Below are 56,022 nucleotides of genomic sequence, written 5' to 3'. Positions count from 1 at the left end.
GCTGGCTGGGCGCTCATCGTTTCACACCCCGTCCGGCTTGGTGAAATCGGCGAGCAGCACCAGGCGGTCGGTAGCTCCGCGGTTCCAGGCCGCATGTTCCTGCGTGTCGTCGAAGACCAGGCAGCGCCCGGGCTGCCAATGGCGCACGGCCGCACCCACCCGCAAGGCGCAGTCGGGCGAACTGCGCAGGCCCAGGTGCAGGCGCAGCACCCGGTCCGTATAACCGACGTGCGGCGCGATCTCGGTGCCGGGCGCCAGGCGCGAAAAGCCCGCTGTCACCAGACCCGGAATGCAGCTAAGCAAGGCCAGCGTGCGCGGACAGAAGATGGCGTTCTCGAGCATGGGACGGCCTTCGAGCACCAGGCCGTAGACATCCCAGCCGCGGTTGTACAAGCCCGTTTCAGGCCAGGCGTCGAACTCGGCATGCGGCAGCGCCAGGCATTCGTCGAGCACGCTTTCCCAGCCTTGCTCGAGGCGGGCCGTAAAGGAGAACTGGTCATTGCGAAAGAACATGGTGTCACCAAAAAAGTTGCCATTGCCCGCCCTGCCAAACGGCATGGCCCTGCAAAGTGATGCGATAGTCTCCGGGCGCGCCGTCGAAGCCGCGGGCCTGGTGATAGCGACGGCCGGAATGGATGAAAGCGGCCCCGGTCTGGTAATGGATCTGCTCGAACGGTTCGCGCTGCAGCAGCGCCAGGATCTCGCTTTCATCCAGATTGCCCGTGCGTTCGAGTCCGAACGGCCACATTTTCATGCCGGCGCCCCGCCCCGCAGCGGCGATCAGCAAGGTCACCGATAGCGTCGGCGCCGCGCCCAGGCCGACAGCCAGGTGGCCGCGGTCGAGGTGGATGGGATTGCCCGGAAAGTCGGCCGTCTCGCGCCCGCCCTGCCATTGCTCGTGCACCAGGTCGAGGTCTTCCGAGGCACGCAGGGCGGGATGGCCGCCGAACATGTGAAAACCGGGCAAGGCGAGCGCCGGGTGATAAACGACAGGCTGGCCCAGCGCGGCGCCCAGGGACGCCAGCAAGGCGTCATAGACTTCGCCGAAATGATCCAGCAGAAAAGGATTATATTGGCGGGCCAGCCGTTCGTACGGACGCGCCGGCATGCCCACGATATCGTAGTAATACGTGGCCCCCAGGGTGTGGATCGGGAAATGCCGGGTACGCCTGAGCCAGAACGGTTCCAGGTCGAGCAGGCGCTCGACGACGTCCGCGCATTGCTGCGGCGTCAGCACGGGCAGGTGGAACGATGCGATCGCTTCAGCGCTGTGGTCAGGATTCATGCTCTTACCAATACAAAAGAAGTTGTCCATCCAGGCGGACCGCATGGCCCTGCATGGTGATGCGCTCGAGGCCGCCTTTGCCGCAGGCCAGCACCGCCTGGTGTATCGCCAGCCCGTCGTGCACGATCATCTGTCCGTGGCGGTAGGCGATGAAATCGGGTTGACCATCCTCGCGCCGCCACAGATGCAGGCCGCTGCCCGCCGGCACGCTCAGCGGCAGGGTAAAGCTCAGCAAGTCCTGCGCGCCAAAATGCCGGCCTGCAAACACGTCGCGGTATTGCAAGTCGCGGTGCACGCTGGCCACCGGCTCGGCGAATGCCGGGTGCGGCAGGTAGATATGAAAGCCGGGCCAGGCGGCCTCGGGCGCCAACCGGGCCGGCAGCCCGCAATGGAACTCCAGGCAATCGAGCACCAGTTGCAGCAGCGCGCCAAAATGGGCCGCGAGCAGGCGGTTGCTGCGTTCGCGCTCCGGCCGGTTCCAGTAGAGGCCGGCCGGGCCCGCGCCGGCGTCGAGGTAGGCCGCCAGTCCCAATGAATAAAAGGGCACTTCGGCATGGCGCCGCCGCCAGTGGCGTGCCAGCAGCGACAGCCGCAAGACCCAATCGTCACAGGCGGCCTCGTCCAGCAAAGGGAAGAGCGGAACGGGCATCAGCCGTGGCGTCCGTCGCCCACCAGGCGCACCAGGGCACGCGTGAGCAGGCGCCGGTCAGAATTGCCGAGGCTGATATCCGTGGCGCGCTGCACATTGTCGAGGAACAGGCGGACATTCGCATCGATCAGGCCGAGGTCGCCCCGGTTGGCCGCATTTTCATTGATTTTCACAAGCGCGCGGATGCCTTCCTTGAGCAAATCCTGCTGTTGCACGCCGAAGTTGCGCCCGGTAGCCTGCCCGAAGGCGGCGACCAGACCGACCAGGTCGGCATCGTCGACCCGGTTATCGATGGGCTGGCCGGCGGGCCTGGCACTGCAGACGATTTTTTGCAGGCCCTGCACGAAGCGCGTCCGGTCGCCCTCGTCATTGCTCATCTTCGTGGCGTCGCCAAACACATGGGCAAAGTCGCCCACCCGTTCATCGATCGTGCGCTGGGCCGAAGCCAGCAGGTTTTCCTGCAAGCGCCCCGACGCGACTTCCTCGCGCAACTGCGCCATTGCCGCAGCCGTGGGGCTGGGACGCGTTTCCAGCGCGATGGAGCTGGCGTTTTCCGGCGTCCAGACGAACTCCACCAGGGGTGCGGGACCGATCGCCGGTTCGGCCGTCAACTGGATCTTCCAGGTTTCGCCGGCCCGCACCGTCATCGTGAAGTTCCCTGGCATGGGGATGAAATACGTGTGCGCTCCTTTCTTGCCGGACGATGCGGTGACCGCCTGGGTGCAACCGGTGGCATAGGTATGGCTGGTTACGCTGCCGCCAGCATCGATGGTGCTGCCCTCGAGCATGCCCAGGTAGGCGGCGGTAATGGTCGGCTGCCCGATGCTGGCCATGACGAAGCCGTCGCTGATGGCCACCGTGCTGAAAACGCCTTCGACCAGGTCGGCCTGCGAATAAGTGGTGCGCGCGCCAAAGTCATTGCTATGTTTATGCTTACGGTTCATGACAACTCCATGGTTGGATGCAACATCAAAATGTCTTGCCCCGTGAGGCAAGTGCGAAAATGCTTCACATAGCGTTCTGCCTGCCGTCGCCGACCAGCCGCACCAGCGCCCGTGTCAGCAGCCGCGTGTCGGTGCTGCTGAACTCGATGCCCAGCACCTGCTGCACGTTGCCGATGAACATGCCGATATTCTTCTTGATCAATCCCAGGTCGGCCCGGCTGGCCTCGCTATCGTTGATTTGCACCAGCGCCTCGACGCCGGCCTGGAGCAGGCCGCGCTGCTCGTCGGTAAAGCTGTGGCCGCTGGCCTTGCCGAAGGTGTCGATCAAATCCTGGACCGCCTGCGGATCGAGCGGCTTGACGACTTCGGCTTCGCCGGGCAAGGCTGGCGAGCAGACGATCTTTTGCAGGTCGCGCACGAACTGCGCCCGCTCTTCCTCGTCGGCGCTCATGTGGGTAAGGTCGCCAAAGATCTGGGTCAGGTCGTTGACGCGCCCATCGATCACTTCCTGGGCATTGGCCGCAACGCTGCCTTGCAGCTGCCCGCTGACCATGCGCTCACGCAGCAGGTTGAAGCCACCGATTAACTGGCCATGCAGATCATGTTCCGGCGTCACGGGCTCTGGGGAAACGAGCTGCGCGTCCTGGGCCGCAAACGGCACCCAATAGCAGTACACCTGCGGTGACGCACCCGCATTAGGATCGGTAATGAGATCGATAGTCCATTCCTCCCCCTTTCTCACCGGCATCGAAAACGTGCCCGGCAACGGAAGCCAGTATTGTTTGGCGGTCTTCTTTCCCGTTGAAACAGTGATCGGAATGCAAGAAGCGGTCACTTGCAAAGCACAGGTCGTACCGGATGCGCCAACCGTACTGCCTTGCAAAATACCGTAGAACGGAGCCAACGGCGGCTGGGTGAAATCGGTATTGCCGACGTAGGCCACGAGCGTGCCATCGGAAGCTGCTGTCTGGCTCAGTGGCAAGACGGGTTGATTGAAAAGAGTACGGTCGCCAATGATCTTGCCGATCAAAGTATCCCCCTGCACCTCGCCCGTCGCCGTGACGTTGCCGGCGACATTGATATTGCCAGTCACCGCCACTTCCGCAGGCGTAACGGCCAGCGTGGGCGCCGCGCCGCCCACCGCAGCCACACTGAGCAGATTGGCGCCGGCGGCAAAGCCGGTGCCACCGATCGCCACCGACTCCTGGGCCCAGATGGTGTCGGCCGTCAAATCGCTGAAGGTCGCCGCGCCGCTGGCAAAACTGACGGGGCCGTTTACCTGCAGGGCGTATTGCGTGTCGACGTCGGTGAGCGCGAGATTGATGGCGACCGTGTTGCAGTTGGGCGGCTCGCTATTGCTGACGATGAGCATGGCCGGCGGCAGCCCCGCCTCTTCTGCGGGTGCCAGGATGGCATTGTCGTCGTTGGCCTTGAACTGGGCCAGCAGGCCCGCGCTGACCATGTAGGCCGACGTGGCAGCCGCGAACGGGGACGTGGCGGCACCGCCTTCCAGCAAGGTCAGCTGGGTCTGGCTATCGACCGACTTGACGCGCAGCAGCCGCGGCAGTGTCTGCGGATCGGCCGCGGCAAACAGCTGGTCGCCCGCCTTCGCCGCGCTCAGGAAGGCGGTGCCAGTGCCCGTGACCACGGTCGGCGTGGCCGGATCGATGCTGATGGTCCCTGCCCCGTCCGTCTTCGCGCCGTCGGCCCCCTGCAGCTGGTAAGGCAGGCTGTCGACCTTCCCCGCATACGGCGCGGACAAGGTCAGTTGCGTATCGCTGGCAACCTGCGCAACGCTCTGTACCTGCACTGCCGCCGGAGTGAAACGGGGAATCAGGAGGGTATCGCCGGCCGACAAGGCAGTAAACTTGGTGCCCTCCGTGCCGGTAATGGTCGTGCCGTTACTGCTGACCTTGCCGGGGCCGGTGACCGGTTCAACCGTGCCCGACACCAGGTAGCTGTAGGGCGAATTGATGACGGGGATTTCAAACTGCGTCGTCAGGACCAGTTCCGTATCGCTGGCAGGCGTCTTGGCCAGCACCGCCTGCTGCTGGTTCAGGGTGCCGATGGCGATCAGGTCGCCCACCTTGACCTGGTCCTGGAACGTGGTGTTGTAACCCTGCACGACATCGGCGCTGATCGAGCTGATGACGCCATTGCCGATGAAGGCGCTGCCGCCGCCCACGCTCAGCGAGGCGGCCGGGCTGCGGTCGAAGATGCCGACGTTGCCGCCATCGTAGAACAGCCGGCTCGCCGCCTGCCCCGGCGACTCCTTGGTCCAGTAGCTGAGCATGGCCATGCCCTGCAGCTTGGAGCCGTTGCCCTCGAAACTCTGGGCCTTGATGGCGCCGCTGGCAGTCAGGCTGTCGGCCAGGATCTGCCCCTGCACGTCGAGGGCGGCGCGCGGCGCGCCTTCGTTCAGGCCGATGCCGACGTTGCGGTCCCGCCCGATGACCAGCGCATTCGGCCCGGCGCTGGCGGAGCCCCCCTTGGCCAGCGCCTGCACCCCCAGGCCGACGGTGCCGTCCAGGCTTACCTGCAGCAAGGTGCCGTCGCTGCGCGAAAAACGGGCCAGGGCCGAACGCATGTAGGTGTAGCCCGATCCGGGCGCCGGCATCGTGGTGGGCGAAAAGGCAGCGTCGATCTCGACTTGCAAACCATCCTGGACGATCTTGCTGACGGTGCGCCACTGGGCCGTACCCATGCGCACCGAAGGGTCCGCGATGAGCTGGTCGCCCACTTGCAGGAACGGCGCGGGCGCATCCGAGAAGGTGACCAGCTGGTTGTCCCAGCTGATCGTGCCCTTGCCCTTGATGGTCACGGCGTCGACCTGCAGGTTGGCGACCGGATTGTCGGTCCCCACGCCGAGGTTGTTGCGCGCCGTCAGCAGACCCATGAACTGCCCGCGCGGGGCGTCGAACTCCAGGTAATAGTCATCGGCGCGGCTGCCCTCGCGGCGCGCGCTGATGCTGGCGTAGTCCGCCGGCACCGTGGCGCCGGCAATGTTGGATGGCGCGGAAAAGGCCTGGTTCACGCCGGCCCCTTCCGTGACGAAATTGACCGAACCGACGCTGCTGCCCACATAGCGGCGCTCGTTGCGCCCGGATTTGTAGGTCAGGCTGTTGATGCTGCCCTCGGTGGTCAGGGAAATGACCGCCAGTAAAATGTTCGTGCCGGGCTGGTCGAGATTGCGCAAGTACTGGATCTGCGGTTGCTGCACGATGCGCTTGTAGCCGGCCGTGCCGCTCTCGTCGCTGAGGTCGGCGAACACCTCGAAATAGTTGATGGTAATGAAATAGGTCGCGCCGGGGTCCAGCTTATCGAACATCAGCACGGCCGGCTCGAGCAGGATGATCTGCCGGCCCAGGGCGTCGATCGCCATGCCGCGCGATACTTCGAGCTGGCTCGGTTGCCCATCCGCCGAGGCGGCAACCTCGAGGCCATGCGCGATGCCATACAGGTACAGGCTGACATTGCGCGCCGCCAGCATATCCATCTGATACTGCTGCTCGCAGCGGAAATCGTCCGTCAGCAAGGCTTCGCCCGAGAAATAGTTGGGCCGTTCGACACGTGGCTGTTTCATGCTTTTTCCCGGGTCATGGTATTGGAAGCGGCACTGGCGATGGCGATCCACGACAGTGTGATATCGGCATCACCGCCAGCGGCCTGCAGCGCCAGCAGCGTGACGACGAACTGCGCCGTGCCGGAGGCGACGGCGGTGGCGTACGGAACGCTGCCGCCCACCGTCACCATCACGGTGGGCGGCGCGCTGAAGGCATCCTGTTGCGTATCATAGAAATGGACGGTGACGCTGGTGCTGGCGCCCGCGCCTTGCAGCTGGGCCGCCGGCACCGTCAACGTGCCCTGCAGGAAGGTGTCGAGCGCGGCGCTTGCCCTCGCGTCCCCCAGCGCGGCCGGCAGCCGGCTCGTCACAGGAATCCGGCTGTCCGTCACGCTGACGATGGCCTTGTTGGCGTCGAGCGTGACGGTGGCCAGCAGCACGCCATTCGCGGGCACCCTCTTCGCGGCCAGCAGCTGGGCCGCCTCGCTGACCACGTTGGCGGTCGACGCGCTGGTGTCGGGATAATAGGCGTACACCAGCATGGGATTGCTGGCATCCGACGGCAGCGTGAGCGGCGTCCCACCGGACGGCAGGATCAGGAAACGGCCTGCATCGTCGAAGGCCACGCCCTGGCTGACGGCCAGCGTATTGCCGGCCTGGCTCACCAGCATGCCGTTCAGCACGCCGGGCGAGAACAGGTACTGGTTTTGCAGCCAGAACCAGTTGCTGAAGTAATTCTGCTCGAGCGTCATGTAGTCCGACGTCAGGAACATGCCGGTATGGTAGTTCAGGTGGTCGGCGACGTCCGCCTTGATGATGGTGCTCATGTCTGGATTCCTTGTTGGCCGAGTAAGGTATTGACGCCCAGCGCGCTGGCATAGCCTTGCGCCTGCAACTGCATGCTGGGTACGATCGTGATGATGTAGTTGCTGGCGGCAGGCTTCATGACGCGCAGGAACTGCTCGAGCCGGCCATACAGCGCCTGGATCTGCGCCACGTTGGAAGCCGTCAGGATGAACAGCGGGTTGTGCGCGTTCGGCAGCACCATCTGCACATTGAACAGCCACGGCAGGTAGCCCGCCACGACGGGCGCGCCGCTAACGTAAGCGTCGCGCACGATGAAGGCGCTGCCGGCCAGGTCGCTTGCCACGATGTCGGGTGGGGACGGCGCGCTGATGTTTACCGACACGGTGCCGTCGATGGCAATCCACTTGCCACTGTCGTCCAGTTGCTGGCCGTGCATGGCCATGGGCAGCCCGAGCAGCAGGTTGGCCAGCATGCTCAGGCCCTGCAAGGTTCCGCGCATGCGGTACAGGGCCATGATTTCCGCGATCACGGTGCGCTTCTGGTCGATGTCCCAGTCGTTGTCGACGGCCAGCGCGACCCAGCCGCCGAGCCAGTCGAGAAAATCGTCGAGCCAGGCTTCGATGGGCGCGTTCGGGTCCGATGCGCCCGGCGCGGCGGCCACGTAGCCGGCCAGCGGATCGTCGGGCGCGGGCACCTGGATATAGGTGTCGAGGTCGGCCAGGATGGCCGTTTCCTGCTTTGCCGTCGCGCCTGAGATGGGCGGCATGAAACTCGTGTCCGAAGGGGGAAACAGGAAACTCAGGCGCGGATAGAACAGATTGCCAATGACGTCCGCCTGCAGCAGCTCATGGATGCCCTTGCGCCCGCCCAGCTCCGCGTCGCCGATGCCGGTCAATATCTTTTCAAAAATCTTCAGGTACTGCGCCAGAAAAGCCGGCTGCGTGGTGCTGTACACGGCAGGCAGGTAGCGCAGGTAGCTTGACGGCGCGCTCATGCGGCATTGCTCCTGACGCTGACATCGAGGCAGCGCAGGCGCGGCAATCCCCGGTAAAACATCGCGGGCGTGCCGGGCGGCAGATCGGCAAGCTGGGCGTTGACGTCCAGCACGGCCATCCGGTCGAGCGCCAGGGTGGGGATGAAATCGAAGACCAGCTCGTCGATGGCATCGATGCCCGGCATGGCCAGGACCAGTTGGCGCAGCGCCGCTTCGGTGGGCGCCTCGTCATATGGCCAACCCTGACCGGCCGGCCCTCCCTCGCAGGGCAGGAAGTAGGCGAAGAGGCGCGCGAACAGCAGGCCCAGCGTGACATCCAGGCGCACCGTCGGCACGCAGCCGGCGACCAGCGTCACGTTGATGTCGGTGAACTGCGCCGCACGCGCCTGCACCCGGTTGCCTGCGATCACGCGCGGGGCCAGGTATTTGTTTACGGCCGTGAGCAAGGTACGCTCGGCGGTCGCGTCGTCGGCGGCCTCGATCATCAGCACCTTGCGCCGCGTGGTGCTATTGCTTTTGCCGTTGCCGGCCTGGTTCGGATACGGCGGATACTGGTAGCGCCATTGCGCATCGCTGAGTATCCAGGCAACGCTGCCCTCCCCCGCGCTTTGCGCATACGCGCGCCGCACCAGCAGCGGCGTGGCGCCCGTGCCGCCGGCAGCCTGCTGCGCGATGACCTGGTTGGTTTCCAGCGCCAGCGTGTCGATGTTCGGCAGGGTCAGCGCCATGTAGGGACGGCCGACATAGGCCAGCACATATTGCTGCAGCGTCGGCTTGTTCAGCACGGCGCCCTGTTCGATCTGCGCCAGCACCTGCTGCAAGGCCAGGAAGGCGGCGTCATGGTTGGCCTTGGCGGCCAGGCTGTAGGCGGTCTGGTTGCCGGAAAAGGCCAGGCCCAGCACCCAGCGCAGGTAGTTCTCGTCCGTCTGCACGGGAATCGCATTGGCCTGGTACAGCAGCGACTCGTCCAGCCAGGCCAGCAATTGCAGCAGGGTGATGCCCGGATCGCTATCGTTATAGTCCGTCCACTGGCGCGTGTACTGCGGGATCCGGCGCACCAGGTCGGCTGCCAGTTCCTGGTAGCTCTTGCGGTCGAGGTCGGGCAGCTCGAAGGCCATGGCTACACCGCCGAGATATACACGAGCATGCTGCCAGCGACGGGCAGCTCGGTGGGCGCCAGCACGACATTGCCATCCTGGCGCCCATTCACGTTCAGGCTGAGCACGCCGGTCACGCCAGGCAGGCTGCGCAGCAGCACATGGATGGCGGACGCCTGCACGGTCTGGCCGAAACGCCAGCCCTGCCCGGGAGGACCGCCATACACCGGCTGGAAATAGGCGCGCAGCAGCGCCGCGATGCGCGCCTGTTCGGCTTGCACCTGGTCGGGCGCGACGCGGGCCGCCAGCTGCGCCGTGACGGACACCGGCACATAGCGCGCCGCCTCGATGCCGATGCGTCCGACCAGCGCCGCCAGGCAGTATTGCCTGACATACGCGCCCACCTGGTCCAGCAGCGCCGGGCTGGCGTACGGCAGCGGATCGGTGGACAGGGGCAGCACCGCGATGCGAATGGTATTGCCTTCGGCCTCCACGGCGCGTGCCTGTGCCACCTGGGCGCTGGCGGCACCGGCCAGGGCCGTGAAATCCTGCAGTTGCACGGCCCAGCCACCCGCACGCACCAGCGCGGGACTGGTGGCCGCCAGTTCTGCCCGCGTAGCGCAGCCGACCCCGCCGGCCGCCGGGGCCGGATTGGCCACTGCGGCGATGTTGGCGATGCCGGGACGCAGCACCGTCAGCGCGCCAGCGCCCACATTGCCCGCCAGCCCTTGCGTATGGTGGTAGCGGATGGCGACGATATTGTTGTGGCCAGGCGGCGGGATCATGCCGTTGTAGCCATCGCCAAATGTCAGCAGCCCGTTTGCATAGTCGAGCGTATACACGCGGTCGGTCGGACCGCTGAAGGCGAAGCTCTCGACCTGGGTCCAGCGCCGTGCCACCTCGCCGGCGCCCACGCGCACGTCCGCCAGCTCCGCATCGGCAAATTCGGCCGCGCCAGGGTCCTGCCCCGCCATCAGCCCGGCAGGTTCGATCACGCACAGCAGCAGGTCGGCCAGCACGGGGGGATAGTCGAGCGTGAACTGCTGGAACATCTGCTCGTTGCTCGATCCGAGCACTTCATCGACCAGGGTGGTCAGGTTCGACGCCATGACCGTGTTCGGATACATGCCATACAGACGGATGGTACGGTCGACATGGGCATTGTTGATGCGGAACCAGAATGCCATCTGCGAAAACAGGTAGGCCGCCTGCATCGCGGCCGGAACCACGAAGCCGACCAGGCCAGAGCGGCTCAAGCCGTAGGTGGCATCGTCCACCGCCAGCGCCCGCCACTGCTGGCCGTCGTGGTATTCCCACTGCAGGGTGCGCCCGGGGGCGGCCTGTTCCTGCTGCAGATAGAAATACAGGACCAGCTTGTTGCCGACGCAGGCGGCGGCGAATCCCGCATCGTCGAAGGCAAAATAGAAGCCGGTCAGCAGCGCGTCGACCGGTTTGAACGGGCTGAACAGGAAACGGCTCAGGGTGAAGGCGTTGTAGCTCCAGAAGCTCTGCGGCTTGGCCGCGAAGCTGTATTCGATACGCGCCGAGAGCACGAAGGGCGGGTAGTAGCTCGGCTGGGAAATCGTGTAGCTGAAATTGACGCCGGCCACGTCGTTGAGGTATTTGCTCACTCCCAGTTTTTGCGCCTGGCCCAGCACATCCACGGGGATGGCGTCGATGGTGGTGCTGACGCTGGTGCTGGCAATGCCGCCCTGCTGCCCGTAACCGCCTTCGGCGATCACGCAGCGTATCCACAGCCCTTCGGAACCGGCCACGGTGCCCGGACCGAACTTCGGGCAGGCGAACTGGATGCAGGTGGGGCCGTCCGGGCTATCGGACTGAAAATTGTTGATCCTGTCGACGAACTGGTAGGTGCTGGCGTCCGTGGTGGTGGCGTTGAAGGCGCTCCATTGCAAGCCGTCCCAGAATTGCCAGACCAGCCGCACCGGAAAGGTATATTCCAAGGTCGTCAGTGTGAAATAGACCGTCACCAGGGCGCCGGTCCTGGCGAACACGCTGTCCGAGCGCAGGTAGAACGCATCGTTGGTTTTCGGCGTTTCGCCGAACGGATAGGCGCCATTGGCGATATCGAGCAGCACGCCATTGCAGGCGGCCTGCTGCGGCACGATGGCCTTGCCCTTGAAGGTGCAGTTCAACCCCGTGATGACGGGCAATTGCTGGGCCAGCGAGGCCAGCACCTTGACTTGCGGCGCGGGCTTGACCAGCAGCCAGTATTGCGCTTCGCCATCCTGCCCGCTCAAGGGCGCGGCGTCGAAACCGGCGCCCGGCTCGCCCGCCCGGTACAACTGCCGCTGGAGCTGCGCCAGCGGCACGGCGGCCGCGCGCGGCGGCATGCCCAGCACGATGTCGAGCTGCCGCTCCGACGATGAACTCGTCAACTGCGTCGTCAGCGGCGTCAGCGCGCCATCGAACCATTGTCCGAAATATTCAGGGTACAGCTGCTTGCCGGTCAGGGTGACGGTGATGCTCTGCAGCGCGTCGTCAGGCTTGAACAGGGCCGGATCGCCCATCATGAACCAGTGCCCGAGCGGCTGTTCGGCCGGATCGACCAGCTGGCTGGCCACGAAGATCGGCACCCCGGCCTGGTCCCCGAGCAGGCTGGGCAAAGCATCGATGAACTGGTCCTGCGCCGGAATGACCGTCAGCGCCGCCGACAGCGTGGCGGGCAGCACCAGCAGCGCCTCGTTGGTCTGGAAGCGGATCGTCTGGTCTTGCGCATCGAGCACCGCGCACTGGGCCGGCACCGTCGCCGCCGGCTGGCCTGCCTTGAGCAGGAAGCGCAGCGGCGCCTGCGCCGCCAGCGGCGCGCGCAACTGCATGTTCATGAACTGGAAAAACCCCAGGCGGCGCTGCTCCGGCATGGCGTTCTCGATATCGGCCGTGTACGCGGCCAGCTGCGAAAACAGCTTCAGCAGCACCAGCCCCGGATCCTGGTCGACGTCCGACGCACTTGGCGGCAGCGTATTCCAGTAGCCGCTCCATTCGGGAACGTAGGCCTTGGCCAGCGCCAGCGTCTGCGCATAAAACTGCTCGGCGTCGCGGAAGTCGAGCGTCGGGGAAGTCATGGACGCGGCTCGCCTGCCGCTTCCGCGCGCAGCTCTTCAAGCACCTGGATGGCGCCGCTGATGCGCAGCAAGGTTGCCTGGAGCTGGCGTTTGCGCTCGTTGAATTCGTCCTGCAGCGCCTGCAGCTGCGCTTGTCCCGCACTTTCGTTGCTTTTCAATTCGGCAAGGCGGTCGTTGATCAATTGTATGTCCATGCATATGTCCTGGCTTATTTGAGAAAGAATGGGTAGACCAGATTGGCCGGCTGGTTGTGCGAGCGGATCAGGTAATCGACCGACACCTGCAGGCAATTGGGCTGTTGCGCGTCGATGAGGGCGGCCACGCCGGTGACCTGGATGCGCGGCTCCCAGCGGTCCAGCGCCTGCTTCACGTACAGCTGCGCCAGGCTGCTGGCGCTGGCATTGCCGGCCGAGAACACCAGCTCATTGATGCGGCAGCCGAAGGCCGGCAGCATCACTCTTTCGCCTGGCGCCGTCTGCAGGATGATCAGGATGGCTTCGGCGATGTCGTCGGCGCCGGCCGCGAACAGCACGCGCCCGCCGCTGGTCTGCACGGGGAACGCCCAGCCCTGGCCCAAGAAATCGGCGCCGGTGGCCATCGCTAGCCCATCCTCACGGTGCTCATGCCGGCCACCTGCACGGTCGGCGGCGGCGCCTGCGGACCGGCCGGCGGCAGGTCGTGGCAGGTTTCGCACAGGTCGCCCGCGCGCGCGGCGCCCTTGCCGTTGATGCGGACCGTCAAGCTGCCAAGCATCACCTGCCCGAGATTGGTGGGCGGCACCTGGAACTGGCCGCTGGCGGCGATATGCGGCGGCACATTGTTGGCCATCGAACCGACGGTCGCCGCAGGCCTGCCGTTGATGCGCACGTTCATACTGGTATTGCTGGCGATCTTGCCGGAAAACGGGAACGGCTGCGGGGTCGGCACCGGTCCGCCCGGGCTCGGCACCAGTACGATGTGGATGTCGGCGGCGTTGACGATACTGTCGCCCGCCTTGGCTGCGCCCATGCCCATCAGTTCAGATCGATCATGGCGGCCTGCAGCTTGAGCGCCTTTGCGCCCTGCAACTGCATGCCCTCGGCCGACAAATCGGCCTTGACGCTGCCGTCCGTAGTCTGCAGCACCACGTGGGGCGCGCTGATGGTCAGCGTGCCCTTGGCGCTGATCGCCAGGTCGCCTTCGCTGCTGATGCTGATCTTGTTGTTGGCGGTATCGAGCTCGATCTGGTTGTTCTTTTCGTCGATGATGGTGATCTTGCCCTGCGCACTATCGTCGAGCACGATGGTCTTGCCCAACTGCGTCCTGAGCATGCGCACTTCCTGCTGCCGGGCCGCCTCGACGGGCGGCTTTTGCACGCCGTTCCACAGGAAGCCCAGCACATACGGCTGGTTCGGGTCGCCGTCGGCGAAGGCCAGCAAGGCCGAATCGTCTTTCCTCGGCAGGAAAAAGGCGCCATAGCCGGGGCCGGCGAAAAAGCTCATCACCTGCAGCCAGTCCGACTCGATGGTGGCGCCACTCAGCGTCAAAAAAACACGGATGCGTCCCAGGCCCTTGGGGTCTTCGGTGTTGCTGACCTTGCCGAGCGCGACCCCGGATGCGTTGCCGTTCATATACCCGTCCTGCGCACGTTGATGTCCGTCTTGTAGCCGCTGCTGTCGTCATAGTCGTGGGTGCTCGAGGTGACGTAATAGGTGCCGTCAAAACGCTCGCTCAGCCCGGTGATCTTGATGTTCACGCCAGCCACCAGGTCGCTGTCGCCCACCAAGCTGGCCTGGCCTTCGATAAAGCTTTGCAGCTGGCTCTGGAACTGCGCGTCGGCCACCGCCTGCAGCGCGGCCGGATCGCTGATGCCGGGACATTGCAGCGTCATTTCCGAACTGGGAAAATCTTCCGCCGCCTCGTAGCCCGTTTCGCTGCCGCCCATCTTGTCCTGGCTGGTGCCGGACTGCGCCACGGCCGTGATGACGGCATTCGTTTCGACGTCGTAGCCGATGGCCGTCACCTTCTGGCCCATGGTCGGCACTTTCAGGTTCAGGCTCACCGCACTCAGGTCGCGCGGATAACTGAGCGTCTTGATGGCGCCGTTGCCCTCGGCCGAGGGACGGAACACGAGCGTCGTGTCGGCCATGAGCAGTTCATAGTCGAGCTGCTTGCAGCGCTCCATCAGGAAGGCGTAGTTGGAGACATTGTTCTGGATGACGTACTGGTTGATGGTGTCCGGCTGGCCCTCCAGCGTGACCGGCAAACGTGCCGCGCGCGCCACGTCGCTGACGATCTCGTTATCGTTGAGCAAGCTGTAGGTCTTGGTGCGGGTGCCGAACTTGAGCCGGTACATGCGGTCGAAACCGCGTATCGTGGCGGCCGAGGATGCCGTGCTGAAACTCGGTTCGATGGCCGTGATATCGCCGCTGATCAGTTGATGCAACTGGTTCAGGCCCAGGAAAATCGTGATCTGGTCGCCCGGCTTGAATACGTCGAGGTCGACGTCCTGCCAGGCGCCGTCCGCCTTCACCATGTCGAGCGTGAAGCTGAACATGGCCGGCACATTGATTTCATCGTGCACGCGCACGTTGTGGATGGCGGCCACGATCGAGGATGGCAAGGGGCTGCGGTTCTTCAGGATCTTGAATGCCCCGGTCTGGACGCTAAGCATACACGGCTCCCGCGGTGCCGGCATGCACGTCGGGAATGACCAGATTGCGGCCGATATCCTTGCGCTGCGGGAAATTCAAGGCATCCTCGATGCTGTTCTGGGCGGCGATCAGGCGCCACTGGTTCGGGTCGCCCAGGGTCGCTTGCGCGATCAGGTACAGGCGGTCGCCCTGCTTGACCTGCCACAGCTGGCGGCAATTGAAATAGCCGCGCGACTGCAAGTCCTCCTCTTCCGTCAGCACCGACTTGAACGTCACGTTCAGCTCGGCGCGCACGGGAATGCCGGAACTGAGGAACATCGTGAATTTCTGGTCGAGCTTGACGATAATGCCCGTAAACAGCGGACCGGCCCAGGTAAACACCAGCACCGGCGGCTCCTTGCGCACATTCGTGCCCACGCTGGGCACGGTGAGCGCGACGATCTTGTTGGTCTTGCTGCGCACATCGACCTGGCGCTCGTAGGTATCGAAAAACAGCGACACGGTCAGGTCGTCATTATTGACCCGCTGGAACTGGATGTTCGAGCCCTCGCCCTGCACCATCACGGTCTTGTTCAGCGACAGTTCGGTCGGGTTGTACATCACGGGGATTTCCTCGCGCGTCGCATGCACGACGATCTTGGCCATTTCCAGCATCAGGCGCCTCCCCGGCGATAGCGCTCGGTGGCGCTGCGGCGCGCGATGGCGCTTGCCATGCGGTCGGTCAGCGAGGCCAGTACGGGCGCGGAAAACAGCGTCTCGGCCAGCACCTTGCGCAACTGCTCCTGCGACTGCCCGCCATGGACGATTTCATGCACTACCCTGGTCTGCACCGCGCGTTCCACGCCGAGCATGCGCGTATCGACAATATGCTCGACGCGGCTTTGCAGCTCGGCCGTGGCAGCGGGCGCCGCCTGGCGCATGTCGCGCCGCACGGGCTGGCGGCCCTGGTAGCGTCCGAGGACGATGGCGGCGTGCGCGGCCGGCGCGGGCAATGGCGCCGGCACGGCTTGCACCGGGGGGCGCCAGGCGCCTGCCTGCAGGGTTGGCACGGCCGGGCGCGTTGCGCGCGGAAAGTGTACCGGATGCGATGCGGGACGCAGGAACGGCGTGCCGGGCCCGGCAACGCCATTGCGGGTCGGCGCACGTCTGGCCATGCCGCTTCGTCGCGCCGCCTGGCGTGGCGTGGGGCTGGCCGTGCCGCCAGCGGCCGGTTGCGAAGCCGCCCTGTGTACCGCCGGCTGCGCGCGCCGGATGGCTGTCCGGGCCGGCGCCGGCGAAGACGCCGCCGCTATGGCGCGCAGGCTGGAGCAACGCGCGACGGCACGCGCCAACGCTGCGGCGCCCCGCTGCCCCGCTGCCGGCTGCGCGGCGAAATGGCGCACGGCCAGCGCCAGGGCTGGCTGCTCCGCACCGCGCGCCAGCCAGGCGATGGTCGCGGCCCTGGCCTGCTGCGCCTGCGCCACGCCGCGCTCCAGGCGCGGCAGCACCAGGCGCACGAGGGTTTGCTGCCGCGCGTGCGCCTGCATCAGCTTGGCCCGCAATTCCAGCAGGCGTACCTCGATGCGTTCGGCCATGTCCGCCTTGCGCGCCATGCCCTGCATGCGCACCACCAGCCCCATGGTCGAGCGAAATTGCTGCCAATAATGCAACACCGACGTCGTGTGCCGGCCTGCCCCTCCGCCATGTGCCATGCGCAGCTGCAGCGGCGCGCCGGAATGGGCGAAACGCCACAGCGGTGCGCCGCGCGCCGCATGGAAGCGCTGTGCCAGGCCAGCGCAGCCAAGGCGCATAGCGCGCATCAGAGTATCCCCGCCGCTGCCGAATACACGCTGCTCGCGAGGCTCTTGCGGATGCCTTCGTGCGCCAGCGTAAACGACTGGCATGCCACCAGGCTGCCGCCCGCATCCAGGCTTGGCCCCTGCCACTGCACGGGCCAGGCATTGTAGAAATCCCACCAGACGCTGGGCAAGCCGCGGTCATCCAACAGGTAGATGGAGCCGTTCCGGCGCCGGATGGCACCGCTCAGCGTCGACTGGTACCACAGCCACATCGGGTCGAGCGCCGTGATGCCGGCCTTGAGCACCAGGTCGGAACAGGTCACCTGGCCGGGCAGTTTGTACTCGATGTCGTTGACGCCGCCCTGGCGCACGGTGCGCACCTCGGTCTTCGATTCGAGCCCATCGACGGACATGAAGCCGCCCACCAGGATGCCTTCAACTTCGACAAAAAAATTGTAGGCCTTGAACGGGTCGATACGCAGGCCCAGTTGGCGCTGCGCGGCACCCATGACTGCATTGACACCGACCACCATCTCATGCTCCCAGGTTATGCATCGACTTGTGCCGCTCGTCGGCATTCATCGTCTGGTTGATCTTGCTGATTTCGCCGCACCAGCGGCGCCGCTCGGCGTGTTCCATCGCCATCAGGTCTTCATGGGACCAGTGAAAGTGATAGGCGAGGAAGGCTATCTCTGCGTAAAGCTGGTCGGAAACTGGAGCAAGCCCGGCTTTCCCAGGGCGCCCTGCGCCTCCCCCGGCAAGCCGGCGTCGTCGGTATCGACCTGGTTGATCTTGTTGTACAGCTGCTGCAGGTGGAAGAAGTCGGCCGCGAACAGCTCCTCGACCACCTTGGTGCTGACCATTTCAAGGCTGCCCAGACGCACGATCACGCGCGACAGCACGATGATGATCAGGTAGGCCGGGTTGCTCTGGACGCGATGGTCCTTGAGCGGCAGGATCTCGTCGCCGGCGGTGGCCAGGCGCATCACGCCATTGCGGTGCAGGTTGCCGTCGCCGTCGCGGTAACCCAAGGGCAGGATAAATTCGATTTCGGTACAGATCACGCTCATTGCCGCTTCCCCTTGTACGCGTTACGACACGCGCGTCATGTATTGCATCGTCAGTTCGAACGTCTCGATCATCACGTCGCTGCTGGCCGCGTTGAGGCCCGAGCTTTCGTACTTGCTGGCCCAGGCGCTGATCACGTTCCAGCGCGCCTTGTCGGCGCCGCCTGCATCCATGAGTATCAGCGAAACGTTCTTTTGCGCCCCCTTCGCGCCCGAACCCTGGGTCGACACCAGCTGGTACCAGTTGTACAGGTCCATCGAGTCGGTCAGGCCCTTCTTCAGGCTCAGCTTGCCGTAGCTGGTGAGCCCCGACAGCGAACGCTTGTAGACCGGGTCGGTGCCTTCGCGGTATTCGACCGCCTCGATCGTGCTGTCGGGTACGCTCGCCTCGGAAAACGCGGCGATCTGGATGCCGGCAATCTCGACCCGGAAGCGGAATCCCCGGTAGGGATCGGTTAATTGTGTGGCCATGCGCGTTCTCCGCAATCAATCGGTGTGGATGGGCTCAGCTGCCGGAATCGGGCGCGCTGGTTTTTTGGGTCAGGCGCAGGATGACGAACTCGGCCGGATACACTGCCGCCAGGCCGATGTCGATGTACAGCTGCCCCAGCATGCGCGTCTCGAGCGGATTGTTCGATTCGTCGCAGGTGACGAAAAACGCTTCGGCGGCCGTCGCGCCGAACAGGCCGCCCTGCTGCCACAGGGTGGTCAGGAAAGCGCTGACGTCGCGCGAGATGGATGACCAAAGCTGCTGGTCGTTGGGTTCGAACACCACCCACATCAGGCTTTGGCGCAGGCTTTGCTCGACATAGATGAACAGGCGCCGCACGCTCACATAGGTCCATTCCGTGTTGAGCGCCAGCGTGCGCGCGCCCCAGATCACGTTGCCGTAGTTGATGAAATTGCGCACCGCGTTGATGCCTTCGGGGTTCAGCAAGTCCTGGTCGGCATCGGTCAGGGACTGGTCGAGCAGCACCGCGCTCATCAAGGCGCCGTCATTGACCCCGGCAGGCGACTTGAACACCCCCACATTGATATCGGTATACGCGTAGCGGCCGAGCACCGGACCGGATGGCGGGATCGGCACGTTGGCCCCGGCGATCGGATTGTAGATGTAGACCCATGGGTAATACAGTGCGCCGAAGTCGGAGTTGAGCGCGTTCGGATTGCCTTTCGGCGCCTGGCCCTGGCCGGACTTGAATGACAGGATGTCCTGCACGCTCTGGCCGAACGGCGGATCGATCACATAGAACAGGTTGCGTTTGTCGATGCAGAACATCAGGCCGGCATTGATCAGGGTGCCCTGCAGCGCCAGCGACTGCTTGCCGCTGTTGTCGGTGGCCGTGACGGTGTCGGGCACGGACAGCAGGCTCAGGCCCTGCACCTTGTCGAGCAGCTTGGTGGCATCGGTCAGGTCGTAATTCGGATTCCCGCCGTTGCTCAGCGCCGTCGGCCCGCCATTCGGTGGCCGCACTGGCGGCGTGGGCGAAGCGGTGCTGTTGACCGCCACGCGAATGAACATGGAATTGGCGTTGATCTGCGTCGCCAGCGAGCTGGGCTTGTTGGCCTCGTTGATCATGCTGTTGGCCGTGAAGCCGTTGAACTGCTCCAGTACGTAATAGGAGGCCGTGCCGAAGGTTTGCGGGCTGAGGCTGTTTTGCACGATGTATTGCTGCAGCAGCAAGTTCGGCATGGTCGCCACCACGGGCGCGGCGGGCGTGCCCATCAGCGCCGCCGCCACCATCACGGTGACATTGAAGACGGGCGTGGTGGGCGCCGGCGTGATGCTCGGGTCGGTCGCGCTGGCGTTGCTGATCATGATGCTGATGGCGTTGCCCCAGGGTCCCGGTGTGACGGCCGTGACGGCCAGCGGCTGTTTGGCGCTGGCACACTTGGCGCTTGCCTTGTCGCTGGCGCGCACCACATAGCAGGCGGCGCCCCCTTCGTTGAAGAATTCGTAGACCGACCACGACACCATCGCATACCAGGCCAGCTGGCCGAACGTGCGCTGGTAGGCGGCCCAGCTGGTGAGCAGGATGGGCTGCATGTACGGCCCCGTTTCCGTCACGCCGACGAAAGCCGGGGTCGATGTGGAAGCGCCCTGGATGCTGCGGGTGCCTGGCACTTCCTGAATATAAATACCGGGATGGTTATAAGTGGCCAAAATAAGTCTCTCGTGTGGATTACGGCATCTCGATGTCAAGGAACAGCATGGAACCTGGTTGCACGCTGACCTGCCTGCTGACCTTGGCGTGGCCGGCCTTGCTAAAGCCGAGCGCGACCGTGGTTGGAGCGTCCAGCTTGCCGCGCAGCGCCAGCGCGTATCGGCCCGCATAGCGGCCGTAGCCGGACGAGGCGCCCGCCACTGCCTGCGCCCTGGCGCGCGCGCCCTGGTAGCCGGCACTGATGGCGACCTGGGCCAGCGGTTGCGCGGCGGCGTCGACGATCTTGCCGCGGATCAGCGTGGTCCCCTCGGGATACGGATAGAGGGGACTGGGCGCCAGCACGCAGGCGACGATGGCGTCGGCCAGCGGCTCCTTGAGCGGCACCTCGAACGTCAGCTGCTGGTCAAAGTAGCGGTGGTCGGCACTGAGTACGTCGAGCCGGTAGCTGCCGTCGTCGAGGCCGGCAAAGGCGTAAAAGGCCTGCGCCTTGTCCTGCGGCACAATCGGTTTGTCGTTCAGCAGGAAATGCGCGCGCGCGCCCACTGCCGGCGCCATGCTGAAACCGTCGATCAGCTGGATCACGGCGCTCAGCTTCATGCCGCTCCCGCCCCGGCGATGGCGCGCCGCGTCGTTTCCAATGTGCTGTCGGCAACCATTTCGGCGCTCGGCTGCAGGGCCGAGGCGATGCGCACCGGCGACAGCGTGTACAGCTTGGTAAGCTTGTAGGGCTTGTTCGGAAAGCCGCTCCAGATATTGTGCAAGGTCAGGATCGGACTGGCGTCGGGCACGATGGCGATCGAATCGTTGCCGCTGGCCTTGAGCTGGGGGTGTAGCCAGGCGCCCGCGAGCGCCGGCACGTCGTGGAACAGGCGCACCAGCTTGTCCACCAGCACCAGTTCGAGTTCGGCCGAGCGCGCATACGGCACCATCATGTAGAGCAGGTCCGACACCAGCGGCGGCGGCGTCACGGCCAGCGAGTTCGGCCCGCCCTTGCCCTGGCCGCGGGTGAGCGTGGGCGGCAGGTTGCGCAGGTAGGGATTGATCTCGATGTTGTAGAGGTAGAGCGAGAGCATGGTCGCGCCCTGGCTGTCGATCTCGGCGGGCGAGTCGAACACGACCGCCGATTCGTTTGCGAATTCCGGGATGTGCGCGCGGATCAGCGAGCGCAGCGACTCGCTCACGCAGCGCAGCACCTGTCCGGAATCGATGGTCGCCGGTCCCATGGCTAGAGCGTAAACACGGTGAAGGTCTGGCTGACCAGTTGCGGCTGGCGGTTGCCGATGTGGGCAAACAGGCTCACGTTGGGGTCGCAGGTGGCCTTGAGGTAGATGTACGGCAGATCGTGCGGCTGCCAGCTCAGGTAAGCCTGCATGAAGAAGTCCAGCGTGGCGCCGGCGTCGGCGCTCTGGCTCGTCTCGAATTCCAGCACGCGGGTGCCGTACGCAAAGAACTTGAGCGGCACGCTGGGCTGGGCGCCGGCCAGGCGGATGCCACCCGACTCTTCTCCTCCCGGTCCCAGACACCAGGTGGCCAGTCCCAGACCCTTCTTGGTCGACAGTTCGAGGGCGATGCGGTCACCCGGATAGGCATTCTGCACCGACACGATCACGCTGCGCGAATTGGCGTCGGGATCGCGCAGGACTGCGCTGATGCGCCCGTTGCGCCACTCCATCGCGCGCTGCGAACCGAAAAACGCCATCACGCTCGCTTCGTTGTTGAGCGTGCAATAGCCTTGCAGATAATCGACGCCGGGGGCCACGCGCAGGAACAGGGTCATGGTAAAGGCATTGAGCGCGGCGCCGCCGCTGGCGGTGCGGATGGCCAGCAAGCCGCCGGAAAATTCAACCGAGCGGATGCATGACTGGCGCTGGCCGCCGTTCTGATCGGCCACCACCGTGAAACCCATGCTGTCGCCCGAGCGCGCGCCCAGCGACCATTCGGTGCCGGCCGTGGTGAACGTGAAATTGATGTTCGAGTCGGCCGCGATATTCTTGAATATCAGCACTACCGGCAAGGGGTCGCCTTGCATGCGCTGGCCGTGTGCGGTGTCAAGCTGGAGCGTTGGAGTATTCATCAGGCAAGATCGATCGCAAATGAACTCAGGCCGATGACCGTGCTGCGGTCGCCGCGCGATTGCAGGCAGACGCTGGCACCGGGCGGCAGGTCGACCCGGCCCTGCAGCTGCGGCTGGCTGGTCTGCACGTACAGTTCGATGCTGACCTCGTCGCAATCCTGGTAGGTTTCGAGGATGATTTCGCGCGCATTGATGAGCAAGCTGCTCAGATACATGGCGGGCGCGTTGCTGGACATGCACAGTCCCACCATGCGGCTGTCCTCGCCGCCTTCGCTCCAGATCGCCTTCTGGTCGGGGCGGATGGTCAGGAAGGCCTTGCTGTTGGCACGCAACTGGAAAAAACGGATGCTCAGCTGGCGAAACGTCGTCACCTCGTGGTAGCACTGCTCGTTGAGCGCGTGCAGCGGGTTGCTCAGCAGGTGCGATTGCAGGTGCTGCAATTCATGCGGATTCAAGGCCAGGGCATCGATCTGGATGCGCGCCATGACCAGCTTTGCCTCGGCCTGCGCGAGCGCCTGGCCGGCCGGCTTGCTGACGGACGCGGAGCGCTTGCGCGGCGCGGCGGCCGGCGTATGCTCCGCAAGCGTCGTCGCCGCCAGGTCGGTACCGCCCGTAGTCCGCTTGCTCATCGCGCGTTTATTCCGGGAAGGTGATGGTATTCTTGCCCACTTTCAAGGGCACCTGGCTACTGCCGCCGAGAAATTTGTAATAGCCCAGCACGCTCACATCGACATAGGTGAAGTTGACGGTCATGCTGGCGCCGGCCGGGACCACGCCGACCACCACTTCCAGCGCTTGCTGGTCGCCCGATGGATTGGCGCCTGCCTGCAGGTTGATGCCATTTTCCTTCACGTTCAGGTAGACCAGCGGAGGCGTGGCAGGCGCGCCGCCCCAGGGCTGGATCTGCACCGGTGTTCCGGTTAGCGAAATCCTGTTGGCATCGGTGATCGACAGGACGGCGTTCAGCGGGACCGTATTGTCGGACCTGACTTCAAAGATGAATGCGATCGAATATTCTTGCACGGTAATTCCTCGAAGAGCCAAAAAAGATGAATGCCCTGCCGCGGGCGGGCATTCACACGGGTGCCGATGCGCCAGCTTCAGCAAGGCTTAATTCGGCCACTCCAGGATGACAAAGTTCTGGCTCAGCGTGATCGGCTTCTTGCCATCGAAATTGAAGGTCAGCACGGGACCGCTATCGCTGGTCGACTTGATCTTCAGCAGCGACAGGCTGCCATTGGCCGTCAGGCAAGGCGAAATGTTGAAGGTTACCGAATCCGAACCGCCGGCGCTGATCTGCAGGTCGATCAGGACGCCATTGACGCTCAGGCTGCTCAACGGCAGGGCCACGCCGCCCGAGGCGTTAATGGTGATGCCTGAATTGCTGTCTTCCGATGGATCGCCGGTGCTCCAGCACAGGGTGTCCGATTTCGTTTCGATGTCCAGTGTGACCGAGATGCGCTGGCCAGGCTGGGCGTTTTGCACACTGATTTCCGCCGTGGCGTACTTGTACTCAGATGTCATGATGCATTCCTCTAAGAGTAAAAATTCGTTGAACTGCACGCGTCCGTTTTTTCAAGTCGACTGACAATGCATTGGTCAGCAACGACATTAAGCCACGCTGGCCCGGCGTGAGTCACCTGACAAATGTGCCAGTTTGCGCTGGCATGGCTTTGGTGTATCCGCGACACGCCGCGCGAGCCGGGCCGGCGATGGGCCAGATAATCACGCATTCTCACCGGCGAGCGGGACAAAAAGAGGGGTTTCTCCGCATTACTTGCATCATCAGAAACCTTATACGGCCTCTGCTTGTGACAATGTAACGATTGCTAGAAAACTATTATTTTTACTAGGTGTTGCTAATGCTCAAATCCTGCAACATACAAATCTGCCCTTCGTTTAACCTTCGTATTGTGATGCTGCGCCCGCCCCTGCCACCGCGCCTGATGACAGGCAGCGATTGCGACGACACCGTGATCGCCGGGACGCGTCTTGCATGTTGGCGTTACGAACCACCATCATCAACCCGAGGAGTATTCCATGCTGCTGCTGGATGACCTGTTTAGCCTGGTGCGATGCCAAACCGAAGCGGACTGGACCCGTCTCCTGTTCAGCATCGGCGCACAATGCGGCTACGAGCATGTGTATTACGGCGTCGCGCCGGAAAAGACGGTGGCTTTTCACTGGCCGGCACCGGAGGCGTCCTTTGTCGTGAGCAACTATCCGCCGTCCTGGCGCGCGCTGTATGTATCGGAACGCCTGCATGAAAGCGATCCCAGCATCTCCCACTGCCTGGCCAATACCATGCCGCTGCTATGGCGGCCGGAAAGTTTCACCAGTCCCGCACAGCGCGCCTTCTATGAACAGGCGTGCCAGCACGGCATGCGCTCCGGTTTTTGCTTCCCGGTGCACGGCGCAAGCGGTGAAACGGGCATGTTGAGTTTTATCCGCAACGCGCCGCCGATGGATGCGGAACGCGACAGCTTCGCCACGATTGCGCAGCTGGCCCTGATCCGCGACTACGTGATCGAATCGTCCGCCCGCTTCATCAAGCACGACGCGCCACCCGTGCCTGGCGCCAATCCGCTGACCACGCGCGAAATGGAATGCCTGCAGTGGATCATGGCGGGCAAGTCCTCGTGGGAAATTTCGCGCATCCTGCTGCGTTCCGAAGGCACCATCAATTTTCATGTCTCCAATGCGAAGAAGAAATTCAATGTACAGACGCGCCAGCAAGCCGTCCTCAAGGCCATCAAGGCCGGCTTCCTGATCCCCTCCTGAGCCGGGCCAGATTTGCCATGCAATCCGAGCCGCCTGGCGGCATGGGCTACCGGCTGTCCGGGTATAACAGTCCAGCGCCATAAAAAAAGGCCCTGTAAAAACAGGGCCCTGCTTACTGAATCACCATGATGAGCATGACGATGAAAATGCTCCCCTAGGGAAACTCACTCCCACTCGATGGTCGCCGGCGGCTTGCCCGAGATATCGTAGACGACGCGGTTGATGCCGCGCACTTCATTGATGATGCGGTTGGAGACCTTGCCCAGCAAGCTGTGCGGCAGGTGCGCCCAGTGGGCCGTCATGAAGTCCTGCGTTTGCACGGCGCGCAAGGCCACCACGTATTCGTAGGTACGGCCATCGCCCATCACGCCCACCGATTTGACGGGCAGGAAGACGGCGAAAGCCTGGCTCGTCGCTTCATACCAGTTCGCTGGCAGCGCGTCCGGGTCGACGGCCTGGCCGGCGACGAATTCGTACGGCGTGTTGCGCAGTTCTTCGATGAAGATGGCGTCGGCGCGGCGCAGCAGGTCGGCGTAGTCTTTCTTGACTTCGCCGAGGATGCGCACGCCCAGGCCCGGGCCCGGGAACGGGTGGCGGTAGACCATGTCATGCGGCAAGCCCAGGGCGACGCCCAGTTTGCGCACTTCGTCCTTGAACAGTTCGCGCAAAGGCTCAAGCAACTTGAGCTTCATGGTGTCCGGCAAGCCGCCCACGTTGTGGTGGCTCTTGATGGTCTGGCCTTTTTTACCTTTACCGGCCGATTCGATGACGTCCGGGTAGATCGTGCCTTGCGCCAGCCATTTGGCGTTGACCAGCTTGCCCGACTCGACCTGGAAGACTTCGACGAATTCGCGGCCGATGATCTTGCGCTTTTGCTCGGGATCGGTAACGCCGGCCAGGTGGCCCATGAACTGGTCTTCCGCATCGACGCGGATGACTTTCACGCCCAGGTTCTTGGCGAACATGTCCATCACCATCTTGCCTTCGTCCAGGCGCAGCAGGCCGTGGTCGACAAAGACGCAGGTCAGCTGGTCGCCGATAGCGCGGTGGATCAGGGCAGCAGCCACGGACGAATCGACGCCGCCGGACAGGCCCAGGATGACGTCATCGCTACCGACTTGCGCGCGGATTTTTTCCACCGCTTCGCTGATGTAGTCGGGCATGTTCCAGTCCGACTTGCAGCCGCAGATTTCATGCACGAAACGGCCGATCATGGCCTTGCCCTGCACCGTGTGCGTCACTTCCGGGTGGAATTGCACGCCGTAGAACTGGCGCTCTTCGTCGGCCATGGCCGCGATCGGGCAGCTCGGGGTGTTGCCCATCAACTTGAAGCCTGGCGGCATTTCCAGCACCTTGTCGCCATGGCTCATCCACACTTTCAGCATGCCGTGGCCTTCGTCGGTGACGAAGTCGGCAATACCGTTGAGCAACTTGGTGTGGCTGCGGGCGCGCACTTCGGCGTAGCCGAATTCGCGCACCAGGCCGTTTTCCACCTTGCCGCCCAGCTGGGCCGCCATGGTTTGCATGCCGTAGCAGATGCCCAGCACGGGCACGCCCAGCTCGAACACGGCTTGCGGCGCGCGCGGCGAGTCGCCATCCAGCGTGGAATTGTGGCTGCCCGACAGGATCACGCCGGCGGCGCCATAGTTGCGCACGAATTCATCGCTGACGTCATACGGGAAGACTTCGGAAAACACGCCGGAATCGCGCACGCGGCGGGCGATCAACTGGGTGACTTGGGAACCGAAATCGAGAATGAGGATTTTAGAGTGCATGGTCGGAGCTTTATTCAGGGTCAATTGCAAAACCGGCGCACTGGGCGCCGGTCTGGACTTTCGTTACCGCTTACTCGGAGCGATAATTTGGCGCTTCTTTCGTGATCTGCACATCATGGACATGCGACTCGCGCATGCCGGCTGAGGTGATTTCCACGAATTCCGCTTTTTCGCGCAGTTCGTCGATGGTGGCGCAACCGCAGTAACCCATCGATTGACGCACGCCGCCCACCAGCTGGAAGATGATCGCCAGCACGCTGCCCTTGTAGGCGACGCGGCCTTCGATACCTTCAGGCACGAACTTGTCTGCCTTCATGGTGGCGTCCTGGAAATAACGGTCAGCCGAACCATCGGACATCGCGCCCAGCGAACCCATGCCGCGGTACGATTTGTAGCTGCGGCCCTGATACAGGATCACTTCGCCCGGTGCTTCTTCCGTACCGGCAAACATGGAACCCATCATGACGGTCGAGGCGCCAGCGGCCAGCGCTTTCGAGATATCGCCCGAGAAGCGGATACCGCCGTCGGCGATACATGGCACGCCCGTACCGGCCAAAGCTTCGGCAACATTCGAAATGGCCGTGATTTGCGGCACGCCTACGCCGGCAACGATACGCGTGGTGCAGATCGAGCCAGGACCGATGCCGACCTTGACCGCATCGGCGCCGTATTCCACCAGCGCCTTGGCGGCAGCGGCGGTAGCGATATTGCCGCCAATCACTTCCACTTGCGGGTACTTGGTCTTGATCCAGCGTACGCGGTCGAGGATGCCTTGCGAGTGACCGTGGGCCGTGTCGACCACCAGCACGTCGACACCGGCAGCGACCAGCAGGTCGATGCGTTCTTCATCCTTGGCGCCTACGCCGACAGCGGCGCCGACCAGCAGTTTGCCCTGGCTGTCTTTCGACGCGAACGGGTGGGAGGTCGATTTCTGGATATCCTTGACGGTGATCAGGCCGCGCAGCTCAAACGCGTCGTTGACGACCAGCACGCGCTCGAGGCGGTGCTTGTTCATCAGGCGCTTGGCTTCGGCCGTATCGGCATCTTCGTTGACGACCACGAGTTTTTCGCGCGGGGTCATCTTGGCGGAAGCTTCCGCGTCGAGTTCCTTTTCAAAGCGCAAATCGCGGTTGGTGATGATGCCGACGACTTCCTTGCCCTTGACAACAGGGAAACCGCTGATGCCGTACTGTTCCGTCAGAGCGATCACGTCGCGGATTTTCATTTCCGGCGGAATCGTGATCGGATCACGCAACACACCTGCTTCGAAACGCTTTACGCGGGCCACTTCACGTGCCTGGTCCTTCGGATTCAAATTCTTGTGGATGATGCCGATGCCGCCTTCCTGGGCCATCGCGATCGCCAGACGGGCTTCCGTCACCGTATCCATGGCTGCGGACAGCAAGGGAATATTCAGGGTGATATTGCGGGTCAGGCGAGTTTTGAGGGACGTATCGGCGGGCAGAACGTTGGAGTAGGCTGGGACGAGCAGCACGTCATCGAATGTGAGTGCTTTTTGAAGTAGACGCATAGCATTTCCTATTGGCGCAAAAGCAGATTATACAGAAAAAAGCGCCCTCCGTCCTTGCAGCATAAAAAAGATATTTGGAAATAGCAAAAAAAAGTCCCGCCAAGGCCAGCCGCAAGCCGCAGCCCTGCCCTCTTCCAGACCCGTCAGGTCTTGGCGGGCTTGCCGCTGGCACGCCGGCGGCGCGCTTCTTTCGGGTCTGCCTGCAAGGGACGGTAGACTTCCACCCGATCATGCTCGCGCAGGACGGTATCCAACGGCTTCTTCTTGCCGTAGATACCGACCATGTTCACGGCCAGGTCGATGGCGGGGATTTCCCGCAGCAGTCCGCTCAGCGCCACCGCCTGCTCGATGGTGGTGCCGGCAGGCACGCTCAAGGAGCGCAGGAACGTGCTGTCGGGCAGCGCGTGGCATACTTGCACCGTGATGCCTGCTTCAGCCATACACCGTCTCCGCGCGCTTGCAGAAGGAATCGACCATGCTGTTGGCGATCATGCCGAAGACGGGGCCGATGATCTGTTCCAGTACGCGGCTGGAAAACTCGTAGTGCAGGTCCAGTTCGATCTTGCACGCATCTTCGCGCAGGGCCTTGAAGGTCCACACGCCGTCGAGGGTCTTGAAAGGACCGTCCACCAGCTTCATCTTGATGGAAGTCGGCGGCACGTTCTCGTTGGACGTGGTGAAGCTTTGGCGCACGCCGTGGTAATGTATGCCCACGCTGGCGACAACCGTGTTCTCGCTCCGCTCGCGAATCTCGACCGCACCGCACCAGGGCAGGAATTTGGGATAATCCTCCACCGCCGCCACCAGCGCGAACATTTGTTCGGCGCTATAGCCGAGAAAAACTGATTTATGTACTACTGCCATTGAAGAACCATTTGCTATGATGTTGGATACATTTGATTTTATCGCGCTTGCGCGAGACAGTAGTTTAACCGACCCGCGCACATTTACCATCTCATGACCATAGCAGACAACAGAAAAGCCTTCCACGACTACTTTATCGAGGATCGCTACGAAGCCGGCATCGTGCTGGAAGGCTGGGAAGTCAAAGCCATCCGCGACGCCCGCGTACAAATCAAGGAAGCCTACGTCGTCGTCCGCGGCGATGAACTCTTCCTGTTCGGTGCGCATATCAGCGCCCTGCCGACCGCCTCCACCCATATCCATCCGGAAGCCGTGCGCACGCGCAAGCTGCTGCTGCACCGTGCGGAAATGGATAAACTGATCGGCAAGGTGGAACGCTCCGGCTATACCCTGGTGCCGCTCAACCTGCACTACAAGGGCGGCCGCGTGAAATGCGAAATCGGCCTGGCCAAGGGCAAGAAGCAGCACGACAAGCGGGCAGCGGAACGCGACCGCGACGGCGCGCGCGAAGTCCAGGCGGCGATGAAGTCGCACCGCCGCTGATCCGGCGCTACGCGCAGCGTGCTGCGCCGATACCATCAAGCCCGGCTATATGCCGGGTTTTATTTTGCCGGTGCCTGCGGCAAGCGGAAACGCACAGCGCAATGGGATAAAAACAGGGAATGGAAAGAGATACGGCGGGAAAAAACTGGTATTGGTGAAAACACTATGGAGATAAGCGAATGAATCAGCTTTGCCTGCCTGGCCAAAGACGATAAATCAGGAAAGTTCCGGATGCTTGCATGCTGCCTTGTACTACACCTGTATCACTGCACAGGACAAGCATCCGAATGAACGGTTTTTAAACCTTCAGAATCAAACCTTCAGCAGATCACGCGACTTGCCCGAATCGGTCCACTCTTTGACCCATTTCGGCTGACGGCCACGGCCAGTCCATTGCTGCGTCGCGTCATCCGGATTGCGATAGCGTACTGCGACCGTGCCGGTTTTAGCGCGGATCCCCGTACCAACCAGATCTTTTACGGAAACGCCAACGCTCTGGGCGATTGCCAGGATTTGCTCGCGCGCTTTGGACAGATCGTCCTGTTCGCGTTTCTTCATTTGCTTCTTGATGTCGTCCTGCAAGGTGCGCAGTTCGGACAGGGATAAGCTGGACAGATCCATGATATTTCCTTGTGTGAGTTGAAAAATATAACTGAACAGTTAAATTCTATCCAATTGTAACGCGACTGAGGTGATTTTTCTTCAGATTTGATTGTTTTTTACAATTCTTTTACCAAAAAACCTGCTTCCCTGGCTTTCAAACAGTGTAATCCTTCCAGCATGGGGAACCGGCATCGCGCATGAACTGCCTGTGCAAGCGTCTCCGCTTTGTACGGCTGCGGTTCAATACAGCGCCATCGGCAGTATTTATTTTGCAGTACTTTTTGTTTCATTGCAATTTATAGTAATTATAAATTGCAATTCAAAATATACATGGGAGCAATACTATCGCCCTTATGCATCAACTCCAAAATTCCTCTCAAGTATCCGTCGCGGATATCGGCGCAATCATAGCCATGCATGAGCCGCAGATTCTACTTAATCAAAAAGATAAGCGTCGCACGACAGCATATAAGCCCGAAAGTGCGCACAGCATAGCATAAAGAAAAGATTTCAACGTTATGGATTCAAGCGCAGATACTCCAGCCCGTCTGCCAGCATATATTCCAATGGCGCAATTGAAAACTGCCCGCGATATGGCGGGCAGTTTTAAAGACAAACCTGCTACGAGTTTGCTATTCACCAGGCAATCAGGGAATCGCCACGCTGCCTTTCGGCTTCTGCGTTTTCACCACCTGCATCGCCGTGGCGATCAAACCGCTCATATCGCCCAGATTCGCCGGCACGATAATCGAGTTATTGGTTTTCGCCAATTGTGCGAACGCGCCCACATACTGCTCGGCTACTTTCAGGTTCACGGCATCTTCCCCGCCCGGTTCGCGAATGGCGGCACCCACCTGGCGCAGCGCCTCAGCACTGGCTTGCGCCAGCGCGACGATGGCCGTGGCCTGGCCTTCGGCACGGTTGATCGAGGCCTGCTTCTCGCCTTCGGAGCGGGCAATGGCCGCTTCGCGCTCACCGCTGGCGATATTGATCTGTTCCTGCTTGCGCCCTTCCGAGGCGGCAATCAGGGCGCGCTTTTCGCGTTCGGCCGTAATCTGTGCCTGCATCGCATGCAGGATTTCCTTGGGCGGCGTCAAATCCTTGATTTCATAGCGCAATACCTTGACGCCCCAATTCGCCGCCGATTCATCGATGGCATTCACGATGGCCGTATTGATATGGTCGCGTTCTTCAAATGTCTTGTCGAGTTCCATTTTACCGATCACCGAACGCAAGGTCGTTTGCGCCAGTTGCGTAATGGCGGCAATATAATTCGACGAGCCATATGAAGCACGCATGGCATCGGTAATCTGGAAATACAGAATGCCATCGACCTGCAATTGCGTATTGTCGCGGGTGATGCACACCTGCGGCGGCACGTCGAGCGGAATTTCCTTGAGCACGTGCTTGTAGGCGATACGGTCGACAAAAGGCACGACAATATTCAGGCCAGGACCCAATACCGCGTGAAACTTGCCCAGACGCTCCACCACCCAGGCATGCTGCTGCGGCACCACATTGACCGTCTTGAAGACAAATACCAATGCCAGCAATAACAAGATCAGCGACACGCTACCAGTGCTTACTTCCATAATCTACTCTCCAGGTTATCCAACAATCAAACGGCTGCCACGCACGGCATGTATGGTGTAATGGCCGGCTTGCGTATCGCCACCGGGAATCAGCTCCACATCCCACAAGGCGCCGCGGTACATGACGCGCGCCGCGCCATCGACCCAATGCGCGACCGCTACGCTTTGGCCGATATCGAGATTCACATTCGGGTCCTGCGCCGCATCGCGCCGCGCCGCCTTGCCAAAACGGCTGCGCCGCAATAACAGGGTGGCCGCCACGCCGACAATGGCGGCCGTCAGGGCTTGCCAGCCGCCATTGCCGCCCGCCAGCGCCACCAGTCCTCCGGCACTGATGCCGATGGCAATCATCAGCAAATAAAACGTACCCGTAAACAGCTCCAGGATCAATACCGCGCCAGCTGCCACAAACCAGCCTACCCATTCAGCCATGATGCCTCCATCTTTGCGAATCCGAAAATAAAAAACCCCGTAGCCTATATAAGCGACGGGGTTTAATGCGTATTACTGCCTGATATTATTCTTGCCAAACACCTATATACAAGCAGTCTAACGCAATTCCTGATGACGTCAATAGGCGGGGGCGAATTAGCGCCGCAGGCCCGGCCTTTATTCCTCGAGCAGGCTGCGCAGCATCCACGCCGTCTTTTCATGCAAATCCAGGCGCTGCGTGATCAGGTCGGCCGTCGGCTGGTCATTGGCCTTTTCCAGCAGCGGGAACAGGCGGCGCGCCGTGCGCGCAGTTGCTTCCTGTGCCGATACCAGGTGGCTGACCATGTCCAGCGCCGGCGGCACGCCGTCGATTTCCTTGATCGAGGCCAGCTTGACGAATTCCTTGTAGGTACCGGGCGCCGGGTAGCCGAGAGCGCGGATGCGCTCGGCGATCAGGTCCAGCGCGGCCCACTGCTCCGTGTATTGCGTCATGAACATCAGGTGCAGGGTGTTGAACATCGGCCCCTTGACGTTCCAGTGAAAATTATGGGTCATCAGGTACAAGGTGTAGCTGTCGGCCAGCAGGCCGGACAGGCCTTCCGCAATCTTCGCGCGGTCCGCTTCGGAAATGCCGATATCGATCTTTGCCACTTTGCTCGGTTTCTTGCTTGCCATGTGAACTCCTGTTTCAATGTATTGGTGAAATCATTTTAGCTGATCTGGAGCAAGCCCATCGAATACTGCCGTGCGCCGCGTGGCAGGCATAAAAAAACCCGCTGCCGGGTGAGCGGCAGCGGGTTTTCAAAGGGCGGGAAAGATGCTTACGCTTTCAGCGCAGCCAGTTTCTGCCAGGTGTCGATCACCGAATCCGGATTCAGGGACATCGATTCGATGCCCTGCTCCATCAGCCAGACGGCGAAGTCCGGATGGTCGGAAGGACCCTGGCCGCAAATGCCGATGTACTTGCCGCGTGCCAGGCAAGCCTTGATGGCCAGGGCCAGCAGCGCTTTCACGGCAGGATCGCGCTCGTCGAAGTCGGCGGCCAGCAATTCCATGCCGGAATCGCGGTCCAGGCCCAGGGTCAGCTGGGTCAGGTCGTTCGAACCGATCGAGAAGCCATCGAAATGGTCGAGGAACTGGTCGGCCAGGATGGCGTTCGACGGCACTTCGCACATCATGATGACGCGCAGGTCGTTCTCGCCGCGCTTCAAGCCATTCTTCGCCAGCAAGTCGATGACTTTCTCGGCCTGGCCCAGGGTGCGCACGAAGGGCACCATGATTTCCACGTTGGTCAGGCCCATGTCATTGCGCACGCGCTTCATCGCTTCGCATTCCATGTTGAACGCTTCGGAGAAGTCGGCCGACAGGTAGCGCGCCGCGCCGCGGAAGCCCAGCATCGGGTTTTCTTCGTCCGGCTCGTAGCGCGAACCGCCGATCAGCTTCTTGTACTCGTTCGACTTGAAGTCGGACAGGCGCACGATGACTTTTTTCGGCCAGAACGCGGCGGCGATGGTGGCGATGCCTTCGGCCAGCTTGTCGATGTAGAACGCCTTTGGCGAAGCGTGGCCGCGCGCCACCGATTCCACGGCCTTTTTCAGGTCGGCATCGATGTTCGGGTATTCCAGGATCGCGCGCGGGTGCACACCAATATTGTTATTGATGATGAATTCCAGGCGCGCCAGGCCCACGCCGGCATTCGGCACGGACTGGAAGTCGAACGCCAGCTGCGGATTGCCCACGTTGAGCATGATCTTGGTGTCGAGCTTCGGCAATTCGCCGCGCGACACTTCCGACACTTCTGTTTCCAGCAAGCCATCGTAGATCTTGCCTTCGTCGCCTTCGGAGCACACGACGGTGACAAACGTGCCATCTTTCAGCACGTCGGTCGCGTCGCCGCAGCCGACGACGGCAGGCACGCCCAGTTCACGCGCAATAATTGCTGCGTGACAAGTACGACCACCGCGGTTGGTGACGATGGCCGAAGCGCGTTTCATGACAGGTTCCCAGTTCGGGTCCGTCATGTCGGCAACAAGCACGTCGCCTGGCTGCACGCGCTCCATGTCGGCCGGGTCGTGGATCACGCGCACGGGGCCGGCGCCGATCTTCTGGCCGATGGCGCGGCCCGACGTCAGCACGGTGCCCGTGCTTTTCAGCTTGAAGCGCTCTTGCACGTCGGTCGCCTTTTGCTGCGACTTGACGGTCTCTGGACGCGCTTGCAGGATGTACAGCTTGCCGTCGCGGCCATCCTTGCCCCACTCGATGTCCATCGGACGGCCGTAGTGGTTTTCGATGATGACGGCGTATTTGGCCAGTTCCACCACTTCGCTGTCGTTCAGCGAGTAGCGGTTGCGCATTTCGACGGGCACGTCGACGGTTTTCACGGAACGGCCAGCTTTCGCTTCGTTCGTGAATTCCATTTTCAGCAGCTTCGAGCCGATATTGCGGCGGATCACAGGCGACTTGCCCTTTTCCAGCATCGGCTTGTGCACATAGAATTCGTCGGGATTGACGGCGCCCTGCACCACGGTTTCGCCCAGGCCATAGCTGGAGGTGACGAAGACCACGTCCTTGAAGCCCGATTCCGTATCGATGGTAAACATCACGCCAGCCGCGCCCAGGTCGGAACGCACCATGCGCTGCACGCCGGCCGACAAGGCCACTTCAGCGTGCGTAAAGCCCTTGTGCACGCGGTACGAGATGGCGCGGTCGTTGTACAGCGATGCGAACACCTGCTTCATGGCCTCGAGCACGTTGTCGATGCCGACCACGTTCAGGAAGGTCTCTTGCTGACCAGCAAAAGAAGCATCCGGCAAGTCTTCCGCCGTGGCCGAGGAACGCACGGCAAACGACATTTCGGTATCGGAATCGGCCACCAGCTTGGCGTAGAACTGGTCGATTTCGGCGGCTAGGCGTGGCTGGAATGGCGTTTCCACGATCCATTGACGGATCTCGGCACCGGCTTGCGCCAGCGAGCGCACGTCATCGATGTTCAGCCCTTCGAGGCGCTGGGCGATGCGTTCGGCCAGCGGCAAGCCGCCATTGGCGCTATACGACAGGAAATCGCGGAATGCCTGCGCCGTGGTGGCAAAGCCACCGGGCACGCGCACGCCGGCTTCCGCCAGCTGGCTGATCATTTCGCCCAGGGAGGCGTTCTTTCCGCCGACGGATTCGACATCCGTCATGCGCAAATGCTCGAACGAGGCAACATACACCGCGTCCTTGTCTTCCTGCTGTTGCGATACTGCGTTGGTCATAATGACACCCTTACTGATGATAGAAATCTTTACGCGCGGCGCACAGACAGTCTTCTTGTTATTCTTGGCGTCGTGCAGCACAATCATACCGTTGCAGCCATTTTACCTTGTGCGGCGCAAATTGACGACGCACAATCTTGATCCGAAAACCCATGACACAAGATCCACGCCCCCCTCTGCCCTCCGCGGCCCGCACCGTCTTCTTCGTTTCCGACGGCACCGGCATCACCGCCGAGACGTTCGGCCACTCGGTGCTGACGCAGTTCGATCTGCGCTTCCGCCAGATCCGCCTGCCCTTCATCGATACCATGGACAAGGCCTACGAGGCGGCGCGCAAGATCAACGAAGCGTTCGCCACCGATGGCCAGCGCCCGATCATTTTCTCCACCCTGGTGAAGAACGACCTGTCGGCCGTGATCCGCAAGTCCAGCGGCATGCACATGGACCTGATCCAGACCTTTGTCGCCCCACTGGAGCAGGAACTGGGCGTCATGTCGACCCATACCATCGGGCGCTCGCACAATATCGTCGACAGCGAGGAATACAAGAACCGCATCGAGGCGATCAACTATTCGCTGGCGCACGACGATGGCCAGTCGCACAAGAACCTGTCCTCGGCCGATGTCATTCTGGTGGGTGTGTCACGCTCTGGCAAGACCCCGACCAGCCTGTATCTGGCCATGCAATACGGTATCAAGGCGGCCAATTATCCGCTGATTCCCGACGATTTCGAGCGCGACAAGCTGCCATCGGCGCTGCTGGAATTTAAGAATAAAATTTTCGGATTGAGCATTACGCCCGAACGTTTGTCGGAAATACGCAACGAAAGACGCGCTGGAAGCAAGTATGCGGCCATCGAAAACTGCCGTTACGAGGTCAACGAGGCGGAAAAAATGATGAAACGCGAGGGCATCCGCTGGCTGTCGTCGACCACCAAGTCGATCGAAGAGATCTCCACGACGATCCTGCAGGAGATCAAGCCGAACCGCCGCGAGTACTAGAACGCTTGACCAAACCTGCTGCGCGTCGGTTTTGTCAGGCGTTCGTTTCGCTCGAAAGCACCGTCAGCGCGGCGACCAGTTGATCGAGTTCGCTGGTCTGCGTCGTGACGGCCACCGTTGCGCGCACGACATCGGTATCGCCGATATTGCGTTCGACGGTAAACACGCCGAAGCGGTGCAATAAAACCTGCTGCAGTTCCCGCGCACGCATGCCATCGACGGCAAAGGCCACCAGCGCCGTGCCACGCCTGGCATCGAGCGGAGACAACATGCGCACGCCAGGCAGTTGCGCGACGCGGCTGACCCAGTAATGGCGCAGCCAGGCCAGGCGTTCATTCTTCGCCGGCGTGCCGCCCATACGCGCATGGAAGTCCAATGCGGCAGGCGCGGCCAGGATGGCGCCGATCGGCGGCATGCCCATGTGCAGGCGGCCGCGGATATCGTCGGGCGGATAATCATCGTCGCCAAAGTGTGGTTCGATCTTGTGCAGCTGCGATGCGCGGATATACACGATACCCAGTCCCGCCGGCGCCCCCAGCCATTTGTGCAGATTGAAGCCGGCAAAATCGACGCCCATGGCTTGCACGTCCACGTCGACCTGCCCCAGCGCATGGGCGCTATCGAGCAGCACGTCGATGCCGTGCTCGCGCGCCAGCGCCATGATGGCTTGCACTGGCAGTTGCTGGCCGTTGGCCGGCGCCACCTGCGACAGCAGCAGCAACTTGGGCTTGACGGCCTGGCGCATGGCTTGCGCGTAACTGGCGACGATCTCGTCATCGCTGATGGGCAAGTGCAATGTGACTTGCGTGCTGGTGACGCCACGGCGCTGCGCCAGCCAGCGCATGGCCGTGCGCATGGCCGGATAGTCGAGATTGCTCCACAGTACCGTATCACCGGGCGCCAGGCCGTGGTATTGCGTGATCAGCACCTGCATCGACTCGGTGCCGCTGCGGGTCAGCAGTATCTCGCGCGGCTCCGCGTGGATCAGCGCAGCGACGCGCTGGCGCAGAATATCCACATGCGTGCGCGTGAACTCGCCGCGCACGAAAGGACTCAGTTGCTCGTTGGTGTAGCGCACGGCCTGCTCGAAGGCGGCTTGCACGGGCGCGGCCATGGCGCCGAAATAGCCATGCTCGAGATTGACGATGGCGTCCGGCGGCGCGGGATACAACGCGGCCACCTGGCGCCACCAGGCCTCGTCACGTGCGGCACCGTCGGCGAGCAGGGCGAAAGACATGGCTACCCTGTTCAGGCCTGGCCCTGGCGCAGCTGCTCGAAGAAGCAGACGGCGGCGCAGGCAGCCACGTTCAGCGATTCGATCTGGCCCAGGTGGGGAATGACCACTTGGTGCGTGGCCATCGACAGCAGGTCGTCGGCGACGCCCTGCCCTTCATGGCCGAACAGCCACGCGACGGGCTGGCGCAGGTCGACGTCGTACAGGCGCTGCGTGGCATAGCCGCTGGTGGCGAGGGTCGCCACCTTGGCGCCCGCCACCAGCGCCGCCAGGTCGACGTTTTCAAAGATGTCGAGCACGAAATGCGCGCCCATCGCCGCACGCAGCACCTTCGGCGACCAGCAGAAGGCCGTGCCGGCGCTGCAGTACACCTGCATGATGCCGGCGGCGGCCGCGCTGCGCAGGATGGAGCCCACGTTGCCCGGGTCTTGCAGGTTATCGAGCAGCACGGCCGACACGCCCAGGGGCTGCGTGACGGCCCGTTCCGGCGTCTCGATGAGGAACATCACGCCCACGCCATGTTCGACCTGGCTCACGGCGTTATACAGCGCGTCGGGCAAGCCCAGCACGTGCGCGCGCTGGCTTTCCAGCTGGCCGACGATGTCCGCCACTTCCCCGTTCTGCAAGGCGCTTTCGCTGACGATACATTGCTCCGGCATGCCGCGCAGCTGCAGGTAGGACTGGCACAGGTGCACGCCGTCGAGCAGGGTGCGGCCCGACTTGCGGCGCGCCTGCGAACTGCCCGCCAGCTTCAGCAAATCCTTGTATTGCGCATTGTCGCGCGAGGTAATCGTCTTCATGCCGCCACCTCCTGTCCGCCAAACAGGGCGATCACGTTGCGCACGGGCGCGAACGAGCGGCGGTGCACGGGCGAGGCGCCGTGCAGGTGCAGGCGCTCGAGGTGCAGCTTGGTGCCGTAGCCCTTGTGCTGGTCGAAGCAGTATTCGGGATAGGCCGCATGCAGGTGTACCAGGGCCGCGTCGCGCGCCGTCTTGGCCAGGATCGAGGCGGCGGAGATCGAATCGACCTTGTCGTCGCCACCAATGATGGCCATGCCGCGTATCGGCATCACGGGGCAGCGGTTGCCGTCGATCAGGGCCAGGGTCGGCACGGTAGCCAACGCCTCGACGGCGCGGCGCATGGCCAGCATCGACGCCTGCAAAATATTCAGGCGGTCGATCTCTTCTTCCGACGCTTCGGCGATGGCCCAGGCCAGAGCCTTGGCCTTGATCTGCGGCGCCAGCAAGTCGCGCCTGGTTTCGCTGAGTTTTTTCGAGTCGCGCAAGCCGTCGATAGGCTGGTTCGGGTCGAGGATCACGGCGGCGGCGAACACGGGGCCGGCCAGCGGACCGCGTCCTGCCTCGTCGACGCCGCAGACGATTTCATCGAGCGAGAATGGCAAGTCATCAAACAGGCCGGGATAGATATTTTTCACGTTGAATCTTTGGTTGGTACTGCGGTTGAAGCGGTGATCGGGGCTTACTTGCGAGTGGCGGCGATGACTTGCATGACGGCGTTGGCGCTCTCTCGCGCGCTGTCGCGCAGCAGGCTGTGGTGCATGTCCGTGAAGCGCTGCACCAGGCGCAGGCGGCCCGGCACGTCGCTCAGCTGCTGCCACATGGCCTCGGCCAGCGATTCGGGGCTGGCCGCGTTTTGCAGCAGCTCGGGCACCAGGTAATCGCGCGCCAGGATGTTGGGCAAACCAATCCACGGCTGGTAACCCATGTGACGCATGATTTCCCACGACGCGCGCATCATCTTGTAGGCGATGACCATGGGCTTCTTGTACAGCGCCACTTCCAGCGAGGCCGTGCCGGACGCCACCAGCACCGCATCGGCGGCGCAGATGGCAGTGTGCGAGCCGCCGTCGGTGAGCAGGATCTCGACGTCCTGCAAGCCTGCTTCCGCAATCAATTGCAGGAAGTACTGGCGCTGCTTTTCACCGGCCATGGGCGCGACGAAACGCAGGGAGCGGTCGCGCGCCAGCAGCAGCTTGCAGGCACCGACAAAGGCCACCGTATTGTATTTGAGTTCGCCCATGCGGCTGCCTGGCATCAGGGTCACGACATTCGCGTCTTCCGGCAAGCCCAAAGTGCGGCGCGCGGCCGCTTCGTCGGGCTGCAACGGAATCATTTCAGCCAGCGGATGGCCGACATAGGTGACGGGCACGCCCGCCTTGCGGTAGATCTCTTCCTCGAAGGGGAAGATCACCAGCATGTGCGAGACGGCCTTGATGATTTTCTTGATGCGGCCACCGCGCCAGGCCCATATCTGCGGCCCGATGTAGTGCACGGTGGGGATGCCGCCTTCCTTGAGCTGCTGTTCCAGTCCCAGGTTGAAGCCCGGGTAGTCGGCGCCGATGAAGACGGCGGGCCGTTCGGCCAGCAACTGGTCGCGCAGCGCGTTCTGGATGCCCTTGATTTCGCGGTAGCGGGGAATGATCTCGAACAGGCCCCGCACGGTCAGCTTGTCGAGCGGCCAGTCGGACACGAAACCCTGCCTGGCCATGTGCTCGCCGCCGATGCCGTGAAAGCGGGCACCGGGCAGCTGCGGCACGAGGCCGGACAGCAGCCGGCTGGCCAGCAGGTCGCCCGACACCTCGCCGGCGACGATGGCGACATTGGCGACCGGCCGGCCGCCGAACTGGTCAGCGGACGATGCCACGCGACGCCACGCCAAGGAATTCGCGCATGGCACGAATGTGTTGCGCCACCTCGGGCGACGATGCCGCCTCTTCTTCGAACAGGGCAGCCTTGGATTCTTCCAGGGTCAGTCCCGAGCGGTAGATGAGTTTATACGCGGTGCGGATGCCGTTGATCTGCTCGCGCGTAAAGCCGCGGCGTTTCAAGCCCTCGATATTGACGCCATGCGCCTGCGCCGGATTGCCGTTCAACAGGACGAACGGTGGCACGTCCTGCGTCAGGCTGGTGCTCATGCCGACAAAAGCGTGCGCGCCGATCTTGCAGAACTGGTGCACATTGGCGAAGCCGCTCATGATGACCCAGTCGCCGATCTCCACGTGGCCCGCCAGCTGCGCGTTGTTCGAAAAAATCGTGTTGTTGCCCACCAGGCAGTCGTGCGCCAGGTGCACATACGCCGAAATCCAGTTGTCATTGCCCAGGCGCGTCACGCCGCCGCCCTGCACGGTGCCCGTGTTGAAGGTGCAGAATTCGCGGATGGTGTTGCGGTCGCCGATTTCCAGGCGCGTCGCCTCGCCCGCCCATTTTTTGTCCTGCGGCTGCGCGCCGATGGAGGAAAACTGGAACAGGTGGTTATCGCTGCCGATCGTCGTGTGCCCGTCGATCACCACGTGCGGGCCAACCTTGGTACCGGCGCCGATGCGCACGTGCGGACCGATGATGGTGTACGGACCCACCTCGACCGAACTGTCGAGCTCGGCCTTCGGGTCGATGACTGCCGTGGAGTGGATGGCCGCCATGTTACTGCCCCGCTGGCTGGCTCGCAGACTGGCTCGCATCCTGCGCGCTGCGGATGGTGCACATCAGTTCCGCTTCCACCGCCAGCTTGCCGTCGACCGTACCGACGGCCTTGTATTTCCAGATGCCGCGCGAGACGCGCAGGATTTCCACATCCATCTTCAGCTGGTCGCCCGGCTCGACAGGACGCTTGAAGCGCGCATTGTCGATGCCGACAAAGTACACCACCGAATTTTCGTCCGGCTTCACGCCCATCGTCAGGAACGACAGCAAGGCCGCCGTCTGCGCCAGCGCTTCGATCATCAGCACGCCAGGCATGACTGGCTTGTGCGGGAAATGGCCCTGGAAAAACTCTTCGTTGACCGTCACGTTCTTGATGGCGGTGATGGTTTTGTTCGCTTCCCAGTCCAGCACGCGGTCAACCAGCAGCAGCGGGTAACGGTGCGGCAGCAGCGATTTGATGGCGAGGATGTCGAGGGTCTTTTTTTCAGTAGTCATTTTTCGTCTTGCGTGGTCAGTGTTTTAATTGTTTTTTCAAGCGCGCGTATCTTCTCGCGCATGCTTGACAGGTTGCGCACGATGGCGGCGCTCTTTTCCCAGTCGGCGTTCTTGGCCAGCGGATAGAAGCCCGTGTACTGGCCCGCTTCCAGGATCGAACGCGAAACCATGCTGCCCGAGCCCACGTGGACGCGGTCGGCAATGGTCAGGTGGCCCAGCACCATGGCGGCACCGCCAAAGGTGCAATACTTGCCGATGATGGCGCTGCCGGCCACGCCGACGCAGCCGGCCATGGCCGTGTGCGCGCCGATATGGCAGTTGTGGCCGATCTGGATCTGGTTATCGAGCTTGACGCCATCTTCGATGATGGTGTCGGCCAGTGCGCCACGGTCGATGGTGGTGTTGGCGCCGATATCGACATCGTCACCGATCACCACCCTGCCCGTCTGCGGAATCTTGATATACACGCCGCCTTCGTTGGCGAAGCCGAATCCGTCGGTGCCGATCACGGCGCCCGAATGGATGATGCCGCGCTGGCCGATCACGCAGCGCGCGTGGAAGGTCACGTTGGCGAACAGCTGGGTACCGGCGCCGATGACGGCGTCGCGGCCCACCACGCAGCCGGCGCCGATGACGCAGCCGGCACCGATCACGGCGCCCGCTTCGATCACCGCATGCACGCCGACGGAGGCGCTGGCGTCAACCTGCGCGCTGGCGTCGACAAAGGCGCCCGGATGGATGCCGACCGGGGCCTTGATCTCGTGCAGGGCGGCGAAATACTGCGCCGCGCGCGCGAAATACACATAGGGATTCGGGGTGACGATACGCGCGCCGGCGTAGTCGCCGCCGATCAGCGCGTCGTCGGCCGGCGTGAGGATCAGCGCCGCGGCGCCGCTCTGGGCGGCCTGTGCGCGGAATTTGCTGTTGCTGAGAAAGCTGATGTGCGAAGCGCCGGCGTCGGCCAGCGGTGCGATGCCTGAAACTTCCAGGTTGGGATCGCCCGCCAACTGCCCGCCGAAGCGTTCGACCAAGTCTCCTAGTCGAGTGCCCATCTTTTACCTTTATAAGAACGCCTGACTATGCCTGCTGCGCGGCGCGATTTGCGGTCTCCGATGCTCACAGTGCTCCAGCACAGCTCCGCTTCTCAACCACAACTCACCTCCGCTCGCCACGGCACTGTCAGGCGTAAAAACTATTACAGTTACTTGTCCAGCGCCTTCAATACCTTGTCGGTAATGTCGATGCGCGGGCTGGCCCACAGGGCTTCCTGCAGCACGATGTCATATCCTTCGATATGCGCCATCTGCTGGATGATGGTGTTGGCTTTTTCCGCGATGGCGCTGCGCTCTTCGTTCGTACGCTGGCTCAGGTCTTCGCGAAATTCGCGCTGGCGGCGTTGCAGCTCCTTGTCCAGCTCGAAAAACTCGCGCTGGCGCTTGGCGCGCTCCGCCTCGCTCAGGGTCGGCATGTCCTTTTCCAGGGCTTCGTTGGCGACCTTGAAGCGGCTGGCCAGTTCCTGCACGGCTTTTTCACGCGAGCGGAACTCTTCGGCCAGCTTGGCGCTGGCCAGCTTGGCCAGCCTCGATTCGTTATAAATACGTTCGCTGCTGATCCAGGCGATCTTCGACTCCTGAGCCTGCGCCTGCACCGGCAACAGCGAACTCCAGCACAATGCGATCACGGCAAGGGTCTTGGGCAGGGTAGCGGATGCGGTGTTCATGATACTCCATGGTCAAAAAGTAAAAGCTGTCGCCCCGGTTCAGATGGCCGGTCAGAAACCGGTGCCCATCTGGAACTGGAAGCGCTCCAGGCGGTCCGTCGGCTTGGCGTTCAGCGGCTTGGCATAGCTCAGCTTGAGCGGGCCCACCGGGGAAATCCAGCTGATGCCCAAGCCAGCAGAATAGCGCAATTGCGACAAACGCATTTTTTCGCCTTCCTGGTAGACCTGGCCGCCGTCAAGGAAACCGAACCAGCGCAAGCTGCGGTCATTGCCCGAACCGGGGAATGGCATCTGCAGTTCCGCGTTACCGATCAGGCGCGAAGCGCCGCCCAAGGCATCGTTGGTGCTCGGTTCGACCGCGCCCAGCGAAGAACTCAGGTAGCCGCGCACCGAACCGATACCGCCGCCGTAGAAGTTCTTGAAGACCGGATACACGTGCTTGCCGATGCCGTGGCCGTAATCGAGTTCGCCCTTCAGCGCCAGGGTGACCTTGCTGAACAGCGGACGGAAATACTGGTGCTCATAGATGGCACGGAAGTACTTCTGGTCGCCGATCAGGTCAGCCTCCAGGTTGACGCGCTGGTAGCGGCCAATCGACGGCGTCAGGGCGCTGTCGCGGCTGTCGCGCTGCCATGCCGCCGTCAGCGGGATGGAATTGGTGGTAGCCGAACCGATACCGTCGGACGGGCCGCCATTGTCAACCACGTATTGCTTGAAGCGGATCGGGCTGGTGATGTCGGTTTCGATGCGCGAGCGCTCGGCGCCGATACCGAAGAAGACGGTGTCGACTTCCGAGAACGGCACGCCGAAACTGACGCGGCCACCGGTTTGCTTGATCTTGTAGCTGCCGATGTTCAGCGCCGGCGGTTCCGTCGTACGCAGGTAGACCTCAAAGCTGCGCGAAATGCCATCGTCCGTGTAGTACGGATTGGTTTGCGAAAACGCGATCGTGCGGCTGTAATGGCTGGTATTGAGTTCGATGCCGACCGTGTTGCCGCTACCGGCAAAGTTGGCCTGCGAAATCGATGCCGACAGGGTGAATTTTTCCGATTGCGAGAAAGCGCCGCCGATCAGGAAGTTACCGGTTGGTTTTTCCACCACCGTCACGTTGACGTCGACCTGGTCGGTCGTGCCCTGCGCTTCCGGCGTGTCGATGGTCACGTCCTTGAAGTAGCCAAGGCGGTCGACACGGTCGCGCGACAGCTTGATCTTGTTGCTGTCATACCAGGACGATTCGAACTGGCGGAATTCGCGGCGGATGACTTCATCGCGCGTGGTGGTGTTGCCAGCGATATTCATGTGGCGCACGTACACGCGCTTGCCCGGATCGATGAAGAAGGTAAAGCCCACTTCATGCTTTTCACGGTTGATTTCCGGATTCGCGTTGACGTTGGCAAATGCATAGCCGAACGTGGCCAGGCGATCCTGGATGCGCTTGTTCGTCGCCGTCAGGCGCGCGCCCGAATAGATCTCGCCTTCGCGCATCAGGTTCAGCGCTTTCAGCTCTTCTTCGCGGCCAAACATCTCGCCTTCGAACTTGGTGCCGGCGATCTTGTACTTCTCGCCTTCGGTGATATTGATCGTCAGGTAAATGTCTTTTTTATCGGGCGTGATCGACACTTGCGTCGAGTCGACCTGCATCTCGATATAGCCGCGGTCCAGGTAGTAGGACTTGAGCGACTCGATGTCGCCCGTCAGCTTGGTCTTCGAATATTGGTCGGCCTTGGTGTACCAGCTGAACCAGCCGCCCGTGTTCAGGGCCAGCTGCTCGCGCAGTTCCTTGTCGGTGAAGGCCTTGTTGCCGACGATGTTGATCTGCTTGATGCGGGCCACGTCGCCCTCGTCGACGGCGAACACCACGTTGACGCGGTTACGCTCGATCGGCGTGACGGTGGTGGTGATCTTCACGCCGTACAGGCCATGCGACAGGTACTGGCGCTTGAGTTCCTGTTCCGCGCGGTCAACGGACGCCTTGTCGAAAATCTTGGCTTCACCGACGCCGATTTCCTTCAGGGCCTTGACCAGCACATCCTTTTCAAATTCCTTGGTACCCGTAAATTCCACGGTGGCGATGGCCGGACGTTCCTCGACCAGCACCACCAGCACGTCGCCATCGGCTTCCAGGCGCACATCCTTGAACATGCCCGTCGCGTACAGGGCCTTGATGGCGGCCACGCTCTTCTCGTCGGAGAACGTTTCGCCGACCCGCACCGGCAGGTAGGCAAACACGGTGCCCGCTTCAGTACGCTGGATCCCTTCGACCCGGATGTCCTTGACAGTAAATGGCTGGACGGCCAGCGCGTGGCCGGAACAGAAGGCCATGACGGCGGCGCCGATCAGGCTGCGGCGAAAGGAAGGCAAGGCAAAACGAGCAGAATGTAATTTCATTGGGGTTATTCAATGGGTAAATCAATGGACAACATACACAAAAGATTGCTTGTGCGACTCACGCAATGGCATCAACCACCGCCCTAATTCAGCAATCGCAACACGTCATTAAAGACGGCTAGCACCATCAAGGTCAGCAACAAACCGATCCCCAGGCGCTGGGCAATCTCGCCTACGCGCTCCGGCAAGGGGCGTCCGGTCAAAACTTCCAGCGAATAATACAGCAAATGCCCGCCATCCAGAACAGGAATGGGTAGCAAATTCATCACGCCCAGACTGATACTGATGAAGGCAATGAAGCTCAGGTAGCTTACCAGGCCGATGCGCGCCGTCTGGCCCGCGTAATCGGCGATGGTAATGGGTCCCGTCACATTCTTCAGCGAGACCTGGCCGGTGATCATCTTGCCCAGCATTTTCAGGCTCATGACACTGGTATCCCAGACCTTGGCGGACGCCTTGCCCACGGCGGCGAACGGTCCGGATGCCACGGTGATCATATCCGGCACCTGCCCCAGCTTTGCCTGTATCTTACCAACTGTTACAGCTCCCTCTGCCCCGGCGCCCGGCACGGCGTCCGGCGTAATGGGCAGGGTCAGGTCCTGGCCCTGGCGCAAGAGTTGCAATTGCAAGGTCCGGCCCGGCGCCTGGCTCAGGGTGGCGATAACGGCCGCCACGTCGTGCACGGGCTGCTCGTCGATGGCCAGGATCTGGTCGTCTTTCTGCAAGCCGGCGCGCGCAGCGGCGCCACCGGGCATGATTTCCATCAGGGTGGGCGCGGAACGGGCCAGGGTCAGGCCCAGCTTGCCCAGCACATCGCCTTCCAGGTCCGTTTCCGTCAGGCTGGCCGTCGGCAAGGTCGCTTCCTGCTCGCCGCGGTCAGGCCGGCGCACTTCGATGCGGGCCGGCTGCTTATCGAGCGTGGCCTGGATCAGCTCCCAGCGCAGCTCGGACCAGCTGGCCACAGCCTTGCCATTCACCGCTTCGACCGTATCGCCGCTGCGCAAGCCGGCCGCATAGGCGGCCGTCTGCTCGGCCACGGGGCCGAGCTTGCTCGACGGCTCTTCGATGCCATGCATGAACAGGCCCGCGTACAGCACGATGGCGACGAGGAAATTGGCCAGCGGGCCGGCGGCCACGATGGCGATGCGGCGCCACACGCTCTGGCGCGTGAATTCGCGGCGCAATTCGCTTTCCGGCAAGTCGCTGAGGTCTTGCGCGCGGCTGTCGAGCATGCTCACATAGCCGCCCAGCGGCAGCGCGGAAATAGCCCATTCCGTCTGGTCCTTGCCAAACTTGCGCGAATACACCACTTTTCCCATGCCGATCGAGAAACGCAGCACCTTTACGCCGCACCAGCGCGCCACCAGGTAGTGGCCCAGCTCGTGCAGGGTAATCAGTGAACCGAGCGCGACAATAAAGGCCAGTAACGTGGTGATGAGCGTCATGCAGCCAGCCTCTGGGCGATGTATGCTCGCGCAGCCGCTCTGGCCAGGCGGTCCTGCTCCATCACGGCCTCGATGCTGGAAGCGGCGCCATGCGGCACCGTCTGGATCACGTGCGCGATGACCCGGTCGATCTGGCGGAAGCCGATCTGTTCGTCGAGGAAGGCTTGCACGGCCACTTCATTGGCCGCGTTCAGCAGGGCCGGCGCCGTGCCGCCCGCGCGCAGGGCGTCGAACGCCAGCGCCAGGCAAGGGAAACGGCGGAAGTCGGGGCGCTCGAACTGCAGGGTAGCCACTTGCGCCAGGTCCAGTTGCGCCACGCCGGAAGCGATACGCTGCGGATATGCCAGCGCATGCGCGATCGGCGTGCGCATGTCCGGATTGCCCAGCTGGGCCAGCACGGAACCATCGACATACGACACCATCGAATGGATCACGCTTTGCGGGTGGATCAGTACCTCGATCTGCTCGGCAGGGGCACCGAACAGCCAGTGCGCCTCGATCACTTCCAGGCCCTTGTTCATCATGGTGGCCGAATCGACGGAAATCTTGCGCCCCATGGCCCAGGTCGGATGCTTGCACGCCTGGTCCGGCGTGACCGAGTCGAGCGTTTCGACGTCACGCGTGAGGAAGGGGCCGCCGGAAGCGGTGAGCACGATTTTTGCCACGCCTGCGGCGCCTGGCGCGCGGCCATGGGCGTGCGGCATGCATTGGAAGATGGCATTATGTTCGCTATCGATCGGCAGCAGCACGGCGCCGTTATCGTGCACGGCATCGATGAACAGCTGGCCGGACATGACGAGCGCTTCTTTATTGGCCAGCAATACTTTCTTTCCGGCACGCGCCGCCGCCAGGGTGGGCGCCAGGCCGGCCGCGCCGACGATGGCCGCCATCACGCCCGTCACTTGCGGCGCGCTGGCGATGGCGCACAGGGCTTCCTCGCCGTACTCGACTTGCGTATCGACGCCCTGCCCGCGCAGCAAGCGCGTCAGTTCAAGGGCGGCGTCCGCCGTGCCGACGACGGCGCGCTGGGGACGAAATTGCAGGCACTGGGCGGCCAGCTCGGCCACACGCGTATGCGCGCTCAGCGCATACACGCTGTATTGCTCCGGATGACGCGCGAGCACGTCCAGGGTGGACACGCCGACCGAACCGGTCGCGCCAAGAATGGTGATGTATTGCATGAGTTTCCTTAAAGCCAGCTGGCCACGAGGGCGGCAAATGGCAGGACCGGGATCAACGCGTCGATACGGTCGAGTACGCCGCCATGGCCAGGCAGCAGGCTGCTGCTGTCCTTGATGCCGGCGCGGCGCTTCAATTGGGATTCGAACAGGTCGCCGACGATGCTGGCGGCGACGATCAGCAGCAGCACCAGCAGGGCCACCAGCCAACCGCGGCGCAATTGCAGCTGCACGGCAAAGGTGTCTTGCAAGACCGGCAGCGATGGCGCGGCCACGATGGTGATGGCGGCAATGACCAGCACGGCGATGCCGCCGCCAATGGCACCTTCCCAGGATTTACCTGGGGAAATGCTTGGCGCCAGCTTGCGCTTGCCGAAAGCCTTGCCCGAGAAATAGGCGCCGATATCGGCGATCCACACGAGGGCCATGACGGACAGCAGGAACAAGGGGCTATGCAGGAACAGGGCGATGATGGCGACGAAGCAGCCGACGATGGTCACCGGATACACGAGGCTGAGCAAGGTATTGCCCAGGCCTTCGGTAGGCGGCAAGCCCGTCGCCAGCGAGGGCACGAAGCGGATCAGCCAGATGGCCACGCACAGGGCGAACCAGAAATTGAGCTGCGCCATGCCGTTACCGGCAAAGAACGTATACGCGAAGGCGGCAGTCCAGACGGCGGCAATCACGAGCGCATGGCGATTTTTGAAAATGCGGAAGCTTTCCCAGACGGCGGCGCCGAAGAACGCCGTGGCGATCACGGCGAAGGCGGGGAAATAATTCAGATACAGAACCGGCAGCAAGACCGCCAACAAGACCAGGGCGGTGATTATCCGTGTTTTCAGCATCAGTTTGTCTTTTCAGTTAATTGCGCGCTGGTACGGCCAAAGCGCCGTTCGCGCTGCTGGTAAGACGCGATTGCCGCGTCGAGGCACTCGTCATTGAAGTCGGGCCAGAAAGTCTCGGTGAAAAACAACTCAGTGTACGCCAGTTGCCACAGGAGGAAATTGGAAATGCGCTGCTCGCCGCCCGTGCGGATGAACAGGTCGGGCTCGGGCGCGTAGGCCATGGCCAGGTGCGGCGCCAGTTGCTCTTCCGTATAAGCGTGCGCGGCGGGCTGGCCATTGGCTGCCGCCTCGGCCGTCATTTTGTTGACTGCCTGCATGATGTCCCAGCGGCCGCCGTAATTGGCGCAGATGGATACCGTCAGGCGCGTGTTGTTCGCCGTCTTGCGCTCCGCATTGGCGATCAGGGTTTGCAGCTCGCCATTGAAGCGCGACAGGTCGCCCACCACCTTCAGGCGGATGTCGCTGGCATGCATCTTGACCACTTCACGTTCCAGCATCGTGACGAACAGGCGCATCAGCATCGACACCTCTTCTTCCGGGCGGCGCCAGTTTTCCGAACTGAAGGCAAACAGGGTCAGATATTCGACACCGCGGTCGAGGCAAGTCTCGACGATGCCGCGCACGGCGTCGGCGCCCTTGACGTGGCCAGCCACGCGGGGCAGGAAGCGCTTGGTTGCCCAGCGACCATTGCCATCCATAATGATTGCCACATGGCGCGGCACCGTGCCCACCTCAGGTACTGCCGTTGTCGAACTCGAATAGATCATGAAAACACGAATACCAAAAATAAAAGATAGCTATTATGCGCCAAATAGCACTGCCCGGAAAAGCCATGCTTTCCCGGGCAGTGTCAAAAGGACTGAAAACTAGACCGTCAGTACTTCTTTTTCTTTGTCGACGACCATCTTGTCGATGTCAGCAATAAACTTGTCCGTCAGTTTCTGCACTTCTTCCGACGAGCGGCGCTCATCGTCCTCGGAGCAGGCTTTTTCCTTGACCAGTTTCTTCAGCGACTCGTTCGCATCGCGGCGAATATTACGCACGGCAATCTTCGCGTCTTCCGCCTCGCTCTTGACCAGCTTGACCATTTCCTTGCGGCGCTCTTCCGTCAGCGGCGGCGTCGGAACGCGGATCAGGTCGCCCTGTGCCGATGGGTTCAAGCCCAGGTCGGCGTCGCGGATGGCTTTCTCGATGGTGTTGGCCATCTTCTTTTCGTACGGCTGCACACCGATGGTGCGCGCGTCGATCAGGGTCACGTTGGCGACCTGGGTCAGCGCCGTCGGCGAACCGTAGTAATCGACCATCACGTGGTCCAGGATACCCGTATGGGCGCGGCCGGTACGCACTTTGGCCAGATCGGCCCGCAGTGTTTCCAGCGACTTCGTCATGCGTTCCTGGGTGTTCTTTTTAACGTCAGCTAAGGACATTACCTACTCCTTGTCTTGATAATAATGAATATTCTATTGCGCTTGCGGCTTGAATGGTACCGCAGCCGGGAGTGCCGAAAACCGTTCAGGGCAAGGCGCAGCGCCTTAATGTACGGCGAGGCGCTGCAACGCAGCCATGGGCGGTTTCTCGGCGCTCCGCTTCCCTTATACGTGTACCAGGGTGCCTTCGTCTTCACCCATGATGACGCGCATCAGCGCGCCCGGCTTGGTGATCGAAAACACCTTGATCGGCAGTTTCTGGTCGCGGCACAGGGCGAATGCCGTGGCATCCATCACTTGCAGGTGCTTGGCGATGGCGTCGTCGAACGTAATCGTGTGGAACAGGGTGGCGTTCGGATCCTTCTTCGGATCGGCCGTGTAGACGCCGTCGACCTTGGTGGCCTTCAGGACGATCTCGGCGCTGATCTCGGAACCGCGCAGGGCAGCTGCCGTGTCGGTGGTGAAGAATGGATTGCCGGTGCCGGCGGCGAAGACCACCACTTTACCTTCTTCCAGGTATTGCAGGGCTTTCGGGCGGACGTACGGCTCGACCACTTGTTCGATGCCGATGGCCGACATGACGCGCGCGGTAATGCCGACGTGGCGCATGGCATCGGCCAGGGCCAGTGCATTCATCACCGTGGCAAGCATGCCCATGTAGTCGGCGGTGGCACGGTCCATGCCTTGCGCACCAGGCGCGACGCCGCGGAAGATATTGCCGCCGCCAATCACGATTGCCAGTTCCACACCCAACTTCGCCACCTCGGCCACATCGGCCACCATGCGCTCGATCGTGGCGCGGTTGATGCCGTAGGGATCATCACCCATCAGGGCTTCGCCGGACAACTTGAGGAGGACGCGCTTGTAGGCTGGTTTTGACATGAGCTGGGGCTCCATAAATGAGGTTATTCGAGTATGACATGGCGCAGCGCCTTGCAGCGCCGGATAGGCGCGCGGGGCTGCCCATGCCGCCGCCCGGCACGACAGGTGCGGGCGGGCCAAAAAAACGGGCCTCTCGGCCCGCTTTACTTACGCTCCCTGGGAGGCAGCCATCTGTGCTGCGACTTCTGCTGCGAAGTCGTCTTGCTTCTTCTCGATGCCCTCGCCCACTACGTACATGGCGAAACCTTTGACGCTGGTGTTAGCCGCCTTCAGCATTTGCTCAACCGACAGCTTGTCGTTTTTCACGAAAGCTTGGTTCAGCAGGGAAACTTCTTTCAGGAACTTCTGTACGGAACCTTCCAGGCGCTTGGCCAGGATTTCCGGCGATTGCGCTGGCTTGCCTTCGGCGGCCGCTTTGGCTGCGTCTTCTTCGGCTTTCAGTTGTGCAACCGAACGCTCTTTTTCGATCAGTTCCGCAGGAACTTCGTTCGAGGACAGCGACACTGGCTTCATGGCAGCGATGTGCATGGCCACGTCTTTGCCGACTTGCTCATCGGCGCCGTCGAATTCGACGATCACGCCAATGCGCGAACCGTGCAGGTACGAAGCCAGCTTGTTGCTGGTTTCGAAACGCTGGAAGCGGCGGATGGTCATGTTTTCGCCGATTTTGCCGATCAGGGCAGCGCGCACGTCTTCCAGGGTCTTGCCATCGAGTGGCAGGGCCAGCAGGGCAGCTACGTCAGCCGGGTTGTGTTCTGCTACCAGACGGGCAGCGTTGTTGGCCAGTGCCAGGAAATCGTCGTTTTTCGCAACAAAGTCGGTTTCCGAGTTCACTTCGACCAGGGCGCCTACGCCATTGGCGATGTAGGTTGCCACGACGCCTTCAGCGGTGATGCGTGCCGATGCTTTCGATGCCTTGCCGCCCAGTTTGACGCGCAGGATCTCTTCCGCACGAGCCATGTCGCCATCGGCTTCGGTCAGTGCTTTTTTGCATTCCATCATTGGTGCGTCGGTTTTGCCGCGCAATTCGCCTACCATCGCTGCTGTAATCGCTGCCATGTGTTTCTCCTGATTCGGTGAGTCGATAGTCGCGGCCGGGCATGCATGCCTCGCCAGCGGTCACTATCGTTTTTTTGTTAAAAAAAAGGGGGAGCTGCTGCCACCCCTTTTCCCTTACTGCTGTGCTTACAAACGGCTATCTTGCGATAGCCTGGCCATTAAGCCTGTTCGTTTACTTCGACGAATTCGTCGCCAGCGGCTGCTTTAACCATTTCAACAACTTCGTTACCGGCAGCTGCACGGCCTTCGATGATTGCATCAGCAACACCGCGAGCGTACAACATGATGGCTTTCGAGGAGTCATCGTTACCTGGGATCACGAAGTTCACGCCTTCTGGGGAGTGGTTGGTATCGACAACGCCGATGACCGGGATACCCAGTTTAGCTGCTTCGGTGATCGCACCTTTGTGGTAGCCGACGTCGACGACGAAGATTGCGTCAGGAATGCCGCCCATGTCCTTGATGCCGCCGATCGATTTTTGCAGCTTGATCATTTCGCGGGAGAACATCAGCGCTTCTTTTTTCGACAGCTTCTCGATCGAACCATCTTCGATCATCACTTCCATGTCTTTCAGACGCTTGATCGAGGTTTTGATCGTTTTGAAGTTGGTCAGCATGCCGCCCAACCAACGTTGATCAACGAAAGGCACGCCAGCGCGTTGTGCTTCAGCAGCGATGATTTCGCGAGCTTGACGCTTGGTGCCAACCATCAGGATGGTGCCACGGTTTGCAGCCAGTTGACGCACGTGCTTCATTGCGTCCTGGTACATCGCCATGGTTTTTTCCAGGTTGATGATGTGGATCTTGTTGCGATGGCCGAAGATGAACGGTGCCATTTTTGGATTCCAAAAACGGGTTTGGTGACCAAAGTGGACACCGGCTTCCAGCATTTCGCGCATTGTTACGGACATTATTAACTCCAGGGTTGGGTCTGGAATCCGATCAGTCACCATACAGGCACCCTTGTCGACCGGATTCGCGTGTTTATATAAATTAAAGACACTGTTTTACTGCATTGCTTAAAAGAGAATTCAAGCAACCCGGGATTCTACACCGAAATGCCCGCCGCATCAAGTCCGCACTGCAAATCGCGCGCCCTGCGGAAACACCCAATGCACCATGCTGGTGCAAGGTGTGGCGCCGCCGTCTGCTGGCCGCCACTTCCCCCACAAATCCCTGCCCGGCCATAGGAAGGAGGCGGCGGATTCAGGGCGCCTCGTTTATAATTTCGACATATTTGCAGACTTTTTCCCATACAGCAGAAATCGTCTGTGCTTTTCACCTGAATTCTTGCAGATTGCGAAATACACCATGTCCACCATCCGTATCAATAGCGCCGCCGACATCGAAGGCATGCGCGTTGCCGGCAAGCTCGGCGCCGAAGTACTCGACTACATCACCCCCTTCGTCAAGGTCGGCGTCACGACCGGCGAACTGGACCGCCTGTGCCACGAATACATGGTCAACGTGCAGGGCACCATCCCTGCCCCGCTGAACTATTGCCCGCCCGGCTACACGCCGTATCCGAAAGCCATCTGCACCTCCGTCAACGACGTCATCTGCCACGGCATTCCCGGCGACAAGGTCCTCAAGAGCGGCGATTCCGTCAACCTCGACATCACCGTCATCAAGGATGGCTACCACGGCGACAACAGCCGCATGTTCCTCGTCGGCACACCGACCATCCTGGCCAAGCGCCTGTCGGAAATCACCTATGAGTGCATGTGGCTGGGCATCGACCAGATCAAGCCGGGCGCCCACCTGGGCGATATCGGCCACGCCATCCAGCAGCATGCCGAGAAGGCCGGCTACAGCGTGGTGCGCGAATTCTGCGGCCACGGCATCGGCAAGGTTTTCCATGAAGAGCCGCAAGTGTTGCACTACGGCAAGCCAGGCACTCTGGAGCGCCTGGAAGCGGGCATGATTTTTACCGTCGAACCGATGATCAACTCGGGCCGCCGCGAAATCCGCGAAATGAACGATGGCTGGACCATCAAAACCAAGGACCGCAGCCTGTCGGCGCAATGGGAACACACGGTGCTGGTGACGGAAACGGGCTATGAAGTGCTGACCGTCTCGCCCGGCATGCCGCCGCCGCCCGCCTTGATCGGCAATAAAGCCTGATTCATCAGGCTTGACCGCACCCCGACCCACCGCCACCCAGGGCCCAGATGAAAAAGCAAGTTCGGGAACAGCTGAAGCAGCAACTGAAAGCCGACCGCCAGGTCGTCATTGCGGCCTTCCAGGCCGACGGCAAGCCTGAAAAACTGCTGCGCAGCCTGCGCCACAGCGTCGACGGCGTGCTGGCGCGTGCCTGGCAGGAAGCCGGCTTGCCGCCCGGCACGGCCCTGGTCGGCGTGGGCGGTTATGGCCGCGGAGAACTATTTCCCTATTCCGACGTCGACCTGCTGATCCTGCTGCAACAGGCGCCCGATGCGGCCACGCAGGAAAAGCTCGAGGAACTGGTGCAACTGCTGTGGGATCTGGGCCTGGAAATCGGCCACAGCATCCGCACAGTGGATGAATGCATGGTCGAATCGAAGGCCGACATCACCGTGCAAACGAGCTTGCTCGAAGCGCGCCTCGTGTGCGGCAACGCGGACCTGTTCGCGCAATTGCAGCAGCGCTATGACGCAGCCATGGATCCGCAGGCATTCTTCCAGGCGAAAACGGCGGAAATGCGCCAGCGCCATGCCAAATACGAAGACACGGCCTTCAGCCTGGAACCGAATTGCAAGGAAAGCCCGGGCGGCCTGCGCGACTTGCAGGTGATCCTGTGGGTGGCCAAGGCGGCCGGCCTGGCGAACTCGTGGCGCACGCTGGCCACGGGCGGCCTGATCACCCTGACGGAAGCGCGCCAGCTGATGGAAAAGGAGCGCGCCTTCAAGGATATCCGCGTGCGCCTGCACCTGCATGCGGGACGGCGCGAAGACCGCCTCGTGTTCGACGTGCAGACGGCCATCGCCGAATCGCTGGGCCTGCAAGCGACGGGCAGCGGTCCGCACATGCGCCGCGCCAGCGAATTCTTGATGCAGCGCTACTACTGGGCCGCCAAGACGGTGACCCAGCTCAACACGATTCTGCTGCAAAACATCGAGGCACGATTGTTTCCGCAAGACGACGTGGCGGTGTCCATCAACGAACGCTTCAATGAAGTCAACAGCCTGATCGACATCAGCGCTGACGATACGTTCGAGCAATACCCGTCGGCCATGCTGGAAGTCTTCGTGCTGATGACGGAACGCCCCGCCCTGAAGGGCATGACGTCGCGCGCCACGCGGGCCCTGTGGCATGCGCGCTTCAAGATCGACGCCCCCTTCCGCCAGGATCCCGCCAACCGCGCCCTCTTCCTGCGCATCATGCAAGCCCCGGTGGGCATCATCCATGCGCTG

General features: G+C 62.2%; 59 protein-coding genes (2 of these 59 running past the window's edge). 5 read left to right on the top strand and 54 right to left on the bottom strand.

The features are described from left to right. The 28 genes from U0004_RS13550 to U0004_RS13415 form a co-directional block, all read right to left on the bottom strand. Window positions 1-17 carry the start of an ATP-binding protein gene (locus U0004_RS13550; protein ID WP_070257352.1) on the bottom strand. 2,236 nt of this gene lie to the left of the window's left edge, so only the first 17 of its 2,253 coding nucleotides appear in the window; the start codon lies at window positions 15-17; the stop codon falls past the left edge of the window. 4 nt (window positions 18-21) lie between these two features. After that, the gene (locus tag U0004_RS13545; protein WP_070257421.1) at window positions 22-513 is read right to left on the bottom strand and encodes an aspartyl/asparaginyl beta-hydroxylase domain-containing protein; all 492 of its coding nucleotides are present in this window, start codon (window positions 511-513) and stop codon (window positions 22-24) included. 4 nt (window positions 514-517) lie between these two features. Continuing rightward, complete coding sequence (locus tag U0004_RS13540; protein WP_070257354.1) at window positions 518-1,285, bottom strand: hypothetical protein; 768 nt, start codon at window positions 1,283-1,285, stop codon at window positions 518-520. A gap of 4 nt (window positions 1,286-1,289) precedes the next feature. Next, window positions 1,290-1,934: a hypothetical protein gene (locus tag U0004_RS13535; RefSeq protein WP_070257356.1), complete on the bottom strand. Its 645-nt coding sequence runs from the start codon at window positions 1,932-1,934 to the stop codon at window positions 1,290-1,292. Continuing rightward, entirely contained in the window at window positions 1,934-2,878 is a 945-nt protein-coding gene (locus tag U0004_RS13530) for a hypothetical protein (RefSeq protein WP_070257358.1), read from the bottom strand. The genes U0004_RS13535 and U0004_RS13530 overlap by 1 nt, the downstream gene beginning before the upstream one ends. Before the next feature lie 64 nt (window positions 2,879-2,942). Further along, window positions 2,943-6,461 (bottom strand): hypothetical protein, encoded by a 3,519-nt coding sequence (locus tag U0004_RS13525; protein WP_081345686.1) that lies wholly within the window; start codon window positions 6,459-6,461, stop codon window positions 2,943-2,945. Beyond that, complete coding sequence (locus U0004_RS13520; RefSeq protein WP_070257361.1) at window positions 6,458-7,267, bottom strand: hypothetical protein; 810 nt, start codon at window positions 7,265-7,267, stop codon at window positions 6,458-6,460. Before U0004_RS13520 ends, U0004_RS13525 begins: the two co-directional genes overlap by 4 nt. Continuing rightward, complete coding sequence (locus tag U0004_RS13515) at window positions 7,264-8,241, bottom strand: phage tail protein (protein ID WP_070257363.1); 978 nt, start codon at window positions 8,239-8,241, stop codon at window positions 7,264-7,266. The genes U0004_RS13520 and U0004_RS13515 overlap by 4 nt, the downstream gene beginning before the upstream one ends. Continuing rightward, window positions 8,238-9,359, bottom strand: coding sequence for a hypothetical protein (locus U0004_RS13510; protein ID WP_070257365.1), 1,122 nt, complete (start codon window positions 9,357-9,359; stop codon window positions 8,238-8,240). Before U0004_RS13510 ends, U0004_RS13515 begins: the two co-directional genes overlap by 4 nt. A gap of 2 nt (window positions 9,360-9,361) precedes the next feature. After that, entirely contained in the window at window positions 9,362-12,424 is a 3,063-nt protein-coding gene (locus U0004_RS13505; protein ID WP_070257367.1) for a baseplate J/gp47 family protein, read from the bottom strand. Then, a complete protein-coding gene (locus U0004_RS13500; protein WP_034777761.1) occupies window positions 12,421-12,618 on the bottom strand; it encodes a hypothetical protein in 198 nt (65 codons plus the stop codon). The genes U0004_RS13505 and U0004_RS13500 overlap by 4 nt, the downstream gene beginning before the upstream one ends. 14 nt (window positions 12,619-12,632) lie before the next feature. Beyond that, window positions 12,633-13,022 (bottom strand): GPW/gp25 family protein, encoded by a 390-nt coding sequence (locus U0004_RS13495; protein WP_034777759.1) that lies wholly within the window; start codon window positions 13,020-13,022, stop codon window positions 12,633-12,635. 2 nt (window positions 13,023-13,024) lie between these two features. Next, window positions 13,025-13,432 (bottom strand): PAAR domain-containing protein, encoded by a 408-nt coding sequence (locus tag U0004_RS13490; RefSeq protein WP_230521942.1) that lies wholly within the window; start codon window positions 13,430-13,432, stop codon window positions 13,025-13,027. A 5-nt stretch (window positions 13,433-13,437) separates the two neighbouring features. After that, the gene (locus U0004_RS13485; RefSeq protein WP_070257371.1) at window positions 13,438-14,034 is read right to left on the bottom strand and encodes a phage baseplate assembly protein V; all 597 of its coding nucleotides are present in this window, start codon (window positions 14,032-14,034) and stop codon (window positions 13,438-13,440) included. Continuing rightward, complete coding sequence (locus U0004_RS13480) at window positions 14,031-15,077, bottom strand: phage late control D family protein (protein ID WP_070257373.1); 1,047 nt, start codon at window positions 15,075-15,077, stop codon at window positions 14,031-14,033. Before U0004_RS13480 ends, U0004_RS13485 begins: the two co-directional genes overlap by 4 nt. Continuing rightward, complete coding sequence (locus tag U0004_RS13475) at window positions 15,070-15,711, bottom strand: CIS tube protein (protein ID WP_070279322.1); 642 nt, start codon at window positions 15,709-15,711, stop codon at window positions 15,070-15,072. Before U0004_RS13475 ends, U0004_RS13480 begins: the two co-directional genes overlap by 8 nt. After that, complete coding sequence (locus U0004_RS13470) at window positions 15,711-16,856, bottom strand: hypothetical protein (RefSeq protein WP_139144176.1); 1,146 nt, start codon at window positions 16,854-16,856, stop codon at window positions 15,711-15,713. Before U0004_RS13470 ends, U0004_RS13475 begins: the two co-directional genes overlap by 1 nt. Then, entirely contained in the window at window positions 16,856-17,368 is a 513-nt protein-coding gene (locus tag U0004_RS13465; RefSeq protein ID WP_070257377.1) for a phage tail protein, read from the bottom strand. The genes U0004_RS13470 and U0004_RS13465 overlap by 1 nt, the downstream gene beginning before the upstream one ends. A 1-nt stretch (window position 17,369) precedes the next feature. Continuing rightward, window positions 17,370-17,483, bottom strand: a complete 114-nt coding sequence (locus U0004_RS13460; RefSeq protein ID WP_306508707.1) for a DUF6760 family protein — start codon at window positions 17,481-17,483, stop codon at window positions 17,370-17,372. A 38-nt stretch (window positions 17,484-17,521) separates the two neighbouring features. Next, window positions 17,522-17,905 (bottom strand): hypothetical protein, encoded by a 384-nt coding sequence (locus tag U0004_RS13455; protein ID WP_052139831.1) that lies wholly within the window; start codon window positions 17,903-17,905, stop codon window positions 17,522-17,524. Window positions 17,906-17,926: 21 nt separating this feature from the next. Further along, window positions 17,927-18,373: a phage tail protein gene (locus U0004_RS13450; RefSeq protein WP_034777734.1), complete on the bottom strand. Its 447-nt coding sequence runs from the start codon at window positions 18,371-18,373 to the stop codon at window positions 17,927-17,929. Window positions 18,374-18,407: 34 nt separating this feature from the next. Then, window positions 18,408-20,066 (bottom strand): phage tail sheath C-terminal domain-containing protein, encoded by a 1,659-nt coding sequence (locus tag U0004_RS13445; protein ID WP_231958213.1) that lies wholly within the window; start codon window positions 20,064-20,066, stop codon window positions 18,408-18,410. A gap of 19 nt (window positions 20,067-20,085) precedes the next feature. After that, entirely contained in the window at window positions 20,086-20,664 is a 579-nt protein-coding gene (locus U0004_RS13440; protein WP_070257378.1) for a carboxypeptidase-like regulatory domain-containing protein, read from the bottom strand. Next, a complete protein-coding gene (locus tag U0004_RS13435; protein WP_070257379.1) occupies window positions 20,661-21,290 on the bottom strand; it encodes a DUF4255 domain-containing protein in 630 nt (209 codons plus the stop codon). Before U0004_RS13435 ends, U0004_RS13440 begins: the two co-directional genes overlap by 4 nt. A 2-nt stretch (window positions 21,291-21,292) precedes the next feature. Next, window positions 21,293-22,141, bottom strand: coding sequence for a hypothetical protein (locus tag U0004_RS13430; protein ID WP_139144177.1), 849 nt, complete (start codon window positions 22,139-22,141; stop codon window positions 21,293-21,295). Continuing rightward, window positions 22,141-22,770 (bottom strand): hypothetical protein, encoded by a 630-nt coding sequence (locus tag U0004_RS13425; RefSeq protein ID WP_052139826.1) that lies wholly within the window; start codon window positions 22,768-22,770, stop codon window positions 22,141-22,143. Before U0004_RS13425 ends, U0004_RS13430 begins: the two co-directional genes overlap by 1 nt. 7 nt (window positions 22,771-22,777) lie before the next feature. Next, entirely contained in the window at window positions 22,778-23,164 is a 387-nt protein-coding gene (locus tag U0004_RS13420; protein WP_070257381.1) for a hypothetical protein, read from the bottom strand. Window positions 23,165-23,251: 87 nt separating this feature from the next. Then, window positions 23,252-23,665, bottom strand: a complete 414-nt coding sequence (locus tag U0004_RS13415; RefSeq protein ID WP_034777728.1) for a hypothetical protein — start codon at window positions 23,663-23,665, stop codon at window positions 23,252-23,254. Window positions 23,666-24,181: 516 nt separating this feature from the next. On the opposite strand from U0004_RS13415, the gene U0004_RS13410 reads away from it, so the two are divergent. Continuing rightward, window positions 24,182-24,922, top strand: coding sequence for a helix-turn-helix transcriptional regulator (locus U0004_RS13410; RefSeq protein WP_071653309.1), 741 nt, complete (start codon window positions 24,182-24,184; stop codon window positions 24,920-24,922). Window positions 24,923-25,086: 164 nt separating this feature from the next. On the opposite strand, the gene guaA is transcribed toward U0004_RS13410, so the two are convergent. The 4 genes from guaA to U0004_RS13390 all read right to left on the bottom strand — a co-directional run bounded on the left by guaA (window position 25,087) and on the right by U0004_RS13390 (window position 29,092). Then, a complete protein-coding gene (gene guaA / locus U0004_RS13405) occupies window positions 25,087-26,697 on the bottom strand; it encodes a glutamine-hydrolyzing GMP synthase (protein WP_034777714.1) in 1,611 nt (536 codons plus the stop codon). 70 nt (window positions 26,698-26,767) lie between these two features. After that, a complete protein-coding gene (guaB, locus tag U0004_RS13400) occupies window positions 26,768-28,228 on the bottom strand; it encodes an IMP dehydrogenase (RefSeq protein ID WP_034777711.1) in 1,461 nt (486 codons plus the stop codon). A 143-nt stretch (window positions 28,229-28,371) separates the two neighbouring features. After that, window positions 28,372-28,668: an RnfH family protein gene (locus tag U0004_RS13395; protein WP_070257382.1), complete on the bottom strand. Its 297-nt coding sequence runs from the start codon at window positions 28,666-28,668 to the stop codon at window positions 28,372-28,374. Further along, complete coding sequence (locus U0004_RS13390; RefSeq protein WP_070257383.1) at window positions 28,661-29,092, bottom strand: type II toxin-antitoxin system RatA family toxin; 432 nt, start codon at window positions 29,090-29,092, stop codon at window positions 28,661-28,663. Before U0004_RS13390 ends, U0004_RS13395 begins: the two co-directional genes overlap by 8 nt. Window positions 29,093-29,185: 93 nt before the next feature. On the opposite strand from U0004_RS13390, the gene smpB reads away from it, so the two are divergent. After that, complete coding sequence (smpB, locus tag U0004_RS13385; protein ID WP_034784131.1) at window positions 29,186-29,635, top strand: SsrA-binding protein SmpB; 450 nt, start codon at window positions 29,186-29,188, stop codon at window positions 29,633-29,635. Window positions 29,636-29,947: 312 nt separating this feature from the next. On the opposite strand, the gene U0004_RS13380 is transcribed toward smpB, so the two are convergent. From U0004_RS13380 to ppsA, 5 genes are all read right to left on the bottom strand, one after another. Next, the gene (locus U0004_RS13380) at window positions 29,948-30,256 is read right to left on the bottom strand and encodes an H-NS histone family protein (RefSeq protein ID WP_010397665.1); all 309 of its coding nucleotides are present in this window, start codon (window positions 30,254-30,256) and stop codon (window positions 29,948-29,950) included. A gap of 629 nt (window positions 30,257-30,885) precedes the next feature. Then, window positions 30,886-31,830 carry an SPFH domain-containing protein gene (locus U0004_RS13375; RefSeq protein WP_070257384.1) on the bottom strand — a complete coding sequence of 315 codons (945 nt, stop codon included), beginning with the start codon at window positions 31,828-31,830 and terminating at the stop codon, window positions 30,886-30,888. Window positions 31,831-31,845: 15 nt separating this feature from the next. Continuing rightward, window positions 31,846-32,262, bottom strand: coding sequence for an NfeD family protein (locus tag U0004_RS13370; protein WP_034784134.1), 417 nt, complete (start codon window positions 32,260-32,262; stop codon window positions 31,846-31,848). 177 nt (window positions 32,263-32,439) lie between these two features. After that, window positions 32,440-32,937 carry a Dps family protein gene (locus tag U0004_RS13365; RefSeq protein ID WP_034752224.1) on the bottom strand — a complete coding sequence of 166 codons (498 nt, stop codon included), beginning with the start codon at window positions 32,935-32,937 and terminating at the stop codon, window positions 32,440-32,442. A gap of 146 nt (window positions 32,938-33,083) precedes the next feature. Beyond that, entirely contained in the window at window positions 33,084-35,516 is a 2,433-nt protein-coding gene (gene ppsA / locus U0004_RS13360; protein ID WP_034752367.1) for a phosphoenolpyruvate synthase, read from the bottom strand. 152 nt (window positions 35,517-35,668) lie between these two features. On the opposite strand from ppsA, the gene ppsR reads away from it, so the two are divergent. Further along, window positions 35,669-36,517 carry a posphoenolpyruvate synthetase regulatory kinase/phosphorylase PpsR gene (gene ppsR / locus U0004_RS13355; protein ID WP_034784135.1) on the top strand — a complete coding sequence of 283 codons (849 nt, stop codon included), beginning with the start codon at window positions 35,669-35,671 and terminating at the stop codon, window positions 36,515-36,517. A 34-nt stretch (window positions 36,518-36,551) separates the two neighbouring features. Here the strand turns inward: ppsR and U0004_RS13350 are convergent, their stop codons facing one another. From U0004_RS13350 to rpsB, 17 genes are all read right to left on the bottom strand, one after another. Next, a complete protein-coding gene (locus U0004_RS13350) occupies window positions 36,552-37,754 on the bottom strand; it encodes an aminotransferase class V-fold PLP-dependent enzyme (protein ID WP_070257385.1) in 1,203 nt (400 codons plus the stop codon). 11 nt (window positions 37,755-37,765) lie between these two features. After that, on the bottom strand, window positions 37,766-38,551 hold the full coding sequence (locus U0004_RS13345) for a TrmH family RNA methyltransferase (RefSeq protein ID WP_070257386.1): 786 nt from the start codon (window positions 38,549-38,551) through the stop codon (window positions 37,766-37,768). Continuing rightward, window positions 38,548-39,186 carry a ribonuclease HII gene (gene rnhB, locus U0004_RS13340; protein ID WP_070257387.1) on the bottom strand — a complete coding sequence of 213 codons (639 nt, stop codon included), beginning with the start codon at window positions 39,184-39,186 and terminating at the stop codon, window positions 38,548-38,550. The genes U0004_RS13345 and rnhB overlap by 4 nt, the downstream gene beginning before the upstream one ends. Window positions 39,187-39,230: 44 nt before the next feature. Next, on the bottom strand, window positions 39,231-40,415 hold the full coding sequence (lpxB, locus tag U0004_RS13335; protein ID WP_070257425.1) for a lipid-A-disaccharide synthase: 1,185 nt from the start codon (window positions 40,413-40,415) through the stop codon (window positions 39,231-39,233). Continuing rightward, complete coding sequence (gene lpxA, locus U0004_RS13330; protein ID WP_034784140.1) at window positions 40,399-41,190, bottom strand: acyl-ACP--UDP-N-acetylglucosamine O-acyltransferase; 792 nt, start codon at window positions 41,188-41,190, stop codon at window positions 40,399-40,401. Before lpxA ends, lpxB begins: the two co-directional genes overlap by 17 nt. 1 nt (window position 41,191) lies before the next feature. Then, entirely contained in the window at window positions 41,192-41,686 is a 495-nt protein-coding gene (gene fabZ / locus U0004_RS13325) for a 3-hydroxyacyl-ACP dehydratase FabZ (protein ID WP_070257388.1), read from the bottom strand. Continuing rightward, window positions 41,683-42,738: a UDP-3-O-(3-hydroxymyristoyl)glucosamine N-acyltransferase gene (gene lpxD / locus U0004_RS13320; RefSeq protein ID WP_070257389.1), complete on the bottom strand. Its 1,056-nt coding sequence runs from the start codon at window positions 42,736-42,738 to the stop codon at window positions 41,683-41,685. Before lpxD ends, fabZ begins: the two co-directional genes overlap by 4 nt. A 149-nt stretch (window positions 42,739-42,887) precedes the next feature. Beyond that, on the bottom strand, window positions 42,888-43,406 hold the full coding sequence (locus U0004_RS13315; protein ID WP_051958405.1) for an OmpH/Skp family outer membrane protein: 519 nt from the start codon (window positions 43,404-43,406) through the stop codon (window positions 42,888-42,890). 51 nt (window positions 43,407-43,457) lie between these two features. Further along, window positions 43,458-45,794, bottom strand: coding sequence for an outer membrane protein assembly factor BamA (bamA, locus tag U0004_RS13310; protein ID WP_034784144.1), 2,337 nt, complete (start codon window positions 45,792-45,794; stop codon window positions 43,458-43,460). Between the two features lie 83 nt (window positions 45,795-45,877). After that, window positions 45,878-47,239, bottom strand: a complete 1,362-nt coding sequence (gene rseP / locus U0004_RS13305) for an RIP metalloprotease RseP (RefSeq protein WP_034784146.1) — start codon at window positions 47,237-47,239, stop codon at window positions 45,878-45,880. Beyond that, window positions 47,236-48,420, bottom strand: coding sequence for a 1-deoxy-D-xylulose-5-phosphate reductoisomerase (gene ispC, locus U0004_RS13300; RefSeq protein WP_070257390.1), 1,185 nt, complete (start codon window positions 48,418-48,420; stop codon window positions 47,236-47,238). The genes rseP and ispC overlap by 4 nt, the downstream gene beginning before the upstream one ends. A gap of 8 nt (window positions 48,421-48,428) precedes the next feature. After that, complete coding sequence (locus U0004_RS13295) at window positions 48,429-49,262, bottom strand: phosphatidate cytidylyltransferase (protein WP_070257391.1); 834 nt, start codon at window positions 49,260-49,262, stop codon at window positions 48,429-48,431. Further along, window positions 49,262-50,029, bottom strand: a complete 768-nt coding sequence (gene uppS / locus U0004_RS13290) for a polyprenyl diphosphate synthase (RefSeq protein ID WP_034784151.1) — start codon at window positions 50,027-50,029, stop codon at window positions 49,262-49,264. Before uppS ends, U0004_RS13295 begins: the two co-directional genes overlap by 1 nt. 99 nt (window positions 50,030-50,128) lie before the next feature. After that, window positions 50,129-50,689 (bottom strand): ribosome recycling factor, encoded by a 561-nt coding sequence (frr, locus tag U0004_RS13285; protein ID WP_034784152.1) that lies wholly within the window; start codon window positions 50,687-50,689, stop codon window positions 50,129-50,131. A 165-nt stretch (window positions 50,690-50,854) separates the two neighbouring features. Next, window positions 50,855-51,571, bottom strand: a complete 717-nt coding sequence (gene pyrH, locus U0004_RS13280; protein ID WP_034752258.1) for a UMP kinase — start codon at window positions 51,569-51,571, stop codon at window positions 50,855-50,857. A gap of 147 nt (window positions 51,572-51,718) precedes the next feature. After that, a complete protein-coding gene (tsf, locus tag U0004_RS13275; protein ID WP_034784153.1) occupies window positions 51,719-52,630 on the bottom strand; it encodes a translation elongation factor Ts in 912 nt (303 codons plus the stop codon). 158 nt (window positions 52,631-52,788) lie between these two features. After that, complete coding sequence (rpsB, locus tag U0004_RS13270; protein WP_010397614.1) at window positions 52,789-53,541, bottom strand: 30S ribosomal protein S2; 753 nt, start codon at window positions 53,539-53,541, stop codon at window positions 52,789-52,791. A 400-nt stretch (window positions 53,542-53,941) separates the two neighbouring features. Here rpsB and map point away from each other — a divergent pair, with 400 nt between their 5' ends. Then, window positions 53,942-54,754 (top strand): type I methionyl aminopeptidase, encoded by an 813-nt coding sequence (gene map / locus U0004_RS13265; protein ID WP_070257392.1) that lies wholly within the window; start codon window positions 53,942-53,944, stop codon window positions 54,752-54,754. A 47-nt stretch (window positions 54,755-54,801) separates the two neighbouring features. Beyond that, window positions 54,802-56,022, top strand: partial view of a [protein-PII] uridylyltransferase gene (locus tag U0004_RS13260; RefSeq protein ID WP_070257393.1) — the 5' portion only. The gene runs 1,347 nt beyond the window's last position; the window shows 1,221 of its 2,568 coding nt (coding positions 1-1,221); its start codon is at window positions 54,802-54,804; its stop codon lies beyond the right edge, outside the window.

This window comes from Janthinobacterium lividum (genome assembly GCF_034424625.1).
Classification (GTDB): domain Bacteria; phylum Pseudomonadota; class Gammaproteobacteria; order Burkholderiales; family Burkholderiaceae_D; genus Janthinobacterium; species Janthinobacterium lividum.
Note: the sequence above shows the minus strand (reverse complement) of the source record. Positions and strands in the feature narration are given on the sequence as shown.

What these genes read in the sequence shown, in the direction of transcription:
- U0004_RS13545 (WP_070257421.1), bottom strand. Translation starts at nt 513, where the DNA reads ATGTTCTTTCGCAATGACCAGTTCTCCTTTACGGCCCGCCTCGAGCAA.
- U0004_RS13540 (WP_070257354.1), bottom strand. Translation starts at nt 1,285, where the DNA reads ATGAATCCTGACCACAGCGCTGAAGCGATCGCATCGTTCCACCTGCCC.
- U0004_RS13535 (WP_070257356.1), bottom strand. Translation starts at nt 1,934, where the DNA reads ATGCCCGTTCCGCTCTTCCCTTTGCTGGACGAGGCCGCCTGTGACGAT.
- U0004_RS13530 (WP_070257358.1), bottom strand. Translation starts at nt 2,878, where the DNA reads ATGAACCGTAAGCATAAACATAGCAATGACTTTGGCGCGCGCACCACT.
- U0004_RS13525 (WP_081345686.1), bottom strand. Translation starts at nt 6,461, where the DNA reads ATGAAACAGCCACGTGTCGAACGGCCCAACTATTTCTCGGGCGAAGCC.
- U0004_RS13520 (WP_070257361.1), bottom strand. Translation starts at nt 7,267, where the DNA reads ATGAGCACCATCATCAAGGCGGACGTCGCCGACCACCTGAACTACCAT.
- U0004_RS13515 (WP_070257363.1), bottom strand. Translation starts at nt 8,241, where the DNA reads ATGAGCGCGCCGTCAAGCTACCTGCGCTACCTGCCTGCCGTGTACAGC.
- U0004_RS13510 (WP_070257365.1), bottom strand. Translation starts at nt 9,359, where the DNA reads ATGGCCTTCGAGCTGCCCGACCTCGACCGCAAGAGCTACCAGGAACTG.
- U0004_RS13505 (WP_070257367.1), bottom strand. Translation starts at nt 12,424, where the DNA reads ATGACTTCCCCGACGCTCGACTTCCGCGACGCCGAGCAGTTTTATGCG.
- U0004_RS13500 (WP_034777761.1), bottom strand. Translation starts at nt 12,618, where the DNA reads ATGGACATACAATTGATCAACGACCGCCTTGCCGAATTGAAAAGCAAC.
- U0004_RS13495 (WP_034777759.1), bottom strand. Translation starts at nt 13,022, where the DNA reads ATGGCCACCGGCGCCGATTTCTTGGGCCAGGGCTGGGCGTTCCCCGTG.
- U0004_RS13490 (WP_230521942.1), bottom strand. Translation starts at nt 13,432, where the DNA reads ATGGGCGCAGCCAAGGCGGGCGACAGTATCGTCAACGCCGCCGACATC.
- U0004_RS13485 (WP_070257371.1), bottom strand. Translation starts at nt 14,034, where the DNA reads ATGAACGGCAACGCATCCGGGGTCGCGCTCGGCAAGGTCAGCAACACC.
- U0004_RS13480 (WP_070257373.1), bottom strand. Translation starts at nt 15,077, where the DNA reads ATGCTTAGCGTCCAGACCGGGGCATTCAAGATCCTGAAGAACCGCAGC.
- U0004_RS13475 (WP_070279322.1), bottom strand. Translation starts at nt 15,711, where the DNA reads ATGCTGGAAATGGCCAAGATCGTCGTGCATGCGACGCGCGAGGAAATC.
- U0004_RS13470 (WP_139144176.1), bottom strand. Translation starts at nt 16,856, where the DNA reads ATGCGCGCTATGCGCCTTGGCTGCGCTGGCCTGGCACAGCGCTTCCAT.
- U0004_RS13465 (WP_070257377.1), bottom strand. Translation starts at nt 17,368, where the DNA reads ATGGTGGTCGGTGTCAATGCAGTCATGGGTGCCGCGCAGCGCCAACTG.
- U0004_RS13455 (WP_052139831.1), bottom strand. Translation starts at nt 17,905, where the DNA reads ATGAGCGTGATCTGTACCGAAATCGAATTTATCCTGCCCTTGGGTTAC.
- U0004_RS13450 (WP_034777734.1), bottom strand. Translation starts at nt 18,373, where the DNA reads ATGGCCACACAATTAACCGATCCCTACCGGGGATTCCGCTTCCGGGTC.
- U0004_RS13440 (WP_070257378.1), bottom strand. Translation starts at nt 20,664, where the DNA reads ATGAAGCTGAGCGCCGTGATCCAGCTGATCGACGGTTTCAGCATGGCG.
- U0004_RS13435 (WP_070257379.1), bottom strand. Translation starts at nt 21,290, where the DNA reads ATGGGACCGGCGACCATCGATTCCGGACAGGTGCTGCGCTGCGTGAGC.
- U0004_RS13430 (WP_139144177.1), bottom strand. Translation starts at nt 22,141, where the DNA reads ATGAATACTCCAACGCTCCAGCTTGACACCGCACACGGCCAGCGCATG.
- U0004_RS13425 (WP_052139826.1), bottom strand. Translation starts at nt 22,770, where the DNA reads ATGAGCAAGCGGACTACGGGCGGTACCGACCTGGCGGCGACGACGCTT.
- U0004_RS13415 (WP_034777728.1), bottom strand. Translation starts at nt 23,665, where the DNA reads ATGACATCTGAGTACAAGTACGCCACGGCGGAAATCAGTGTGCAAAAC.
- U0004_RS13410 (WP_071653309.1), top strand. Translation starts at nt 24,182, where the DNA reads ATGCTGCTGCTGGATGACCTGTTTAGCCTGGTGCGATGCCAAACCGAA.
- guaA (WP_034777714.1), bottom strand. Translation starts at nt 26,697, where the DNA reads ATGCACTCTAAAATCCTCATTCTCGATTTCGGTTCCCAAGTCACCCAG.
- guaB (WP_034777711.1), bottom strand. Translation starts at nt 28,228, where the DNA reads ATGCGTCTACTTCAAAAAGCACTCACATTCGATGACGTGCTGCTCGTC.
- U0004_RS13395 (WP_070257382.1), bottom strand. Translation starts at nt 28,668, where the DNA reads ATGGCTGAAGCAGGCATCACGGTGCAAGTATGCCACGCGCTGCCCGAC.
- U0004_RS13390 (WP_070257383.1), bottom strand. Translation starts at nt 29,092, where the DNA reads ATGGCAGTAGTACATAAATCAGTTTTTCTCGGCTATAGCGCCGAACAA.
- smpB (WP_034784131.1), top strand. Translation starts at nt 29,186, where the DNA reads ATGACCATAGCAGACAACAGAAAAGCCTTCCACGACTACTTTATCGAG.
- U0004_RS13380 (WP_010397665.1), bottom strand. Translation starts at nt 30,256, where the DNA reads ATGGATCTGTCCAGCTTATCCCTGTCCGAACTGCGCACCTTGCAGGAC.
- U0004_RS13375 (WP_070257384.1), bottom strand. Translation starts at nt 31,830, where the DNA reads ATGGAAGTAAGCACTGGTAGCGTGTCGCTGATCTTGTTATTGCTGGCA.
- U0004_RS13370 (WP_034784134.1), bottom strand. Translation starts at nt 32,262, where the DNA reads ATGGCTGAATGGGTAGGCTGGTTTGTGGCAGCTGGCGCGGTATTGATC.
- U0004_RS13365 (WP_034752224.1), bottom strand. Translation starts at nt 32,937, where the DNA reads ATGGCAAGCAAGAAACCGAGCAAAGTGGCAAAGATCGATATCGGCATT.
- ppsA (WP_034752367.1), bottom strand. Translation starts at nt 35,516, where the DNA reads ATGACCAACGCAGTATCGCAACAGCAGGAAGACAAGGACGCGGTGTAT.
- ppsR (WP_034784135.1), top strand. Translation starts at nt 35,669, where the DNA reads ATGACACAAGATCCACGCCCCCCTCTGCCCTCCGCGGCCCGCACCGTC.
- U0004_RS13350 (WP_070257385.1), bottom strand. Translation starts at nt 37,754, where the DNA reads ATGTCTTTCGCCCTGCTCGCCGACGGTGCCGCACGTGACGAGGCCTGG.
- U0004_RS13345 (WP_070257386.1), bottom strand. Translation starts at nt 38,551, where the DNA reads ATGAAGACGATTACCTCGCGCGACAATGCGCAATACAAGGATTTGCTG.
- lpxA (WP_034784140.1), bottom strand. Translation starts at nt 41,190, where the DNA reads ATGGCGGCCATCCACTCCACGGCAGTCATCGACCCGAAGGCCGAGCTC.
- fabZ (WP_070257388.1), bottom strand. Translation starts at nt 41,686, where the DNA reads ATGACTACTGAAAAAAAGACCCTCGACATCCTCGCCATCAAATCGCTG.
- lpxD (WP_070257389.1), bottom strand. Translation starts at nt 42,738, where the DNA reads ATGGGCACTCGACTAGGAGACTTGGTCGAACGCTTCGGCGGGCAGTTG.
- U0004_RS13315 (WP_051958405.1), bottom strand. Translation starts at nt 43,406, where the DNA reads ATGAACACCGCATCCGCTACCCTGCCCAAGACCCTTGCCGTGATCGCA.
- bamA (WP_034784144.1), bottom strand. Translation starts at nt 45,794, where the DNA reads ATGAAATTACATTCTGCTCGTTTTGCCTTGCCTTCCTTTCGCCGCAGC.
- rseP (WP_034784146.1), bottom strand. Translation starts at nt 47,239, where the DNA reads ATGACGCTCATCACCACGTTACTGGCCTTTATTGTCGCGCTCGGTTCA.
- ispC (WP_070257390.1), bottom strand. Translation starts at nt 48,420, where the DNA reads ATGCAATACATCACCATTCTTGGCGCGACCGGTTCGGTCGGCGTGTCC.
- U0004_RS13295 (WP_070257391.1), bottom strand. Translation starts at nt 49,262, where the DNA reads ATGCTGAAAACACGGATAATCACCGCCCTGGTCTTGTTGGCGGTCTTG.
- uppS (WP_034784151.1), bottom strand. Translation starts at nt 50,029, where the DNA reads ATGATCTATTCGAGTTCGACAACGGCAGTACCTGAGGTGGGCACGGTG.
- frr (WP_034784152.1), bottom strand. Translation starts at nt 50,689, where the DNA reads ATGTCCTTAGCTGACGTTAAAAAGAACACCCAGGAACGCATGACGAAG.
- pyrH (WP_034752258.1), bottom strand. Translation starts at nt 51,571, where the DNA reads ATGTCAAAACCAGCCTACAAGCGCGTCCTCCTCAAGTTGTCCGGCGAA.
- tsf (WP_034784153.1), bottom strand. Translation starts at nt 52,630, where the DNA reads ATGGCAGCGATTACAGCAGCGATGGTAGGCGAATTGCGCGGCAAAACC.
- rpsB (WP_010397614.1), bottom strand. Translation starts at nt 53,541, where the DNA reads ATGTCCGTAACAATGCGCGAAATGCTGGAAGCCGGTGTCCACTTTGGT.
- map (WP_070257392.1), top strand. Translation starts at nt 53,942, where the DNA reads ATGTCCACCATCCGTATCAATAGCGCCGCCGACATCGAAGGCATGCGC.